Origin of the sequence: Pseudomonas sp. PS01300 (assembly GCF_029960155.1) — a bacterium.
Taxonomy (GTDB): domain Bacteria; phylum Pseudomonadota; class Gammaproteobacteria; order Pseudomonadales; family Pseudomonadaceae; genus Aquipseudomonas; species Aquipseudomonas palmensis.
In genome coordinates this window covers 1-56,600 of sequence record NZ_JASCPN010000026.1, presented here as the reverse complement: position 1 = coordinate 56,600, position 56,600 = coordinate 1, and the positions used below count along the sequence as shown (strand labels likewise).

General features: G+C 61.9%; 50 protein-coding genes and 2 pseudogenes (1 of these 52 running past the window's edge). 22 read left to right on the top strand and 30 right to left on the bottom strand.

The annotated features are described in order from the left end of the window. Window positions 1-93, top strand: partial view of a DUF2897 family protein gene (locus QMX96_RS14515; protein ID WP_078479756.1) — the 3' portion only. Its footprint begins 75 nt before the window's first position; 93 of the gene's 168 nt are visible here — the last part of the coding sequence; its start codon lies off the left edge, out of view; its stop codon occupies window positions 91-93. 107 nt (window positions 94-200) lie between these two features. Here QMX96_RS14515 and QMX96_RS14510 read toward each other — a convergent pair whose 3' ends face one another. Then, window positions 201-527: a helix-hairpin-helix domain-containing protein gene (locus tag QMX96_RS14510; protein ID WP_088514063.1), complete on the bottom strand. Its 327-nt coding sequence runs from the start codon at window positions 525-527 to the stop codon at window positions 201-203. A 158-nt stretch (window positions 528-685) separates the two neighbouring features. On the opposite strand from QMX96_RS14510, the gene QMX96_RS14505 reads away from it, so the two are divergent. The 3 genes from QMX96_RS14505 (at window position 686) to QMX96_RS14495 (ending at window position 4,304) form a co-directional block, all read left to right on the top strand. After that, a complete protein-coding gene (locus tag QMX96_RS14505; protein ID WP_282361964.1) occupies window positions 686-1,579 on the top strand; it encodes a lipopolysaccharide kinase InaA family protein in 894 nt (297 codons plus the stop codon). 157 nt (window positions 1,580-1,736) lie between these two features. Further along, window positions 1,737-2,249: an acyltransferase gene (locus QMX96_RS14500; protein ID WP_282361963.1), complete on the top strand. Its 513-nt coding sequence runs from the start codon at window positions 1,737-1,739 to the stop codon at window positions 2,247-2,249. Window positions 2,250-2,654: 405 nt separating this feature from the next. Continuing rightward, window positions 2,655-4,304 (top strand): D-glucuronyl C5-epimerase family protein, encoded by a 1,650-nt coding sequence (locus QMX96_RS14495; RefSeq protein ID WP_282361962.1) that lies wholly within the window; start codon window positions 2,655-2,657, stop codon window positions 4,302-4,304. Window positions 4,305-4,446: 142 nt separating this feature from the next. Here the strand turns inward: QMX96_RS14495 and QMX96_RS14490 are convergent. From QMX96_RS14490 to QMX96_RS14480, 3 genes and pseudogenes are all read right to left on the bottom strand, one after another. Next, window positions 4,447-6,240: pseudogene (locus QMX96_RS14490) on the bottom strand (nucleoside-diphosphate sugar epimerase/dehydratase); the annotation flags it as partial. A 1-nt stretch (window position 6,241) separates the two neighbouring features. Continuing rightward, a pseudogene (wbpA, locus tag QMX96_RS14485) lies at window positions 6,242-7,120 on the bottom strand (UDP-N-acetyl-D-glucosamine 6-dehydrogenase); the annotation flags it as partial. Window positions 7,121-7,572: 452 nt separating this feature from the next. After that, window positions 7,573-8,619 carry a Wzz/FepE/Etk N-terminal domain-containing protein gene (locus QMX96_RS14480; protein WP_282361961.1) on the bottom strand — a complete coding sequence of 349 codons (1,047 nt, stop codon included), beginning with the start codon at window positions 8,617-8,619 and terminating at the stop codon, window positions 7,573-7,575. A 78-nt stretch (window positions 8,620-8,697) separates the two neighbouring features. Between QMX96_RS14480 and QMX96_RS14475 the strand changes: the two genes are divergently transcribed. Beyond that, entirely contained in the window at window positions 8,698-8,856 is a 159-nt protein-coding gene (locus tag QMX96_RS14475) for a hypothetical protein (RefSeq protein WP_282361960.1), read from the top strand. Window positions 8,857-9,031: 175 nt separating this feature from the next. Here the strand turns inward: QMX96_RS14475 and QMX96_RS14470 are convergent, their stop codons facing one another. From QMX96_RS14470 to mtnA, 9 genes are all read right to left on the bottom strand, one after another. After that, on the bottom strand, window positions 9,032-9,283 hold the full coding sequence (locus QMX96_RS14470; RefSeq protein WP_282361959.1) for a lipopolysaccharide assembly protein LapA domain-containing protein: 252 nt from the start codon (window positions 9,281-9,283) through the stop codon (window positions 9,032-9,034). 24 nt (window positions 9,284-9,307) lie between these two features. Continuing rightward, entirely contained in the window at window positions 9,308-9,601 is a 294-nt protein-coding gene (ihfB, locus tag QMX96_RS14465) for an integration host factor subunit beta (protein ID WP_043862681.1), read from the bottom strand. Between the two features lie 316 nt (window positions 9,602-9,917). Next, entirely contained in the window at window positions 9,918-11,594 is a 1,677-nt protein-coding gene (gene rpsA / locus QMX96_RS14460; RefSeq protein ID WP_043862680.1) for a 30S ribosomal protein S1, read from the bottom strand. A 124-nt stretch (window positions 11,595-11,718) separates the two neighbouring features. Continuing rightward, a complete protein-coding gene (gene cmk, locus QMX96_RS14455) occupies window positions 11,719-12,405 on the bottom strand; it encodes a (d)CMP kinase (RefSeq protein ID WP_282361958.1) in 687 nt (228 codons plus the stop codon). After that, entirely contained in the window at window positions 12,402-14,639 is a 2,238-nt protein-coding gene (locus tag QMX96_RS14450) for a bifunctional prephenate dehydrogenase/3-phosphoshikimate 1-carboxyvinyltransferase (RefSeq protein WP_282361957.1), read from the bottom strand. Before QMX96_RS14450 ends, cmk begins: the two co-directional genes overlap by 4 nt. Before the next feature lie 40 nt (window positions 14,640-14,679). Further along, complete coding sequence (gene pheA / locus QMX96_RS14445) at window positions 14,680-15,774, bottom strand: prephenate dehydratase (RefSeq protein WP_043862677.1); 1,095 nt, start codon at window positions 15,772-15,774, stop codon at window positions 14,680-14,682. Then, a complete protein-coding gene (gene serC / locus QMX96_RS14440; RefSeq protein ID WP_282361956.1) occupies window positions 15,774-16,859 on the bottom strand; it encodes a 3-phosphoserine/phosphohydroxythreonine transaminase in 1,086 nt (361 codons plus the stop codon). Before serC ends, pheA begins: the two co-directional genes overlap by 1 nt. Before the next feature lie 99 nt (window positions 16,860-16,958). Beyond that, window positions 16,959-19,598, bottom strand: coding sequence for a DNA gyrase subunit A (gene gyrA, locus QMX96_RS14435; RefSeq protein WP_043862676.1), 2,640 nt, complete (start codon window positions 19,596-19,598; stop codon window positions 16,959-16,961). Between the two features lie 257 nt (window positions 19,599-19,855). Beyond that, on the bottom strand, window positions 19,856-20,932 hold the full coding sequence (gene mtnA / locus QMX96_RS14430) for an S-methyl-5-thioribose-1-phosphate isomerase (protein WP_043862675.1): 1,077 nt from the start codon (window positions 20,930-20,932) through the stop codon (window positions 19,856-19,858). Window positions 20,933-21,041: 109 nt separating this feature from the next. Between mtnA and QMX96_RS14425 the strand changes: the two genes are divergently transcribed. The 4 genes from QMX96_RS14425 (at window position 21,042) to QMX96_RS14410 (ending at window position 24,661) form a co-directional block, all read left to right on the top strand. After that, window positions 21,042-22,373, top strand: coding sequence for a TRZ/ATZ family hydrolase (locus QMX96_RS14425; protein WP_282361955.1), 1,332 nt, complete (start codon window positions 21,042-21,044; stop codon window positions 22,371-22,373). Between the two features lie 61 nt (window positions 22,374-22,434). Next, window positions 22,435-23,133 carry a bifunctional 2-polyprenyl-6-hydroxyphenol methylase/3-demethylubiquinol 3-O-methyltransferase UbiG gene (gene ubiG / locus QMX96_RS14420; RefSeq protein WP_043862673.1) on the top strand — a complete coding sequence of 233 codons (699 nt, stop codon included), beginning with the start codon at window positions 22,435-22,437 and terminating at the stop codon, window positions 23,131-23,133. Between the two features lie 2 nt (window positions 23,134-23,135). Beyond that, on the top strand, window positions 23,136-23,807 hold the full coding sequence (gene mupP / locus QMX96_RS14415) for an N-acetylmuramic acid 6-phosphate phosphatase MupP (protein WP_123752758.1): 672 nt from the start codon (window positions 23,136-23,138) through the stop codon (window positions 23,805-23,807). Window positions 23,808-23,920: 113 nt separating this feature from the next. Continuing rightward, on the top strand, window positions 23,921-24,661 hold the full coding sequence (locus QMX96_RS14410) for a YciK family oxidoreductase (RefSeq protein ID WP_088514046.1): 741 nt from the start codon (window positions 23,921-23,923) through the stop codon (window positions 24,659-24,661). A gap of 3 nt (window positions 24,662-24,664) precedes the next feature. On the opposite strand, the gene QMX96_RS14405 is transcribed toward QMX96_RS14410, so the two are convergent. From QMX96_RS14405 to QMX96_RS14375, 7 genes are all read right to left on the bottom strand, one after another. Further along, the gene (locus QMX96_RS14405; RefSeq protein WP_282361954.1) at window positions 24,665-25,468 is read right to left on the bottom strand and encodes an iron-containing redox enzyme family protein; all 804 of its coding nucleotides are present in this window, start codon (window positions 25,466-25,468) and stop codon (window positions 24,665-24,667) included. A 38-nt stretch (window positions 25,469-25,506) separates the two neighbouring features. Continuing rightward, the gene (locus QMX96_RS14400) at window positions 25,507-27,966 is read right to left on the bottom strand and encodes an EAL domain-containing protein (RefSeq protein ID WP_088514045.1); all 2,460 of its coding nucleotides are present in this window, start codon (window positions 27,964-27,966) and stop codon (window positions 25,507-25,509) included. 122 nt (window positions 27,967-28,088) lie between these two features. Next, a complete protein-coding gene (locus QMX96_RS14395; protein ID WP_043862669.1) occupies window positions 28,089-29,921 on the bottom strand; it encodes an ABC transporter ATP-binding protein in 1,833 nt (610 codons plus the stop codon). After that, window positions 29,914-30,546 carry a DsbA family protein gene (locus QMX96_RS14390; protein ID WP_043862668.1) on the bottom strand — a complete coding sequence of 211 codons (633 nt, stop codon included), beginning with the start codon at window positions 30,544-30,546 and terminating at the stop codon, window positions 29,914-29,916. Before QMX96_RS14390 ends, QMX96_RS14395 begins: the two co-directional genes overlap by 8 nt. 3 nt (window positions 30,547-30,549) lie before the next feature. Then, window positions 30,550-31,485 (bottom strand): rhodanese-related sulfurtransferase, encoded by a 936-nt coding sequence (locus QMX96_RS14385; protein ID WP_282361953.1) that lies wholly within the window; start codon window positions 31,483-31,485, stop codon window positions 30,550-30,552. A gap of 109 nt (window positions 31,486-31,594) precedes the next feature. After that, on the bottom strand, window positions 31,595-31,894 hold the full coding sequence (locus QMX96_RS14380; RefSeq protein ID WP_043862666.1) for a BolA family protein: 300 nt from the start codon (window positions 31,892-31,894) through the stop codon (window positions 31,595-31,597). Between the two features lie 12 nt (window positions 31,895-31,906). Beyond that, window positions 31,907-32,434, bottom strand: coding sequence for a DUF2059 domain-containing protein (locus QMX96_RS14375; protein ID WP_043862665.1), 528 nt, complete (start codon window positions 32,432-32,434; stop codon window positions 31,907-31,909). Between the two features lie 154 nt (window positions 32,435-32,588). Between QMX96_RS14375 and QMX96_RS14370 the strand changes: the two genes are divergently transcribed. Next, window positions 32,589-33,983 carry a class II fumarate hydratase gene (locus QMX96_RS14370; protein ID WP_282361952.1) on the top strand — a complete coding sequence of 465 codons (1,395 nt, stop codon included), beginning with the start codon at window positions 32,589-32,591 and terminating at the stop codon, window positions 33,981-33,983. A gap of 97 nt (window positions 33,984-34,080) precedes the next feature. Here QMX96_RS14370 and pap read toward each other — a convergent pair whose 3' ends face one another. Beyond that, a complete protein-coding gene (gene pap / locus QMX96_RS14365) occupies window positions 34,081-35,571 on the bottom strand; it encodes a polyphosphate:AMP phosphotransferase (protein WP_282361951.1) in 1,491 nt (496 codons plus the stop codon). Between the two features lie 100 nt (window positions 35,572-35,671). Between pap and mnmC the strand changes: the two genes are divergently transcribed. The 5 genes from mnmC to QMX96_RS14340 all read left to right on the top strand — a co-directional run bounded on the left by mnmC (window position 35,672) and on the right by QMX96_RS14340 (window position 42,831). Further along, window positions 35,672-37,675, top strand: coding sequence for a bifunctional tRNA (5-methylaminomethyl-2-thiouridine)(34)-methyltransferase MnmD/FAD-dependent 5-carboxymethylaminomethyl-2-thiouridine(34) oxidoreductase MnmC (gene mnmC, locus QMX96_RS14360; protein ID WP_282361950.1), 2,004 nt, complete (start codon window positions 35,672-35,674; stop codon window positions 37,673-37,675). A gap of 104 nt (window positions 37,676-37,779) precedes the next feature. Next, window positions 37,780-39,567 (top strand): N-acetylglutaminylglutamine amidotransferase, encoded by a 1,788-nt coding sequence (locus QMX96_RS14355; protein ID WP_043862661.1) that lies wholly within the window; start codon window positions 37,780-37,782, stop codon window positions 39,565-39,567. Between the two features lie 3 nt (window positions 39,568-39,570). Beyond that, window positions 39,571-41,316 (top strand): N-acetylglutaminylglutamine synthetase, encoded by a 1,746-nt coding sequence (ngg, locus tag QMX96_RS14350; RefSeq protein ID WP_058541030.1) that lies wholly within the window; start codon window positions 39,571-39,573, stop codon window positions 41,314-41,316. Between the two features lie 22 nt (window positions 41,317-41,338). Continuing rightward, window positions 41,339-42,523: an osmoprotectant NAGGN system M42 family peptidase gene (locus QMX96_RS14345; protein ID WP_043862659.1), complete on the top strand. Its 1,185-nt coding sequence runs from the start codon at window positions 41,339-41,341 to the stop codon at window positions 42,521-42,523. A 74-nt stretch (window positions 42,524-42,597) separates the two neighbouring features. Further along, window positions 42,598-42,831, top strand: coding sequence for a YheU family protein (locus tag QMX96_RS14340; RefSeq protein WP_043862658.1), 234 nt, complete (start codon window positions 42,598-42,600; stop codon window positions 42,829-42,831). Here the strand turns inward: QMX96_RS14340 and csrA are convergent, their stop codons facing one another. The 3 genes from csrA to QMX96_RS14325 form a co-directional block, all read right to left on the bottom strand. After that, window positions 42,832-43,020: a carbon storage regulator CsrA gene (gene csrA, locus QMX96_RS14335; protein ID WP_043862657.1), complete on the bottom strand. Its 189-nt coding sequence runs from the start codon at window positions 43,018-43,020 to the stop codon at window positions 42,832-42,834. A gap of 125 nt (window positions 43,021-43,145) precedes the next feature. Beyond that, on the bottom strand, window positions 43,146-43,478 hold the full coding sequence (locus tag QMX96_RS14330; protein WP_054915866.1) for a YnfA family protein: 333 nt from the start codon (window positions 43,476-43,478) through the stop codon (window positions 43,146-43,148). Between the two features lie 48 nt (window positions 43,479-43,526). Next, window positions 43,527-44,342 (bottom strand): SDR family oxidoreductase, encoded by an 816-nt coding sequence (locus tag QMX96_RS14325; RefSeq protein WP_282361949.1) that lies wholly within the window; start codon window positions 44,340-44,342, stop codon window positions 43,527-43,529. A gap of 221 nt (window positions 44,343-44,563) precedes the next feature. Between QMX96_RS14325 and QMX96_RS14320 the strand changes: the two genes are divergently transcribed. Beyond that, complete coding sequence (locus tag QMX96_RS14320; RefSeq protein ID WP_010224169.1) at window positions 44,564-44,716, top strand: DUF3309 family protein; 153 nt, start codon at window positions 44,564-44,566, stop codon at window positions 44,714-44,716. Window positions 44,717-44,784: 68 nt separating this feature from the next. On the opposite strand, the gene QMX96_RS14315 is transcribed toward QMX96_RS14320, so the two are convergent. The 3 genes from QMX96_RS14315 to QMX96_RS14305 form a co-directional block, all read right to left on the bottom strand. After that, entirely contained in the window at window positions 44,785-46,443 is a 1,659-nt protein-coding gene (locus QMX96_RS14315; protein ID WP_043862654.1) for a cation acetate symporter, read from the bottom strand. Then, entirely contained in the window at window positions 46,440-46,751 is a 312-nt protein-coding gene (locus QMX96_RS14310; protein ID WP_043862653.1) for a DUF485 domain-containing protein, read from the bottom strand. Before QMX96_RS14310 ends, QMX96_RS14315 begins: the two co-directional genes overlap by 4 nt. 191 nt (window positions 46,752-46,942) lie before the next feature. Beyond that, window positions 46,943-47,791 (bottom strand): glycine betaine ABC transporter substrate-binding protein, encoded by an 849-nt coding sequence (locus tag QMX96_RS14305; RefSeq protein ID WP_123752760.1) that lies wholly within the window; start codon window positions 47,789-47,791, stop codon window positions 46,943-46,945. A gap of 176 nt (window positions 47,792-47,967) precedes the next feature. On the opposite strand from QMX96_RS14305, the gene QMX96_RS14300 reads away from it, so the two are divergent. Continuing rightward, window positions 47,968-49,521 carry a beta (1-6) glucans synthase gene (locus QMX96_RS14300; RefSeq protein ID WP_282361948.1) on the top strand — a complete coding sequence of 518 codons (1,554 nt, stop codon included), beginning with the start codon at window positions 47,968-47,970 and terminating at the stop codon, window positions 49,519-49,521. Window positions 49,522-49,612: 91 nt separating this feature from the next. Here the strand turns inward: QMX96_RS14300 and QMX96_RS14295 are convergent, their stop codons facing one another. Next, window positions 49,613-49,975: a hypothetical protein gene (locus tag QMX96_RS14295; RefSeq protein ID WP_282361947.1), complete on the bottom strand. Its 363-nt coding sequence runs from the start codon at window positions 49,973-49,975 to the stop codon at window positions 49,613-49,615. 240 nt (window positions 49,976-50,215) lie between these two features. Between QMX96_RS14295 and QMX96_RS14290 the strand changes: the two genes are divergently transcribed. Both QMX96_RS14290 and QMX96_RS14285 read left to right on the top strand, forming a co-directional pair. Further along, window positions 50,216-51,514 carry a serine/threonine protein kinase gene (locus QMX96_RS14290; RefSeq protein ID WP_043862649.1) on the top strand — a complete coding sequence of 433 codons (1,299 nt, stop codon included), beginning with the start codon at window positions 50,216-50,218 and terminating at the stop codon, window positions 51,512-51,514. Beyond that, the gene (locus tag QMX96_RS14285; protein ID WP_054915870.1) at window positions 51,507-52,292 is read left to right on the top strand and encodes a VacJ family lipoprotein; all 786 of its coding nucleotides are present in this window, start codon (window positions 51,507-51,509) and stop codon (window positions 52,290-52,292) included. The genes QMX96_RS14290 and QMX96_RS14285 overlap by 8 nt, the downstream gene beginning before the upstream one ends. A gap of 3 nt (window positions 52,293-52,295) precedes the next feature. Here QMX96_RS14285 and QMX96_RS14280 read toward each other — a convergent pair whose 3' ends face one another. Beyond that, window positions 52,296-53,462: a patatin-like phospholipase family protein gene (locus QMX96_RS14280; protein WP_043862647.1), complete on the bottom strand. Its 1,167-nt coding sequence runs from the start codon at window positions 53,460-53,462 to the stop codon at window positions 52,296-52,298. Window positions 53,463-53,576: 114 nt separating this feature from the next. Continuing rightward, window positions 53,577-54,497, bottom strand: a complete 921-nt coding sequence (locus QMX96_RS14275; protein WP_043862646.1) for a lipid A biosynthesis lauroyl acyltransferase — start codon at window positions 54,495-54,497, stop codon at window positions 53,577-53,579. 111 nt (window positions 54,498-54,608) lie between these two features. Here QMX96_RS14275 and minC point away from each other — a divergent pair, with 111 nt between their 5' ends. The 3 genes from minC (at window position 54,609) to minE (ending at window position 56,539) form a co-directional block, all read left to right on the top strand. Continuing rightward, entirely contained in the window at window positions 54,609-55,370 is a 762-nt protein-coding gene (gene minC / locus QMX96_RS14270) for a septum site-determining protein MinC (protein WP_196932749.1), read from the top strand. 98 nt (window positions 55,371-55,468) lie between these two features. Then, window positions 55,469-56,281, top strand: coding sequence for a septum site-determining protein MinD (minD, locus tag QMX96_RS14265; RefSeq protein WP_043862644.1), 813 nt, complete (start codon window positions 55,469-55,471; stop codon window positions 56,279-56,281). Between the two features lie 3 nt (window positions 56,282-56,284). Continuing rightward, complete coding sequence (gene minE, locus QMX96_RS14260) at window positions 56,285-56,539, top strand: cell division topological specificity factor MinE (RefSeq protein WP_019693048.1); 255 nt, start codon at window positions 56,285-56,287, stop codon at window positions 56,537-56,539. Window positions 56,540-56,600 lie beyond the last annotated feature (61 nt).

The following is a 56,600-nucleotide window of genomic DNA, read 5'->3' as shown; positions in this document are numbered from 1 at the left end:
ACGGCGAAGAAGCTGCCCTTGACCGAAGAGCAACTCAAGCGCGTGCATGAGCGCAATGCCGAAGCCGATGCCAAGGACGCGCAAGACCGATAAGCGTGGCGCTTCCCCGCCTTCTGCAGGCGCCGGCATTGCCGGCGATGGGCCCATGCCATTTGATGATAAAAACGGATCGAGCATTGCCCGACCCGCCCCTCCTCAGGTCACTTGACCGCCAGTTTGTCCCGGTTGCGCTCGATCAGCGCCTGGCCGATCCCCTTTACTTCCAGCAACTCATCCACTGACTCGAACGCGCCGTTGGCTTCGCGGTAGGCCACGATCGCTTCAGCCTTGGCCTTGCCGATACCTGCAAGCGACGACTGCAGTGTCGCCGCATCGGCAGTGTTCAGGTTGACGGTGGTTGAGGCGAGCGCTGCGCTGACTGTAGTGACTGGCGAGTCGCCCGCGGCCTTGGTGGCCGCCGCAAACGAGGGCAGCGAGAACGCGCTGAGCAGCGCGAGCAGCAGAGAAACAAGAAAGGTATTGCGCATAACGATGGCACTCCTTGGTGTGTGAGCTTGCTAAGGCAGCGATTCCTTGGCTGCCTGTAAAACCTAGCGGCTCAAGAACAACAGATCCACAGTCAAGGTCAAAAGGATTCAAACAAGATGTGAAAGAAATGTAAAAACTTGTAGGAAATGTTACCGTTTTGGCCGTCGAAAACTCTTACACGGGATGGGCAGCGGTGCGCGAAGGGAAGAACAAGCTGGTTGATGGATTTCCGTACACCCTCAAACATCAACGCTCGACGCTTCATCTAAAGACACCAGTGAGTGCATCGACCACGGAGGCATTCACCCAGTTACTGAGCCAGAAGCGCCAAGCTAAACGGGTCAGCGCTCCCCTTCCCACGGGCGAGCAGCTGCTTTTTGCCAAGCGCCAGGTGCTGGAGACCCTACCGAAGAAAATCCGTTTCGCACGTGGCACACGCAAGCGTTGCGGTATGTTCGACTGGCCGATCGAAGAGTTGATCAATACTGCGGAAGCCCATCGTCGTGGTGCGAGCGTGCCGGGTGTTGTGGGGTACGGGTATACCAAGTCGCGCTTTGGCTTGATGGATGATTTTTTCATCATTACTGAGCTGCTGCAGAACTACACCGATGGCTATCAGTGGATATTGGCCAGGCCTGAGGAGGTTGAGCGCGTGATTGCTGCCGCCTTTGAGTTGATGTACTCCCTCAACAGCAGTGGTATCTATCACATGGACCTGTGGGCGGCGAATATGATGATGTGTAATGAGGGGGTAGGCGCGACGTATGCAATCGATCTTGAAAATTGCTTTGCACAGAAAAACGAGTTTTTGAGCGAAACCTTGGGGTTTCAATTCGGATTCTTTTTTCTGCGAGAGGTTAACGGTTTTTTCGACGAAGCACGATACGACGCCAAGGTAGAATTGGCTCTGAAGCAGTACGCTGGTATTGACCGTGAGCGATTCAGGAGGGTGTACCAAGTGACTAAACATCAACATGTAGGTCGCAAGGAACGCAGGGAGGTATTTTTACGGGGTGTGGTTCCCCTGGCTGACATTACCAAGATGACATAGCGTCCCGTTGCGGCCCACTTTCGACAAGCGGCGCAGCTGTAACAACCATAGCAATCGCAGCCCTGGAAATTCAACCATCCCTTTTACCGGCTCATGAGCAGTTGCACTACGCCAACGCATCCGTCAAACTTGCGAGGCTTTTTTTCGGGGTGTTCCTATGAGCGGTAAAATCAAGGGTTTTGACGGATTGCGTGGAGTTTCCGTACTACTTGTAATCATGTCACATGCTGTACTCTGGCCTGTGATAGGCATTACCAACAGCAAAATTATAAACATATTCAGTGCCAACACCGGGGTTAGTATCTTTTTTGTATTATCCGGATTCTTGATAACTTACTTACTGATCAAAGAAAAACAACAGACCGGCTCGATTGACATATTTGCTTTTATAAAACGGCGCGCCTTAAGAATTTTCCCATTATACTATTTGGCCATTTTCATACTGATGGCGATGGATTACTTGGGAAAAGCAGACATTAAAAACTGCATTTATCCGTACGCCTTGAGCTACACCATAAATTTTGCACCAAAAGATTGTTCATTTTCTTCAACCTCGCACTTTTGGTCGCTCGCCGTGGAAGAGCATTTCTATATATTCTGGCCCCTTTTATTTGCCTTTGGCAAGCGTACAGCCATCCTTGCAGGCCTTGCGACTCCAGCCTTCACCTAAAGGCGAGGTGCTATGGTTACTCTCTGTCGTGCTCCTAATACTCTATATCTATCATAATCAACAGTCCGCTGTAGTTCGGATTCTCGAATTTAAGCCATTGGCAATTTTGGGGGTAATAAGTTATGGGCTTTATGTCTGGCAAGGAATATTTACAGGGAACGGCACATACAGAACAGGCCATGCTTTTCCGCCACCACTGGAAATTGGCGTATGGATGACATTTATTGCCGCACCTGTCAGTTACGTATTTTTTGAAAGACCAATCATACAATTCAAAAAACGATACTCTTGGAGAAATAAAATTGCTACTCCTGCACCTCAAGATGTTTCAGGAACTGTCGCGCAAAGTAAATAAATCGGTATCTGCGTGCACTACGTCCGCATTCAATACCTACGGATGGAAAAATGATTAAGATATCTGCCCTTATGCTAGCCGCGCTAACGGGGATCTCCCCGGTAGTGGCTTCTGAGCAATCAAACAGGAGCTTGGCAGCTGGCACCGATACTGAACTGGCCCCTTTTCTATGGTCTTGGATGGACCCTGTCACTTTCAATGAAGAAGGCCTTCAGAGGACAGCCGCCAAGAAAGACCCGTTACGTCCATTCTTTCTAGCATTTCGCCTCCTAACCATTTATGAAAAAACAGGCGACCCGGCAGCGCTGAAGAGCGCTCAGCGGGCTTTGGACTTTATGCTTGATGAGTATGAGCCAGCGAATAGATCGGCTCAGGGTACTCAGTGGTTTTATGGCTTCGATTACGACCGGGGGATCAAAGCGCCTTGGTGGTCAGGTATGGATGGCTTCTTCGGACCCATGACACTTTTTGCTGCCTGGCAGGTGACAGGCAACGAACGGTATCGTAGCGCAGCTCTCCAGAGCGCAAAACTCATGCTACGCCAACCGAGTGAGGGTGGCGTTCTATGGCGCGACGGTAAGTCTTGCTGGATTTCGGAGTACTCGTGGAACGGTATCACTCGGGATCAAGAGTATCATGTACTAAATGGTCATCTATGGGGCTTGCAAGCACTCTTCATGCTGGCGGATGCTTCAGGGGAAAAAGATCTGAAAGAGGCTTATCAATGTGCCCGCCAGGGAACAATTGACCGCCTTCCAAACTACTACAATCAGGCCGGCAACTGGACTTGGTATCAACTAGTACCTAAAGTAATCAATCCAACACACTACAACACTATTGAAATTGCACAATTTCGAGCAATGGAGGCACTTACGGGGGATCCTGTTTATAAAGAGCCGGCAATGCGCCGTTCGGCAATATTCAAGAACACCTACCCATTGTCACTCATCGATACGCCAACTGGCCTGGAAGTCCAATTTTCCATGGTGGGTGCGCCCAATGCCTACTGGACAGACACCTACCCAGTAACGGTCAACTGTACTATAGGTAAGCAAACAGTCACGCAGAAGAACGCCGATGCATACAATACGAAAAAGCCATTGGCAGAACGTATGATACTAAGACTACCGGTCAGTGGTAAGCCAGACCATTGTGAAGTATCGATCCACAGCAACGTTGATGTAAAAATGTACAACCAGAACCGGTTCACTGTTCTTTCCAATATAAAGGAAGACAACGTCAACCCCATATACACGGTGGCCCTGCAGGCTAAAGCCCTGGAAGATGGGAACGTCCGAGTTACCCCTATGTCAGGCGAAAGCGCACAACCCGGTGAGGGTAGGATCCTCCTAAACATAAATCGAAATGTTTCAATTACCGAGAAGATTGCATTGATTGTGCATTCTACAGGCAACGCCCAACTTGGCATGGTGCTCGAAGACGCTAAAGGCAAACGCGCTACAAGCTACTATCCCGCACTTCAAGCCGGTAAAGACAATATTGTCATTTTCAATAAACTCGGCCTTAACAACGGTTCGGAGCTGGACGAAAACTTGAAAGAGCTCATGCTTCGCGTGTACACCAAACCAAATGAGAAACCACTCGATGTACAGATAAAAGAAATTCAGATTATCAGAAACCCTGCCAATCTAGAATCATTCTTCAAGCGCAATGCCTCAGCACACTTTCCTCAGCAATAATATTTTATAGCCAAGCGGAAGCTTCTTAGCAAAACTTAAAATATCAATTCGCTATAACTAAAAATGCCCCTCCATCGGGGCATTTTTATTTACGCAGTCCAAGCTGAAGTAGATACAACTCAATTTCATGCAGTGCCTAATATTACGGTTCTCTGCGTCTCTGCTGGTAGATCCAGTCCACGATCTCCCCTTCGGGCGAATAGCCGATCACAGTTTCGCGCAGCACCTGCCGTACTTGAGCATAATCGTCGGCCACCAGTAACCCCAGCAACGCCTGTAACTTTTGTTTCAGAGCATCCCACGCCAAATAATCTTCATGTGCACTCATGATCATGGGGTGCTGAGTAGCAACAACGTTGTCGCCGATCAACAACTCTTCATACAGCTTCTCACCCGGTCGCAAACCAGTGAATTCTATTGCGATATCCCCATTCGGATTTCGATCAGAGCGAATGCTCAAGCCTGAGAGATGTATCATTTTTTCCGCAAGCTCGACAATTTTCACCGGCCCCCCCATGTCCAGTACAAACACATCTCCACCCTGGCCCATGGAACCCGCCTGTATGACCAGTTGCGCGGCTTCCGGGATAGTCATGAAGTATCGCGTAATCTTCGGGTGAGTAACCGTTAACGGGCCGCCGGCCTTGATTTGCTTGTGAAACAACGGGATAACCGATCCTGAAGAGCCCAGAACATTGCCGAATCGAACCATGGTGAACCGAGTGTGATTGGTATGGGTCACGCCTTCAGCGTCGCCGAACAACTGCGGAGCATTTTCCCTGCTAAGCGCCTGCAGCGTCATTTCTGCCAATCGCTTGGTACTGCCCATCACATTCGTAGGGCGTACCGCTTTGTCGGTGGAGATCAACACGAAGTTTTCCACGCGCGCCTGCAATGCGGCCTGTGCAGTGTTGAGCGTACCGATGACATTGTTGTATATGCCCTCGGCAATATTGTGTTCAACCATAGGCACATGCTTGTAGGCAGCGGCATGGTATACCGTCTCGACACGCCAGGACTTCATGATGTCCAACAGTTGCGACTGGTTACGAACCGAGCCCAACACCGGAATGAGTCGAACAGGCAGCGACTCAATACGCACCCTTTGCTCCAGTTCGCTGAGAATGCTGTACAGATTAAACTCGCTATGTTCGAACAACAGCACTTTTTTAGGTTTGAGCGCTGTGATCTGCCGACACAACTCTGAACCAATAGAGCCGCCGGCTCCTGTGACCAGCACCACACGCCCAGTAACACAACGCTCCAGTAGCTCTTCTTGCGCAGGCACGGTGTCTCGACCCAACAAGTCAGCAATATCTACTTCCTGGATATCATCGACTTTCACTCTGCCACTGGCCAAGTCCATGAACCCCGGTACACTGCGAACGTGCAGGGGATAGCCCTCAAGGTAATCGAGAATCTCGCGTCGTCGTGCCCGTGTGCTGGAAGGAATAGCTAACAGAATTTCTTGAGCCCCCGTCAACTCAATCACCTGTTGAATTTGCTTAGGATTGAATACCTGCAATCCGGATATAACGCGATCGTTGATGCTAGTGTCGTCATCGATGAAAGCAACCGGACGCATGACCCTACCCATACGCAGTGCTGTCACGAGTTGATTGCCTGCTGCGCCAGCGCCATAGATGGCAACCTTGGGCAAACCGTCGTCACGATTGGTAAACGGCACATGCTGCGATGCGCTGAACCAGTCGCCCAAAAAATACTGGCGCATAAACAGACGCAAACCGCCTATCAAGACCAAACTCAACCACCAGTAATTGAAAATAATCGAGCGGGGCACCACCGGGGCATGATTTCCAAACCAGAACACCAGCAACGCCAGCAGCAACGCGGATAGGCTGACGGCCTTGCAGATCGCAATCAGCGCATCATTACCGAAATAGCGCATCACGGCGCGATACATGCCGAAGCGTATGAGTGTGCAGTCCATATTCCCTGGCTTTCCAGGTTAAATAGAAAGGATCAATCGGGATGCAGTGCCCGCCCAACCCAGGGCCTGGGTAGTAAGCAGTAAAACCGAATGGTTTGGTTGCAGCAGCATCCACCACCTCGAAAATATCAATGCCCATTCGGTCAGCAACAATCTTCATTTCATTGACTAACCCAATGTTCACAGCGCGATGAATATTTTCAAGAAGCTTGGTCATTTCCGCCGCTTTTGTCGAACTGACCTGAACGACCTGATCGATCGCCTGTTCATACAAAGCTACACCAACCTCCAGGCAGGCCTGGGTATGCCCACCAATAACTTTAGGGATAGTGCGAGTTTCAAAATTAGGGTTACCTGGATCTTCGCGTTCTGGCGAGTAAACAAGGAAAATACTTTCACCCACGCGCAATCCTCCTTCCTGCACGCGAGGAAGCAGTTCTTCTTCAGTTGTGCCCGGGTAGGTGGTGCTTTCGAGGGAAACGATCTGCCCTTTACGGAGGTACGGCTTGAGTGCATCCGTCGTATTAATGACGAAGCTCATATCAGGCTCGCGGTACTTGTTGAGCGGTGTAGGTACGCACAAGATCAGCGCATCACATTCAGTGACACGCGCGAAGTCTGTCGTCGCTTCAAAACCACTGGCTCGTGCGTTAGCGATATGCTCTGCAGAAATATGCTCAATATAGCTCTTTCCTTCATTCAAAGCATCGACCTTCGAAGTGTCGATATCAATACCCAGCACATTGAAACCAATAGCATTGTAACGCAGCATCAAAGGCAAGCCGACGTAGCCTAGGCCGACAATACCAATGATGGCCTCTTTGCTCTTTAACTTCGCGACGCTCGCTTGCTTCAAGCCTGACATCCGATAAGACCCCATATAAATTTCTGTGTAATTACCCAAGCACATCACTTAGCTCACCGCTCAGGCCCTGCTTACAAGTTTTTCGCACATGACCATCCACTGTCACACCCGCCTTGCCGCTTGCTTGACAACCCCCTCACCCTACAATAGCGAAAGCCTGCATCCTTCCTCTGAGCATTGAGTCAAACGAGAAAACCTCGCAACGCGCACCAACCGAAGGTAATTGATCGATTTTTGATCAGCCAGCCAAGCTTCCAGCGACCAACGGAAGCCAGCCTGCATACAGAAAGCGGAAAGACCGGCTAAGTTTATCCTTGTAGCGGGAAACCTTTCCAGAAAAACAACCGCAACGACGCATAAGCCTACAATTAACCGACTAGAAATCGGGCGGGAGCGGTACGATTTCTTCACAAGAACGGCGCAATCAGGTCATAGATTTGAAGGGTTCAGCTTTACTCACGTGCTTGCAGCCCCATGAAGTAACGAACCGTGGCCACAAAGCAGGCAAGCCCAGCACCAGCGAACAATCCCAGCAATGCAATCAGGAATTTTTTGGGCTTGATAGGCCGATCCGGCAGTTCCACAATACCGTCCTGCCTGAAGGTCGCAACCACTTCAGGATCGATACGCAACTCACGATAGAAATTCAAGGCCGCTTGCTGCTTGCGAATATCTTGGATGAACGGATCATCAGACACACGCTGCTGTAGGTTTCTAATCTCCGCTTCAAGCGCTTTGCTGCCACGCATGTAGGTAAGCGGCCCCTCCATGTCAGCGGAAACTTCTTCGACACGATTGATCGTGATAATCGGCGGCCGGTCCAGACCAATGGACTTCGCGACAGCAAGCGCTTCAGTCAGCCTGACGATTTCATCTTCACGCTGCTCTCGCGCACTTTTTTGTGCACTAACAATTTGCAACTGAAGATCATTCGACTTTACCGTAGCCTCACCCCTCACATTTCCCAAAACCTCTTGGCGAGCCAATTCACCCGCCATATTTGCATACTGAGTAACCCAACCGGCAGCAAGCTCCGGATCAGGCAAGTTCGCAGAAATAGCAAATCGTCCAGGGGTATCCTTTCCAGTAGGCGCCACACTGAACAACTGATTAAACCCAGCGTACAGTGCGTCCTGAGATCCTTGCCGCTGTTCCTTGGGAAGGGTAGGTAGATATATGTTCTGAAAAAAGTGCCGACGTAATGACTCAGAAAGAAGATGGCGCAGAAAAATATCGTAAATATTCTGTACCGATAGCCTTTCCAACTCGGTTTCGCCACCACGCCCATAATTAAGATGAGCGATATCTTTTTGCGTGGGTGGCTGTACGAATATCTTGGCCTGAAATACAGGCGTTGCGGTCAGCGCATAAACGATCGCAGTCGCAGTGACAGCCATCGTTATTACAGTAATAAGCAACTTCTGTCGCCATATACCCCTGATCAGCTGAACCAGGTCAATTTCATTATTTTCGATCACGTGTTCGCGATGGGTAGACATTTAAATCTCTTGTTTCCTTGAGGAATTACCTCTCAGCGAGAACTGCTGAGGAAAGATTGCCCGTGCAAGGCGTGAAGCATGAGGTGGAGAAGCTGGGGGAATTTACTTGAGAATGTAAAAAAAAAAAAGATACCTGCTACCCTCTGGAGAAAAGACGTTTTTAAAAAACCCTGGAAAAATGCACCTATAGTCGTCAAAAAAGCAGAAAAAGGTGCTGAAAAAACCGAAACCACTTAAAGCAACAAAAGAACGAAGCAGATGAACTCCGACAATATTATCTTAATATCACGCCTACACAAAAGATAATGAATACCATTTACGACTCGTTGATTGTAAAACTCGCTACCAGATGGAATGTTAGCAACCAGACACCAGGCAATCGACCATTCAGCCTTGAACTGGCGCAAAGCGCCTACCCTTCTTGGCGTAGTAATCGATACGCCCGTCGCTTGGCACGCAGGCCGATACATGCCCCCATCACCGGCCCAACCAGCAACCCACCCACCAGGGCTACCAGCACCACAACCGACAACGGCAACGCCGGCGCAGCCCACCCAAACAGCACCAATGCCACCGACTGCTGGTTCTCCAGCACAAACAGCAGCACCACCGCCGCAACGGCCAGCACCACCAGCGCCAGCACTACACGCTTGAGGTTACGCATGACTTGCTCCTTGCTCAGCGGCCATCATGCGCCCTCCTCCTCATCGTTGACCCGATCACGCAACTCTTTACCGGGCTTGAAATGCGGCACGAACTTGCCGTCCAGACTCACCGACTGCCCCGTCTTCGGGTTACGACCCAGGCGCGGCGCCCGGTAATGCAGCGAGAAGCTGCCAAAGCCGCGGATCTCGATTCGATCCCCTGTAGCCAGGCACTGGGACATCTGCTCAAGCATGGTCTTGATGGCCAGCTCCACATCCTTCGATGAAAGCAGCCCTTGATGGGTGACAATACGTTCGATCAGCTCCGACTTCGTCATATTTTTCCCTTCTTTATCAAGCAGCTAGATCATTGCTTACTCTGTTTGTAGCACGCCCTAGCTGATTTGAACAGGGTGGTTCTTGACTTAATAAAATTTTCAAGATTTGCACACAAGGGTGACAAGTGAGTGCCGCTGCCCGCAGGCGAGGCGGGGCAAGGGATTGGCGCATTTGCTTCGCCCTGACGTGGACGAATCCGCCCTGGCGGAACACAGGAAGGCATGGGACCCCCTGCAGACTCATCCGCAAACAGACATGAATCGCAGGCACAAAAAAGGGCGACCGAAGTCGCCCTTTTTAATGATCAAGCAGAACTCAGTTCTGTTTGGCCATTGCTTCGCGCAGCAGTGCAGCCATGGTGGTATCGGCGGCAGCTTCCGGAGCGGCTTTCAGGCTCTGGATTGCTTCTTTCTCTTCAGCATCGTCTTTCGACTTGATGGAGAGGTTGATTACGCGGCTCTTGCGGTCAACGCTGATGATCTTGGCTTCAACTTCTTCGCCTTCCTTCAGGACGTTACGCGCGTCTTCAACGCGGTCACGGCTGATTTCGGAAGCTTTCAGAGTGGCTTCGATATCGTCGGCCAGGGTGATGATAGCGCCCTTGGCGTCAACTTCTTTAACGATACCTTTTACGATAGCGCCTTTGTCGTTGACAGCAACGTAGTTGGAGAACGGATCGTCTTCCAGCTGCTTGATACCCAGGGAGATACGCTCGCGCTCTGGGTCAACCGACAGGATGACGGTGTCCAGCTCGTCGCCCTTCTTGAAGCGACGTACGGCTTCTTCGCCCACTTCGTTCCAGGAGATGTCGGACAGGTGAACCAGACCGTCGATGCCGCCGTCCAGACCAATGAAGATACCGAAATCGGTGATCGACTTGATGGTGCCGGAGATCTTGTCGCCCTTGTTGAACTGGCCAGAGAAGTCTTCCCATGGGTTCGACTTGCACTGCTTGATGCCCAGGGAGATACGACGACGCTCTTCGTCGATGTCCAGAACCATGACTTCCACTTCGTCGCCGACTTGTACGACTTTCGAAGGGTGGATGTTCTTGTTGGTCCAGTCCATTTCGGAAACGTGTACCAGGCCTTCCACGCCTTCTTCCAGCTCTGCGAAGCAGCCGTAGTCGGTCAGGTTGGTGACGCGCGCCATGACGCGGGTGCTTTCTGGGTAACGTGCCTTGATAGCAACCCATGGGTCTTCGCCCAGTTGCTTCAGGCCCAGCGAAACGCGGTTACGCTCACGATCGTACTTCAGTACCTTGACGTCGATCTCGTCGCCAACGTTGACGATTTCCGACGGGTGCTTGATACGCTTCCAGGCCATGTCGGTGATGTGCAGCAGGCCATCAACGCCGCCCAGGTCAACGAATGCGCCGTAGTCGGTGAGGTTCTTGACGATACCTTTGACTTGCTGGCCTTCCTGCAGCGATTCCAGCAGAGCTTCGCGCTCGGCGCTGTTTTCGGCTTCCAGGACACTGCGACGGGAAACGACAACGTTGTTGCGCTTCTGGTCCAGCTTGATGACCTTGAATTCCAGCTCTTTGCCTTCGAGGTGGGTGGTGTCGCGCACTGGGCGGACATCAACCAGGGAGCCCGGCAGGAACGCACGGATACCGTTAACGTCGACAGTGAAGCCGCCTTTAACCTTACCGTTGATAACGCCCTTGACCACTTCTTCGGCGGCGAAAGCTGCTTCCAGAACAATCCAGCACTCGGCGCGCTTGGCTTTTTCACGGGACAGCTTGGTTTCGCCAAAGCCGTCTTCGACCGCGTCCAGCGCAACGTGAACTTCGTCACCGACCTTGATGGTCAGCTCGCCAGCTTCGTTGTAGAACTGCTCGAGCGGGATGACGCCCTCGGACTTCAGACCGGCGTGGACAGTAACCCAGTCACCGTCGATATCGACAACGATACCGGTGATGATCGCACCTGGTTGAAGGTTGAGGGTTTTCAGGCTTTCTTCAAAGAGTTCTGCAAAGCTTTCGCTCATTTTAATTCCTGTAGATTAGGGCGAGACATACGCCCATCAGCCACATTCCAGACAATGTGGGTTTCGTTCATATAAAGGGAAGGCCTGCAGGACGTTGACTGGTGCCCCTGCATGCCGCCCTGTATCAGGCGATATCGCGAAGTGCGATCTCGCTTCTGATGCGTTGCAACACCTGTTCGATGGACAATTCCGTGGAATCCAGCTGGATTGCATCGGCCGCCGGCTTGAGCGGGGCCACTGCGCGCTGGGTGTCGCGCTCATCACGCGCACGTATCTCATCTAGCAGACTCGACAGACTAACATCATCGCCCTTGCCCTTCAACTGCAAGTAACGACGACGCGCCCGCTCCTCGGCGCTGGCCGTGAGGAAAATCTTCAAGGGCGCTTCTGGAAACACCACCGTCCCCATGTCGCGCCCATCGGCGATCAGGCCGGGCGACTCCTGAAACGCCCGCTGGCGCTGCAGCAGCGCATCACGCACCGCCGGCAGCGAAGCCACCATCGATGCGCCAGCGCCCACGGTTTCGGTACGGATCACATTGCTCACATCATCCCCCTCGAGGATGATCTGCTGCAACTTGCCCGGCTCGGCGGCGATGAATTGCACGTCCAGATGGGCGGCCAGCTTGACCAGCAGTTCTTCATTGGTCAGGTCGACACCGTGGTTGCCGGCGGCGAATGCCAGGAGGCGGTACAGAGCCCCGGAATCCAGCAGCTTCCAGCCCAGCTCGCGGGCCAGCATGCCGGCAACGGTACCCTTGCCAGAACCGCTAGGCCCGTCGATGGTGATGACCGGTGCCAGCGCGTTCACGACTTGCCCTCTTCAGCTACGCGGATGCCGACTTCGGCACACAGCGCGAGGAAGTTGGGGAACGAGGTGGCAACGTTGGCACAGTCATGGATGCGAATCGGCGCGCAAGCGCGCAGCGAGGCGACACTGAAGGCCATGGAGATACGGTGGTCGCCATGCCCATGCACTTCGCCACCACCGATGCTGCCGCCGTCGATGATGATGCCGTCCGGGGTAGGTTCGCACTTCACGCCCAGCGCCAGCAGGCCGTCGGCCATGACCTGGATGCGATCCGACTCCTTCACCCGCAGCTCTTCGGCGCCGCGCAGCACGGTACGCCCTTCGGCACAGGCCGCAGCCACGAACAGCACCGGGAACTCGTCGATCGCCAGGGGCACCAGGTGCTCCGGAATCTCGATACCCTTGAGCCTGGCGCCGCGCACTCGCAGGTCGGCTACCGGCTCGCCGCCGACTTCACGCTGGTTTTCCAGGGTGATATCGCCGCCCATCAGTTGCAGAATGTCGATGACACCGGTGCGGGTCGGGTTGATGCCGACGTGCTCCAGTACCAACTCCGAACCCTCGGCAATCGAGGCCGCGACCAGGAAGAAGGCCGCCGAGGAGATATCGGCCGGCACCTCGATGTGGGTGGCGGTCAGCTTGCCACCGGACTCCAGCGAGGCGGTAGGGCCATCGACGCTCACGCTGTAGCCAAAACCGCGCAGCATGCGCTCGGTATGGTCACGGGTAGGCGCAGGCTCGGTGACGGTAGTCTTGCCCTGGGCATACAGGCCGGCCAGCAACAGGCAGGATTTGACCTGGGCACTGGCCATCGGCAGTTTGTAATCCAGCGCCTTGAGCGTATGGCCACCGCGGATGGTCATCGGCGGGCGGCCCTCGGCGGCGGTCTCGATGACCGCACCCATTTCGCGCAGCGGGTTGGCCACACGGTTCATCGGGCGCTTGGACAGCGAAGCATCGCCGGTCAGCACGGTGTCGAACGGCTGCGCGGCCAGCAGGCCGGACAGCAGGCGCATCGAGGTACCCGAGTTGCCCAGGTAGATCGGGCCAGGCGGCGGCTTGAGGCCATTGAGCCCCACCCCGTGAATGGTCACGCGACCATGGTGCGGGCCTTCGATGACCACGCCCATGTCGCGGAACGCCTGCAGGGTCGCCAGCGCATCCTCACCCTCGAGGAAGCCTTCCACCTCGGTGGTGCCTTCGGCCAGGGAGCCGAGCATGATCGAGCGGTGGGAAATCGATTTGTCGCCTGGTACGCGAATACGGCCGGACAGGCGGCCACCAGGTTGTGCCAGGAAAATCAGGTCGTTGGAGTTCATAGCGTCCACATAGGCCCGACGGGCCAGGATTTTACTGAAATGCTCGCGGGCAACCCGGGCGCGGGTGAAAACGCCCAGCAGCTGGTGCCCATCCCCTGCATCGACCGCGTCGCGCAAGGCGTCGAGGTCGCTGCGAAATGTATCCAGTGTGCGCAGGACAGCCTCGCGATTGGCGAGGAAGATGTCATGCCACATGACCGGGTCGCTTCCGGCGATTCTTGTGAAATCGCGGAACCCACCGGCAGCGTAACGGAAGATATCGAGGTTTTCATTGCGCTTGGCCAGCGAATCGACCAGGCCGAAAGCCAGCAGATGCGGCAGATGACTGGTTGCCGCCAGCACTTCGTCGTGGCGCTCCACCTGCATGTGCTCGACATCGGCATCCAGTGCACGCCACAGGCGATCGACCAGAGCCAGGGCGGCCGGGTCGGTTTCTGCCAGCGGCGTGAGAATCACCTTGTGACGACGGAACAGGGCGGCATTGGAGGCCTCCACCCCACTCTGCTCGGAACCCGCGATCGGATGGCCAGGTACGAAACGCGGCAGCTTCTCGGCAAAGGCTTCGTGCGCAGCACGCACCACGTTGCCCTTGGCGCTGCCCACATCAGTCAGCACCGCCGCACCCAGGTCAAGCTGCGCCAGGCGCGCCAGGAGCTTTTCCATGGCCAGGATCGGCACCGCCAACTGGATCACGTCAGCCCCGACACAGGCCGCAGCCAGGTCCTCTTCACAACGGTCGACCACACCCAGCTCGACCGCCAGCTTGCGCGATTGCGGGTCCAGGTCGACACCGACCACCTCGCGGCACAGGCCACTTTCGCGCAGGCCCTTGGCGAACGAGCCGCCAATCAGGCCCAGGCCCACCACCACCAGCCGGCCAATGACGGGCCCGCCTTGCTTTACGACTTCAACCACGGAGCAGGACCCTGTTCAGAACATCACGCATTGGCATACCTCAGAGCACCGCCTTCGGATACGAGCCCAGTACCTTCAGGGCCACCGCCTCCTGGCTGATCTGCTCCAGCACCGCCTTGATCAACGGGTCACGATGGTGGCCGACGAAGTCGATGAAGAACACGTAGGTCCACTTGCCGCTGCGCGACGGACGGGTCTCGATGCGGGTCAGGTCGATGCCGTTCTCGTGGAACGGTACCAGCAGTTCGTGCAACGCACCCGGCTTGTTGCTCATCGAAACGATGATCGAGGTCTTGTCATCACCGGTCGGTGGCACTTCCTGGTTGCCGATCATCAGGAAGCGCGTGGCATTGTCCGGACGGTCTTCGATTTTCTCCGCAAGGCGTGTCAGACCGTACAGCCCGGCCGCCATGTCACCGGCGATCGCCGCCGAATTCCACTCACCCTTGACCCGCTTGGCAGCTTCGGCATTGCTCGATACCGCCACCCGCTCGACGTTCGGATAATGAGCATCCAGCCACTTGCGGCACTGGGCCAGCGACTGGGCGTGGGAGTAGATACGGCTGATGCTGTCGGTCTTGGTATTCTCGCCAACCAGCAGGTGGTGGTGAATGCGCAGCTCGACTTCGCCGCAGATCACCATGTCGTGCTCGAGGAAGCTGTCCAGGGTGTGGTTGACCGCACCTTCGGTGGAGTTTTCCACAGGCACCACGCCGAAATTGACCGCGCCGGCGACCACTTCGCGGAATACCTCGTCGATGGCCGCCATCGGCTTGCTGATCACGGCATGGCCGAAGTGCTTCATGGCCGCGGCCTGGGTAAAGGTGCCCTCAGGCCCCAGATAGGCGACCTTGAGCGGTTGTTCCAGCGCCAGGCACGACGACATGATTTCACGGAACAGCCGGGCCATTTCCTCGTTGCCCAGCGGGCCCTTGTTGCGCTCCATCACGCGCTTGAGCACCTGCGCCTCGCGCTCGGGCCGGTAGAACACCGGCACCTCGCCTTCTGCCAGGGTCGCGGTCTTGACCCGGGCGACTTCCTGGGCGCAGCGCGCACGGTCGCTGATCAACTCGAGGATCTTCTCGTCGAGGCTGTCGATGCGCACGCGCAGGGCCTTGAGTTCCTGTTCGGACATCAGGCGTGTTCCTTCTCGAATTCACCCATGTAGGCCACCAGTGCCTCCACGGCATCCAGGCCCAGGGCGTTGTAGATCGAGGCACGCATGCCGCCCACCGAACGGTGACCCTTGAGGTTGAGCAGGCCACGCTCGTCGGCGCCCGCCAGGAACGCCTTGTCCAGGCGCTCGTCGGCCAGGCGGAACGGCACGTTCATCCAGGAACGGGCATTGCTGCTGATCGGGTTGGTATAGAAGTCGCTCTTGTCGATGAAGCAGTACAGGCGGTCCTTCTTGGCGCGGTTGCGCTGCTCCATGGCAGCGACACCGCCCTGCTCCTTGAGCCACTCGAACACCAGGCCCGAGAGGTACCAGGAATAGGTTGCCGGGGTGTTGTACATCGAGCCGTTGTCGGCCGCGACCTTGTAGTCGAGCATGGTCGGGCAGCTGCTGCGGGCACGGCCCAGCAGGTCTTCACGCACGATCACCACCACCAGGCCGCTGGGGCCGATGTTCTTCTGCGCACCGGCGTAGATCAGACCGAACTGCGACACGTCGACCGGACGCGAGAGGATGTCCGAGGACATGTCCACCACCAGCGGCACGTCACCGGTCTGCGGCACCCAGTCGAACTCCAGACCTCCGATGGTCTCGTTCGAGGCGTAATGCAGGTAGGCGGCGTCCTTGGTCAGGTTCCACTCGTTCTGACCCGGGATGGCCAGGTAATCGTAAGGCTTGGCGCTGGCGGCGACATTGATGTTGCCATAGCGACGCGCTTCCTCGATCGCCTTTTTCGACCAGATGCCGGTCTCGATGTAGTCGGCCGTACCGCCCTCGGGCAGCAGGTTCAACGGGATCTCGGCAAACTGCTGGCTGGCGCCGCCCTGCAGGAACAGCACCTTGTAGTTGGAGGGGATGGACATCAGGTCGCGCAGGTCCTGCTCGGCCTTCTCGGCAATGGCCACGTAGTCGTCGCTACGGTGGCTCATCTCCATGACCGACAGGCCTTTGCCGCGCCAGTTCAGCATTTCTGCCTGGGCACGCTGCAGCACAGCTTCAGGAAGCGCAGCAGGGCCTGCGCAGAAGTTAAAGGCTCGTTTGCTCACATCCACTCTCGCTCTGCTCTTGATGTCTGTGGGAGCAGACACCGCAGTGGCGGGCCTGCCCGCCCCCACAGCCGCTCCCATAGGTTGCGCTACTACAATTTATTCCTGCGGCGTCTCTTCGTCAGCTGCAGCGTCCAGTGACGAACCTTCGCCGGCGTCCACGTCAGCCTCGGCATCCGCCACGAAGTCTTCGTCGTCTTCCTCGTCGGACGGCTCCTGCACCCGCTCCAGACCCACCAGGGTCTCGTCGCTGGCCAGCTTGATGAGCGTCACGCCCTGGGTATTGCGGCCCAGGCTGGAGACTTCGCCGACACGGGTACGCACCAGGGTGCCCTGGTCGGAAATCAGCATGATCTCCTCGCCTTCCTGCACCTGTACCGCACCCACCAGACGGCCGTTGCGATCGTTGCTGACCATGGCGATGACGCCCTGGCCACCACGCTTGTACTCGGGGAACTCGGCGATGGCGGTACGCTTGCCGAAACCACGCTCGGAAGCGGTGAGGATCTGGCTGCCTTCTTCGGGGATGATCATCGAAATCAGCTTCTGCCCCTCGGCCAGGCGCATGCCGCGCACACCGCGGGCGGTACGCCCCATGGCACGCACGTCGGACTCCTTGAAGCGGGTGACCTTGCCGGCATCGGAGAACAGCATGACCTCGCGCTCACCATCGGTGATGGAGGCGGAAATCAGGATGTCGCCTTCGTCCAGCTCCAGCGCGATCAGGCCGACACTGCGCTGACGACTGAACTGCTCCAGCGGGGTCTTCTTCACGGTGCCGTTGGCGGTGGCCATGAAGATGAAGTGACCTTCGGTGTATTCCTCCACCGGCAGCATGGTGGTGATGACCTCGCCCTCGCCCAGCGGCAGCAGGTTCACCAGCGGACGGCCACGTGCGGCACGCGACGCCTCGGGGATTTCGTAGGTCTTGAGCCAGTACACCTTGCCCTTGCTGGAGAACAGCAGCAGCGTGGTGTGGCTGTTGGCGACCAGCAGGTGCGAGATGTAGTCCTCGTCCTTGACGCCGGTGGCCGACTTGCCCTTGCCGCCACGGCGCTGGGCCTGGTAGGCCGCCAGCGGCTGGGTCTTGGCGTAGCCGCCGTGGGAGATGGTCACCACGCGGTCTTCTTCCGGGATCATGTCACCCAGGGTCAGGTCCAGGCGTGCATCGAGAATCTCGGTGCGGCGCACGTCGCCATACTCGGCGCGGATCAGCTCCAGCTCTTCGCGGATCACTTCCATCAAGCGCTCGGCGTTGTTCAGGATGCGAATCAGCTCGCCGATCTGCTTGAGAATCTCCTGGTACTCGGCCAGCAGCTTCTCGTGCTCCAGGCCGGTCAGGCGGTGCAGGCGCAGGTCCAGGATGGCCTGGGCCTGTTCGGGCGAAAGGTAGTACTTGCCATCACGCAGGCCGTACTGCTCGTCGAGGGTTTCCGGGCGGCAGGAATCGGCGCCGGCGCGCTCGACCATCACCTGCACGGCACTGGACTCCCACGGCGTGCCGATCAGCGCTTCCTTGGCCTCGGACGGCGTCGGCGAAGCCTTGATCAGGGCGATGACCGGGTCGATGTTGGACAGTGCGACCGCCTGGCCCTCGAGGATATGACCGCGTTCACGGGCCTTGCGCAGCTCGAACACGGTACGGCGGGTGACCACCTCGCGGCGGTGACGCACGAACGCCTCGAGCAGGTCCTTGAGGTTCAGCACCCGCGGACGGCCGTCGATCAGCGCCACGATGTTGATGCCGAACACGGCCTGCAGCTGGGTCTGGGCATAGAGGTTGTTGAGGATCACCTCCGGCACTTCGCCACGGCGCAGCTCGATGACGATGCGCATGCCGTCCTTGTCGGACTCGTCGCGCAGCTCGGTGATGCCCTCGAGTTTCTTTTCCTTGACCAGCTCGGCGATCTTCTCGATCAACCGCGCCTTGTTCAGCTGGTACGGCAGCTCGGTGATCACGATCTGCTGGCGGCCACCGACCTTGTCGATGTCCTCGACCGTCGAGCGGGCACGCATGTAGATGCGCCCGCGACCGGTACGGTAGGCCTCGATGATGCCCTGGCGACCGTTGATGATCGCGGCAGTCGGGAAGTCCGGCCCCGGGATGAACTGCATCAGCTCATCGACCGTGATGTCGGCGTTGTCGATCAGCGCCAGGCAACCGTCGATGACTTCACCGAGGTTGTGCGGCGGAATGTTGGTCGCCATGCCCACGGCGATACCGCTGGAGCCGTTGACCAGCAGGTTCGGGATCTTGGTCGGCATGACCGCCGGAATCTGCTCGGTGCCGTCGTAGTTGGGCACCCAGTCGACGGTTTCCTTGTGCAGGTCTGCCAGCAGCTCGTGCGCCAGCTTGGTCATGCGCACTTCGGTGTATCGCATGGCCGCGGCATTGTCGCCGTCCACCGAACCGAAGTTGCCCTGGCCGTCCACCAGCAGGTAGCGCAGCGAGAACGGCTGGGCCATACGGACGATGGTGTCGTAGACCGCGGTATCACCGTGGGGGTGATACTTACCGATCACGTCACCGACCACACGGGCGGATTTCTTGTACGGTTTGTTCCAGTCGTTACCCAGTTCACTCATCGCAAACAGAACGCGGCGATGCACGGGCTTCAAGCCATCACGCGCATCGGGCAGTGCACGCCCGACAATGACGCTCATCGCGTAGTCGAGGTAGGACTGTCTCAGTTCGTCTTCGATATTGACCGGTAGGATTTCTTTGGCCAGTTCGCCCATGAGAAGCCTGATTCCTTTTTCTGGTGAAACCTCGTCACATCCATATGGGACGAACGAAGCTCGCCGCTGCAAGCAGATGACCGGCAGCGACTTACGACAAATCAACGAGTTATGCCATGGATCTGCGCAGTAAAGACCGCCTCGGGAGGCGGTCTTGGAAACCGTCGGATGTTACCACAGTCCCGATAGGCTTGGGAGTATGGCAAACCGCCGCCCGATCTGAGGCCGGCTTGCCGGCAAAGGGCGCGGCGCGGACTTCAATGCAACCGCTTGCGGCACATCAACTGCGCCATCTTGGCCGCGTCCGGACGCTCGACAATGCCCTTTTCGGTCACGATCACGTCGATCAGGTCTGCCGGCGTCACATCGAACACCGGATTGAAGGCCTCTACCCCGGCCCCGACCCGTTCGCCGCCCACCTCCAGCAGCTCGCTGACATCCCGCTCCTCGAGCATCACCTCCTCGCCACTGGCCAGGTTGAGGTCGATGCTCGAACTGGGCGCCACCACCATGAAGCGAACCCCATGGTGCATGGCATTGACCGCCAGCTGGTAGGTGCCGATCTTGCTGACCACGTCGCCATTGGCAGTGATGCGGTCGGCGCCGACGATCACCCAGGTGATGCCCTTGGTCTTCATCAGGTGCGCGGCGGCGGAATCGACGCCGATGGTCACCGGCACCCCTTCACCGGCAAGCTCCCAGGCGGTCAGCCGCGACCCTTGCAGCCAGGGCCGGGTCTCGGCCACGTACACCCGCTCCACCATGCCTTCCAGGTACGCGGCGCGAATCACCCCCAGCGCAGTGCCGAACCCGCCCGTGGCCAGCGCGCCGGCATTGCAGTGGGTGAGGATGGCCTGCTCGCTGCCCTGATGCCTGCGAATCAGCTCGGCGCCCAGCTGGGCCATGGTCAGGTTGGCTTCACGGTCGCTCTCGTGAATGGCCTCGGCTTCGGCCAGCATGATCGCCAGCACGTCATCCCCGGCCTTGATCCGCAACAGCCGCTCGCGCATGCGGTTCAGTGCCCAGAACAGGTTGACGGCGGTGGGACGGGCTTCGCCCAGCAGCTCGAAGTCCTCTTCCAGAGCCATTTCCCAGTCATCGCCATCCGCCAGGCGCTGGCGCAGCGCCAGCACCAGGCCATAGGCCGCACTGATGCCGATGGCCGGGGCGCCGCGCACCACCATGGTGCGGATGGCCTCGGCCACCCCGACGGCGTCGTTATACGCCAGCCAGCGCTGCTCGAACGGCAGCGCACGCTGGTCGAGCAGATACAGGGCACCATCCCGCCAATCGATGGCCGTCACCTTCTCCGCAGCCAACAGTCGATCGCGCATGCCTCACCCCGTCATTCGGACATCAAAAGCGCACGATTATAACGAGCCCCAGCCGCGGACGCTCGGGTATACTTCGCCCCCACCTTCCGCGATACCGGGATTTTCGCACATGCCCAAGCCTGCCCCTCCCCTCGACCTGTTGCTCCTGCCCTCGTGGCTGGTGCCCGTCGAACCGGCCGGGGTGGTTCTCAAGGGCCACGGCATCGGTATCCGCGACGGCCTGATCGTCTTCATCGGCCCGCGCGAAGACGCCCTGCGCCTGCAGGCCACCGAGGTGCGCGAGCTGCCCGGCTGCCTGCTCGCCCCCGGCCTGATCAACGCCCACGGCCACGCCGCGATGACGCTGTTTCGCGGCCTGGCCGACGACTTGCCGCTGATGACCTGGCTGCAGGAGCACATCTGGCCCGCCGAAGCCCGCTGGGTCGATGAAGCCTTCGTGCGTGACGGCACCAACCTGGCCATTGCCGAACAGCTCAAGGGTGGCATCACCTGCTTCTCGGACATGTACTTCTTCCCCAAGATCGCCAGCGAATGCGTGCACGACAGCGGCATGCGCGCGCAGATCGCAGTGCCGTTGCTGGACTTCCCGATTCCCGGCGCCCGCACCTTCGACGAAGGCCTGCACCTGGGCGTGGAGCTGTTCGGCGACCTGCGCCACCATCCGCGCATCACCGTGGCCCTGGGCCCGCACGCACCGTACACGGTCAGCGACGCCAACCTGGAAAAGGTCCGGGTGATCGCCGAAGAGCTGGACGCGCCGGTGCACATGCACCTGCACGAGACCGCCTTCGAGGTGCAGCAGTCCATCGACCAGTGCGGCGAGCGGCCATTGGCGCGCCTGGCACGCATCGGCCTGTTGGGCCCGCGCCTGCAGGCCGTGCACATGACCCAGGTCAGCGACGACGACCTGGCCCTGCTGGTAGAAAGCAACACCAGCGTGGTGCACTGCCCCGAATCCAACCTCAAGCTGGCCAGCGGCTTCTGCCCGGTGGAACGCCTGTGGCAGGCTGGCGTCAACGTAGCCATAGGCACCGATGGCGCCGCCAGCAACAACGACCTCGACCTGCTGGGCGAAACCCGTACAGCGGCCCTGCTGGCCAAGGCCGTGTCAGGTTCGGCCAGCGCCCTGGATGCCCATCGCGCCTTGCGCATGGCAACCCTCAACGGCGCCCGCACCCTGGGCCTGGAGGCCGTAACCGGCTCGCTGGAGCTGGGCAAGGCTGCCGACCTGGTGGCATTCGACCTGTCGGGCCTGGCCCAGCAGCCGATCTACGACCCGGTCTCGCAACTGGTGTATGCCAGCGGGCGGGACTGCGCAAGACATGTCTGGGTGGCCGGCCGGCAACTGCTCGATGAGCGCCGCCTCACCCGGCTCGACGAACAGGCCCTGCATGCCAGCGCCTGTGACTGGGGCCAGCGCATCGGCGGCCAGCACGAATAACCCGTCGGCAGCCACGGCTGCCGACCTGTAGCGAATTATCAAAGTTTCTGAGGACCGTTCCATGAGCAACGTCGACCACGCCGAAATCGCCAAATTCGAAGCCCTGGCCCACCGCTGGTGGGACCGCGAGAGCGAATTCAAGCCACTGCACGACATCAATCCACTGCGGGTCAACTGGGTCGACGAGCGTGTCAAGCTGGCCGGCAAGAAAGTGCTCGACGTCGGTTGCGGCGGCGGCATTCTCAGCGAGGCCATGGCCCTGCGGGGTGCCACCGTCACCGGCATCGACATGGGTGAAGCGCCGCTGGCCGTCGCCCGCCTGCACCAGCTGGAGTCCGGCGTCGAGGTGGAATACCGGCAGATCACCGCCGAAGCCCTGGCCGAGGAAATGCCCGAGCAGTTCGACGTGGTCACCTGCCTGGAGATGCTCGAGCACGTACCCGACCCCTCCTCGGTGATCCGCGCCTGCTACCGCATGGTCAAGCCCGGTGGCCAGGTATTCTTCTCCACCATCAACCGCAACCCCAAGGCCTACCTGTTCGCCATCATCGGTGCGGAATACATCATGAAGCTGCTGCCGCGCGGCACCCATGACTTCAAGAAATTCATCCGACCGTCCGAACTGGGCGCCTGGAGCCGCGAAGCGGGCCTGAGCGTCAAGGACATCATCGGCCTGACCTACAACCCGCTGACCAAGCACTACAAACTGGCCAGCGACGTCGACGTCAACTACATGATCCAGACCCTGCGCGAGGAATGAGCATGCGTTTGCGAGCAGTACTTTTCGACATGGACGGCACCCTGCTCGACACGGCGCCGGATTTCATCGCCATCTGCCAGGCCATGCTGGCCGACCGCAGCCTTCCGGCAATCGACGACGAACGGATTCGCGAGGTGATTTCCGGTGGCGCCCGAGCCATGGTCGCCGCCGCGTTCGCGATGAACCCCGAAGCCCCCGAGTTCGAGGCGCTGCGCCTGGAATTCCTCGAGCGCTACCAGAAGGATTGCGCGGTGCACAGCAAGCTGTTCGACGGCATGGCCGAGCTGCTGGCCGACATCGAAAAAGGCAACCTGCTGTGGGGCGTGGTCACCAACAAGCCGGTACGCTTCGCAGAGCCGATCATGCAGCAGCTGGGCCTGGCCGAGCGTTCGTCGCTGCTGATCTGCCCGGATCACGTGAAGAACAGCAAGCCCGACCCCGAGCCGCTGATCCTGGCCTGCAAGACCCTGAACCTGGACCCGGCCAGCGTGCTGTTCGTGGGTGACGACCTGCGCGACATCGAGTCGGGCCGCGACGCCGGCACCCGCACCGCAGCGGTGCGCTACGGCTATATTCATCCAGAGGACAACCCCAACAACTGGGGCGCGGACGTGGTGGTCGATCATCCGCTGGACCTGCGCAAGGTGCTCGACAGCGCCCTGTGCGGCTGCTGATCGCCGACACCCGCCAAAAGCTTCGCCGGCACGGCCGACTCCTGCAACACCGCATCGATTTGTAGGAGCCGGCCGTGCCGGCGAATGCCTCACCACGATCTCGAGGGAATCCCATGTTCGACTACACCGCCCGCCCCGGCCTGCTAAACGGTCGGGTCATCCTGGTCACCGGCGCCGGTCGCGGCATCGGCGCCGCTGCTGCCAAGGCCTACGCCGCCCATGGCGCCACGGTACTGCTGCTGGGCAAGACCGAAGCCAACCTCAACGAGGTGTACGACCAGATCACCGCAGCCGGCCATCCGGCACCGGTGGTTGTGCCCTTCAACCTCGAAACCGCCCTGCCCCATCAGTACGATGAGCTGGCAGTGATGGTGGAAAACGAATTCGGTCGTCTCGACGGGCTGCTGCACAACGCCTCCATCATCGGCCCGCGTACCCCGCTGGAGCAGTTGTCGGGCGAGAACTTCATGCGCGTCATGCACATCAACGTCAACGCCATGTTCATGCTCACCAGCACCCTGCTGCCGCTGCTCAAGCTGTCTGAGGATGCCTCGGTGGTGTTCACCTCCAGCAGCGTCGGTCGCAAGGGCCGGGCCTACTGGGGTGCCTATGGCGTATCGAAATTCGCCACCGAAGGCCTGATGCAGACCCTCGCCGACGAGCTGGAGAACGTTGCCCCCGTGCGCGCCAACAGCGTCAACCCGGGCGCCACACGCACCAGCATGCGCGCCCAGGCCTACCCTGCCGAGGCACCGGAGAACAACCCGCTGCCCGAGCAGATCATGCCGGTCTACCTCTACCTGATGGGCCCGGACAGCAAGGGCATCAACGGCCAGGCGCTCAACGCGCAGTAGGCCTCAGGCGCCGACCAGGGCCGAGCGTGACCGGGCAGTGGAGCCCGGCTCGGCCTGTGGGGACTGCTCCAACTGCAGACAGCGCTCCAGAAACAGGTACATGTAGTCGTAGCTCTTGCAGATCGCACGACGCAGCTGGGTCTGCAGCGCCTGTGGTGGGTTGTTGCCCGCCAGCGTGCAGATGATCTCCAACGCCTCCCAAGGGTGCTCGTCGTCATACTGCGCGTGCATCCTCAGCCACTTCATGGCGCGCTTGCGCCCGCTTTCGGGAAAGCCGTTGGCGTAGGTATCCGTCGAACACACCAGCGCCGACCACTCCCCCACCGCGCCTTCGATCGCATAGTTGGTCGCGGCCATGGCCACGATCAGCGAATCGGCTGCACAGGTATGCCAGCACCAGTCACTCAGCGCCTGCAACTCGGCCGGCACGTTCTGCTCGTTCAGATCGTCCAGGCTGACCCCGTGCGCCTGGGCCCAGTGCACCCAGTAGTCGGCATGGTTGAGCTCGACACGGATATTGCGCATCAGCCAGCGACGCGCCATGTCTTCCCCCGGGTGGCGGGCAAAACTGGTCTTGGCAAGGTTCTGCGCCATGTATACCGAAAACTGTTCGACTACCGGCCAGCCGCCGATCAGATACTGGCGCAGGGTGCGCTGGCTCAGCTTGCCGTCGCGCAGGCGGTGATAGATTTCATGCTCTACCACCCGCTGCTTGCTCGCACTGCAATCCTCGATCAGTTTCTGAGCCCAGAGTGGATAACTTTGCGCGTCCATCAATGGACCCACTCGCTCAAATGCATCAATCACTGTCATATCCCTACATCCTTGTGATTTGAAGTGAACGTTCAGCGAAACGTCCCCGGCGTCTTGAACAGCAAGGGCCGAGAGCGGATACGCCGGCGTTGCAAGCTTTCACAGGTGAACACCTGCGGCCGCTCGATCAGGTAGCCCTGGGCGTAATCGACACCAATTTCATGCAGCGCCTGTTCGATCAGGGGCGTCTCGACAAACTCGGCAATGGTGCGCTTGCCCATGACGTGGCCAATATGGTTGATCACTTCGACCATAGCCCGGTTAATAGGATCGTCAAGCATGTCCTTGACGAAACTCCCGTCGATTTTCAGGAAGTCCACGGGCAAGTGTTTGAGGTAGGCAAACGACGACATGCCGGCGCAGAAGTCGTCCAGAGAAAAGTGGCAACCCAGCCCTTTCAATTCGTTGATGAAACGAATGGCGCTGCCCAGGTTGGCAATCGCACTGGTTTCGGTGATCTCGAAACAGATCATTTCAGGCGGTATGGCGTACTCGACGAACTGACGCTGCAGATAATCCAGAAACTTGTCATCGCCGATACTGCTGCCCGACAGGTTGATGGCGCACATTGCCAATGGCCCCTTTCGCCCCTCGTCCAGCGCCTGGCGAATCACCTTGAACACTCTGTTCACCACCCAGCGATCCAGGGCCATCATTAGCCCATAGCGTTCGGCGGCCGGGATGAAGCTGTCGGGCAGGATGATGCGCCCGCTCTCATCATGCAGGCGCAGCAGTATTTCCAGATGACCGGCATCCGACTCACCGGCCGCCAGTGGCGCGATTTCCTGGGCATACAGGCAGAAGCGGTCTTCCTCCAGGGCGATGTGCAGGCGTTGGATCCAGGCCATCTCGCCAAAGCGCATGGACAGCTCGGTGTCGTCTGGGTGGTACACCTGCACCCGGTTGCGCCCCTTCTCCTTGGCCATGTAGCACGCCATGTCGGCCGCACGCAGCGAGGCCTCCAGCGTATGGGGTGCCAGTTGCAGGTGGACCAGGCCCACGCTCACGGTGGTCATGAACGGGCGCCCCTTCCACACGAAGTGCAGGCTCTGCACGGTCTGGCGCAGGTTCTCGGCAATGCGCTCGGCCTGCTCGGGCAGGCAGTTCTCCAGCAGGATACCGAACTCGTCGCCGCCCAGGCGCGCCAGGGTATCGCCCTCGCGAACGCCCGCCTGCAGCACCGCGCAAATGTGACGCAGCAATTCGTCGCCCGCCGCATGGCCACAGGTGTCGTTGACCAGCTTGAACTGATCCAGGTCCAGAAACAGCAGGGTGTGGCGCGCCGCCTGGCGGCCCAGGTCGCCCAGTGCCAGCTCCAGCCGGTATTCGAATTCGCGCCGGTTGGCCAGCCCGGTGAGGGCATCATGGGTGGCCTGCCACGACAGGTTGGCGATGTACTGGCGCTCCTGGGTCATGTCGTGCAGCACCAGCACGATGCCGCTGACCTGACCGTCACTGATGATCGGCGAGCCCACCAGGGCCACCGACACCGTGCTGCCGTCCAGCCGCTGGATCAGCTTGGCGTGCTCGCTGCCGCCCTTGAGGGTACCGCTCAGAATGCGCTCGGTAAGGGACAGGCTGTCTTTTTCGGCGTTGTCGTCCAGCAGGCTGAACAGCGCCGCCAGCGGCAGGCCCTGGGCCTGTCCGGCGCTCCAGTGGGTCAACTGCTCGGCGGCAGGGTTCATGTAGGCGATACAGCCCTCGACATCGGTGGTGATCACCCCATCGCCAATCGACTGCAAGGTGATCTGCGCCCGATCCTTCTCCACCTGCAGGGCGCTGGCAAAGGCCTGCCGCTGCGCCAGCAGCTTGTGCGTACGCAGGCAGGCCAGCGCAATCAGAAACAGTGCCGTAGCCAGGTTGACCACCAGCAGCAGGCGCAACAGCATGCGCGATCCTTCGCCCAGTGCATCGCTGAACGCCATGGCAGCGGGGGTTACCGCGTCGTTGATCGCGGCGATCTCACCCTTCCAGGCTGCAACCCGCTGCGCAGTGACATTCCCGGTGACGATACCTTGGTGGATCCGGTTGGCCAGCGCATCCAGCTGCTGCAGGTAGTCGTCCCCCACCGACCAGCGTTCGATGGCGCGTTCCATGTAGCTGACATGACGGAAATTCAGGTAGAGCCAGATGACGCTGTCGATGTCATCCGGGTGGTTGCCGCCCCTGAGGATGCCCTGGCGCGCAGCGGCCAGGTCCAGGGGCTTGGCGTCCAGCGCGGTGCGCAGCTGGTGCCCACCCTGGGGGATGGCGATGGCCTGCCGGTACTTCTGGTAGGCCGCCTCGTCGCGGCTGTCGGTATACAGGCTCAGGAAGTAGATGGCGTCCTTCTGCCCCTTGGACCACAGGCTCTCGCCCGCCACATAACCGCGCACGGCCGACAAGGCATAGAGGCTGATGCCCCCCAGCAAGGCCTGGAACAGTACGACCGCCACAAAAGGCCAGATGATGCCCAACAACCTGGGCGCTTCGAGAGTCCGTTTCTGCTTCATGAGGTCCCTTGCAGCAATGCGCAGCCCGATGAGTCTCATCCTGCACAGACACAGCCTAGGCCATTTGCCACCTGCCATCAGGCCCTTTTTCACCTGTACAACAGTTGTACAGTAGAAGGCCCTCAGCTCTGTTGCAAATGCCCATAGAGCTTGGCGTACAACCCGCCCTCGGCGATCAGCTGCTGGTGACCGCCATCCTCGGCGACATGCCCGCCGTCGAACACCAGCACGCGGTCGGCCTGCTTCACTGCCGACAGGCGGTGAGCGATGATCAGGGTGGTACGGGCACTGAGGAAGCGGCTCAGCGCCTGGTGCAGGTTGTACTCGGTGGCCGCGTCCAGCGCCGAGGTAGCCTCATCGAGAATGACGACCTTGGGCTCGGCCAGCACCATGCGCGCTATCGCCAGACGCTGGCGCTGCCCGCCGGACAGACGCACGCCCGAACGTCCCACCACACTGTCCAGGCCCTGTGGCAGCGCGGCGATGGTGGCGTCGAGCTGGGCAATGCGCAGCGCCTGCCAGCAGGCCTCATCGGTACTCTCGCGGCCCATGGTCAGGTTGGCGCGCACGGTGTCGTTGAACAGCGACGGGTGCTGCAACACCACCGCCACATGCTCGCGCAGGGTTTCCAGGCCGATCTCCTGCAAGGTCGAACCGCCGAAGCGGATGCTGCCGGCCTGGGCGCTGTACAGGCCCAGCAACAGCTGCACCAGGGTGCTCTTGCCGCCGCCGCTGGCGCCGACGATGGCCACCTTCTCGCCGGGTGCGATGGACAGGTTCAACTGGTCCAGCACCGGCTCCTCGCCATAGCCGAAACGCAGCCCGCGCACCTCGATGCCCACGGTGGTCTGCCCCGCGAAAGGGTCGATGCCGCCGGGATACTGCGGCTCGTCGCTGCGCGCCAGCAGCTCGTTGATCCGGCTCAGCGCACCACCTGCCGCGTAGTAGGCGTACTGCAGGTTGAGCAACTGCTCCACCGGGCCGATCATGAACCACAGGTAGCTGAACACCGCCAGCATCTGGCCGATGCTGAGGTCGGAAAACAGCACCGTGAGCATGGCCGCTGCGCGAAAGATGTCGATGCCGAACTGGAACAGCAAGCCACTGGCGCGGCTGCTGGCATCGCTCTTCCATTGCGAGGACACCGCATAGTTGCGCACCTCCTGGGCACGCATGCCCAAGCGCCCGAGAAAGTAGCCCTGGCGGTTGCCGGCACGGATTTCCTGGATCGCATCCAGGGTTTCGGTCAGTGCCTGGGTGAAGCGCGAGGTGCTGTCGTTCTCGAGTTTCTTCAGGTGCTTGACCCGCTTGCCCAACTGCACCGTGGCAAAGATCACCAGCGGGTTGAACAGCAGGATCAACAGCGCCAGCTGCCAGTGCATCCACAACAGGATCGCCGAGGTGCCGGCCAGCGTGAGCATGGCCACCAGAAAGCGGCTGAGGGTTTCACCGACGAACTTGTCCACGGTGTCCAGATCGGTGACCAGGTGCGTGGTCACCGTACCGCTGCCCAGGCTCTCGTACTCGCTCAGCGAGATGCGCTTGAGCCGCTCGATCAGGCGGATGCGCAGCCGGTAGACGATGTCCTTGGCCAGCCCGGCGAACAGCTTGGCCTGCACCACGTTGAAAGCCAGTGCCGCACAGCGCAGCGTCAGGGTGAAGACCAGCATCAGGCCGATGTAGCCGGCCGCCACCTGCCAGCTGGCGGGCAGCAGGTTGTTCATCCACTTGAGCGCCGCATCGCCGTGCCCCAGCAGCACTTCGTCGACCAGCAACGGCAGCAGCAGCGGAATCGGCACACTGCACAGGGCCGCCAGCACGGCCACGCCGTTGGCAGTCCACAGGGCTTTCTTGTGGTGTTGCGCCAGGCGCCGGATCTCGGCCCAGCTCAAGCGATCGACAGGTGCCGGCGTCGGCCCGGGCACCGGGTCGGGGGAGCCAGGCAGGTCAAGCATTGACCGCATGCTCCAGCCAGCGCCCCAGCAGCGGCTGCAGCGCCCCCAGGGCCTGGTAGCCGTTGGTCAGCAGGGCCAGTTGGCCATTGCGCTCGGCGAGCAGGGTCGGGAAGCCCGCGATGCCCAGGTCCTGCACCCAGGTGAAGTCGGCGGCGGTGGCGCTGCGGGTGTCGCCGCTGCTGAAGGCCTCGGCGAAGGCGGCGCGGTCGAAACCGGCCTGCTCGGCCAGCTCCACCAGCTTGACCGGCAGGGTCACGTCTTCGCTGCGCTGGTAGAACGCCTGCTGGATCATCCCCAGCAGCGTCCAGGCCCGCTGCGGGTCGAGGCTGCGTGCAGCCACCAGCGCGCGGCAGGCAGGTTCGGTGTCGTAGACAAAGCCTTCGGGCATCGCGCCCTCGAGCTGGAACGGCTGGCCAGTGGCCTGGTTGACCGCCTGCCAGTGTTCAAGAATGTAGCGCCGGGTGGAGGCATCCAGCGCACTGCTGCCCGAGCGCAGGCCGCCGGGCACCAGGTGGGTGTCCACGCCGGCCTCGCGCGCCTGCCGTATCAGGGCCTCGGCCACGGGTGCGAAACCCCAGCACCAGGAGCACATCGGGTCCATTACATACAGCAGGCGAGCGGTCATCCATCACACCTCGGCTTTGCGATAGTTGTGGCCGATCGGGTGCGGCATGTTGCGGGCCTTGGCCAACTCGATCTGCTTCTGCCGATCGATGGCGCTGCGCCGGGTCTTCTCGCTCAGGCTGTCCCAGCAATGCGGGCAGCTGATGCCTGGCGAATAATGCTCGGAGGCCCGTTCTTCCACGCTGATCGGGGTACGACAGGCGTGGCACTGGTCGTAGTCGCCTTCGCTGAGGTCGTGACGCACGGTCACGCGGTTGTCGAAGACAAAGCAGTCGCCCTGCCAGCGCGTTTCTTCCTGGGGAACCTCCTCGAGGTACTTCAGGATGCCACCCTTAAGATGATAGACCGCTTCGAAACCCTCGCCGAGCATATAGCTGGAGGCTTTTTCGCAGCGGATGCCACCGGTGCAGAACATCGCCACCTTCTTGTGCCGGGCAGGGTCGAAGTTGGCCTTGATGTACTCGGGAAACTCGCGAAAGGTGGTGGTCTTGGGGTCGATGGCGCCCTCGAAGGTACCAATCGCCACTTCATAGTCGTTGCGGGTGTCGATCAGCAGCACTTCGGGGTCGCTGATCAGCTCGTTCCAGTCCTTGGGCTCGACATAGGTACCGACCGTCCGGTTCGGGTCCACGCCCGGCACGCCGAGGGTCACGATCTCTTTCTTGAGCTTGACCTTGGTGCGGTAGAACGGCTGTTCGTCGCAGTACGATTCCTTGTGATCGATGTCCACCAGGCGCGCATCGCTGCGCAGCCAGGCCAGCAGGCCATCGATGCCTTCGCGGGTACCCGACACGGTGCCGTTGATACCCTCTTCGGCCAGCAGCAGGGTGCCCTTGACCCCGTTGCGCTCCATGGTCTCGAGCAGCGGCTCGCGCAGCTCGACGTAATCTTTCAGGGTGACGAACTTGTACAGCGCCGCCACGACGATAGCTTGGGTCATGCCTTGATTCTCCAGGTGGTCACCCTCGCAAAGGGCGGACCGGGTCGACAATAAAAAACGCGCCGACAGGCGGCGCGTTGCGGATTCTAGCAAAAACCTGAAAGGGATTTCAGTGTTTGCTGCCTCCGGCGCAGGTGGGCGAAGCCGGCGCGCTGCCGACTTTCTGCCATTCCTGCGGGGTGTAGGTATGCAACGCCAGGGCATGGAACTGCCCCATCAGGTCACCCAGGGTGGCGTAGACCTTCTGGTGGCGCTTGACGCTGTTCAAGCCATCGAACTGTTCGCTGACCAGCACGGCCTTGTAGTGGGTCTGCTGGCCCCGGCTGTGCATGTGGCTCTCGTCCAGCACCTCGAGGTGTTGCGGGGCGAGCGCCGCCAGGCTCTGTTCGATCTTCTGCTGCATCGACATGCTGGGCTCCGCTTAAGGTTTCTTGGCCGGTGCGGCCGCCTTGCCGGCGGACGGGTCCAGCTCGTTGGTCATGTCGGCCAACAGCTTGTTGACCACCGGCACGGCGCTTTCAAGCTTCTGCTGGGTCAGCTGGGCCGACTGCTGTGTAACGGCAGGCATCTTTTCCAGGACTTTCTTGCCCAGTGGCGACTGGTAGAAGGCGACCAGGTCCTTGAGCTCGGATTCGCTGAAGGTGCTGGTGTACAGCTTGATCATGTCCGGCTTGAGCTTGTTCCAGCCGATGGCCTGGTCCAGGGCGGCGTTGGCCTTGGCCTGGTAGGTTTCAAGCACGGCCTTTTTGGACGCCGGCGCCTTGGTCTGCTCGAAGCGCTGGGCAAACATCTGCTGCACCTGCATGTAGACCGGGGTACCCAGTTTGTCGGCGTGCGCCATCACCAGGAATTTTTCAGCGCTGGCGTTGTGGCTGGCGGTATCGGCGAGTGCCTGGCCGCTGGCGCAGACCAGCGCGACAGCCGTGCAGAGGGCGCGAAGACGGGTCATCGAAATTCCTTAAAATAAAAAGAGGGCGTACCCAGAGTAGAGCATTCTGCGCCGACTGGGGCAGCCTGCTCAAGAGGGACGACAGGCAATGGAACCGCCATGCCGAATCAGGGCCTAAACTGCGCAAACAAGCCATTGAAGGAGTGCGTACCGCATGAGCCGTATCGAAACTGACAGCCTGGGCCCGGTTGAAGTTCCTGACGAGGCCTACTGGGGTGCCCAGACCCAGCGCTCGCTGATCAACTTTGCCATCGGCAAGGAACGCATGCCGCTGGCGGTACTGCACGCGCTGGTGCTGATCAAGAAAGCCGCAGCGCGGGTCAATGACCGCAACGGCGACCTGCCGGCCGACATCGCCCGCCTGATCGAACAGGCCGCCGACGAGGTGTTGGCCGGCGAGCATGACGACCAGTTCCCGCTGGTGGTGTGGCAGACCGGCAGCGGTACCCAGAGCAACATGAACGCCAACGAAGTGCTGGCCGGGCGCGCCAACGAGCTGGCCGGCAAAGGCCGCGGCGGCAAGGTGCCGGTGCACCCCAACGACCACGTCAACCGCTCACAGAGCTCCAACGACTGTTTCCCGACCGCCATGCACATTGCCGCTGCACAGGCGGTCAACCAGCAACTGCTGCCGGCCATCGCCGAGCTGTCGGGCGGGTTGGCCGAACTGGCCGCACGCCACATGCAACTGGTCAAGACCGGGCGAACCCACATGATGGACGCCACCCCGATCACCTTCGGCCAGGAGGTCTCGGCCTACGTGGCCCAGCTGGACTACGCCCAGCGCGCCATCCGCGCGGCGCTGCCGGCGGTGTGCGAACTGGCCCAGGGCGGTACCGCCGTGGGTACCGGGCTGAACGCGCCGCACGGGTTTGCCGAGGCGATCGCCGCCGAGCTTGCCGCCTTGTCGGGGCTGCCGTTCGTCACCGCGCCCAACAAGTTTGCAGCACTGGCCGGGCACGAGCCGCTGATCACCCTGGCCGGTGCGCTGAAAACCCTGGCCGTGGCCCTGATGAAGCTGGCCAACGACCTGCGCCTGCTCGGCTCCGGGCCGCGCGCGGGGCTGGCCGAGGTGCGCCTGCCGGCCAACGAGCCGGGCAGCTCGATCATGCCCGGCAAGGTCAACCCGACCCAGTGCGAGGCACTGTCGATGCTGGCCTGCCAGGTGCTGGGCAACGACACCACCATCGGCTTTGCCGCCAGCCAGGGCCACCTGCAGCTCAACGTGTTCAAGCCGGTGATCATCCACAACCTGCTGCAGTCGATCGAACTGCTGGCCGATGGCTGCCGCAACTTCCAGCAGCACTGCGTGGCGGGCATCGAGCCGGACCCGCAGCAGATGGCCGAGCACCTGGAGCGCGGGCTGATGCTGGTGACGGCGCTCAACCCGCATATCGGTTACGACAAGTCGGCGCAGATCGCCAAGAAGGCCTACGCCGAAGGCACCACCCTGCGCGAGGCAGCGCTGGAACTGGGGTATCTGACCGATGCGCAGTTCGATGAATGGGTAAGGCCGGAGCAGATGCTCGAGGCCGGCAGCAAAGGCTGAAAAAAGGTCTGCTATGCAGCCGTCGCGGGTCAAGCCGCTCCCACAAGGCTGATGGAGTTCCTGTGGGAGCGGGCTTGCCCCGCGATGCGGCCAATGATCACTTCTTGTCTTTCTTGAACGCCGCCTCCAGCGCCTCGTTGATGGTGCGCAGCACCTTCACTCGCGCCCAACGCTTGTCATTGGCCTCCACCAGCGTCCAGGGCGCCACTTCGGTGCTGGTGCGGTCGACCATGTCGCCCACCGCCTCGGAGTACGCGTCCCACTTGTCGCGGTTGCGCCAGTCTTCCTCGGTGATCTTGAAGCGTTTGAACGGTATCTGCTCGCGCTCCTGAAAACGCTCAAGCTGGGTCTGCTCGTCGATCGACAGCCAGAACTTGACCACCACCACGCCAGCGTCGTGCAGTTGCTCCTCGAAATCGTTGATCTCGCCATAGGCGCGCATCCAGTCGGCCTGGCTGCAAAAGCCCTCGATACGCTCCACCAGCACCCGCCCGTACCACGAGCGGTCGAACACCGTGAACTTGCCGCGCGCCGGAATGTGCCGCCAGAACCGCCACAGGTAGGGCTGCGCCCGCTCCTCCTCGGTAGGGGCGGCAATCGGCACGATGCGGTACTGACGCGGGTCCAGCGCGGCGGCCACGCGCCGAATGGCACCGCCCTTGCCCGCCGCGTCGTTGCCCTCGAACACCGCCACCAGCGCGTGACGACGCATGCGCTTGTCACGCAGCAGGCCCGCCAGACGGGCCTGCTCGACAATCAGCTGCTCCTGGTAGTCGTTCTTGTCCAGACGCAGGGTCATGTCCAGGCTGCCCAGCAGGCTGCGTCCGTCGATGGATTCGCCCAGCGGCGCGATGTTGGTCTGGCGCCCCAGGGTCTTGGCCTTCAAGGCGTTCTGCAGGCCCTCGAGCAGGATCTTGCCCACTGCCAGGCTGCGGTAGTTCGGGTCCACGCCCTCGATGATGTGCCAGGGTGCATAGTCACGGCTGGTGCGGCGCAGCACCCGTTCGCCGAAGCGCACGAACCGGTCATAGGTCTGCGATTGCTGCCAGTCCAGCGGGCTGATCTTCCAGCTGTGCAGCGGGTCATCCTTGAGCGACTTGAGCCGCGCCTTCATCTGCTTCTTGGACAGGTGAAACCAGAACTTGAAGATCAGCGCGCCTTCGTCGCACAGCATCTTTTCCAGCCGTTCGGCACCGTTGATGGCCTGGTCGAGCACCGCGTCCTTGAACTGGCCATGCACCCGCCCCTGCAGCATCTGGCTGTACCAGTTGCCGAAGAAGACGCCCATGCGCCCCTTGCTCGGCAAGGCCCGCCAGTAGCGCCAGGCCGGCGGCCGGGCCAGCTCCTCGTCGGTCTGCTGGTCGAAGGTGCGCACCTCGATCAGGCGCGGGTCCATCCACTCGTTGAGCAGCTTGACGGTTTCGCCCTTGCCGGCCCCCTCGATGCCATTGATCAGCACGATGACCGCAAAGCGAGACTGCTGCTTGAGCTCGAACTGGGCTTCGAGCAAGGCTTCGCGCAACGCCGGCACTTCGGCGTCATAGGTTTCTTTGTCGATGGCGTGACCAATTTCGGCGGATTCGAACATACCAGGCTCCCTTCTTGGATAAGCAAGACTAGCGGATCACGCAGCCCTTTGTCGCAAGGCGATCGGCTAGAATGCACGCTTCGCTGTTGCCGAGCCGAACATGAACGACACCCCCGCCACCCCGACCCAGTACGCCCAGATCGAGTGGGATGAACAGGGCCGCCCGTATTCACGCCAGTACGACGACATCTATTTCTCCAAGGAGCAGAGCCTGGAGGAAACCCGTCATGTGTTCATCGAGCAGAACGACCTGCGCCAGCGCTTCGCCGCGATGGCCGACGGCAGTTGCCTGGTGATCGGGGAAACCGGCTTCGGCACCGGCCTGAACTTCTTCTGCGCCTGGCAGGTGTTCGCCGACTGTGCACCGGCTGGGGCACGCCTGCATTTCGTCAGCGTCGAAAAATACCCCCTCAGCCATGCCGACCTGGCCAAGGCCCTGGCCCTGTGGCCCGAGCTGACGCCGTTCAGCCAGCCACTGCTGGCGCAGTACGTAGCGGTGCACGAAGGTTTCCAGCAGTTCGTCTTCGACCAGGGTCGGGTGACCCTGACCCTGATGATCGGCGATGCGCGGGAACAGCTGCCGCAGTTGGACGCCCCCATCGACGCCTGGTTTCTCGATGGCTTTGCCCCGGCCAAGAATCCCGACATGTGGACCCCCGAGCTGTTCGCCCAGCTCGGACGCCTGTCGGCGCCGGGTGCCACCCTTGGCACCTTCACCAGCACCGGCTGGGTGCGTCGCGGGCTGATTGCGGTGGGCTTCAAGATGAAGCGCATTCCGGGTATCGGCAAAAAATGGGAAGTGCTGCGCGGCGCATTCACCGGCTGGCCCGCCGAGCAAGCGCCGCTCGCGCCGGTTGCCCCATGGTTCGCGCGCCCCGCGCCGCTGGCCGGCCCTCGCGAGGCGCTGGTGATCGGCGCCGGCCTGGCCGGTTGCGCCACCGCCGCCAGCCTGGCGGCGCGCGGCTGGCAGGTACGCCTGCTGGAGCGCCACGCCGCCCCTGCCGGTGAAGCCTCGGGCAACCCCCAGGGCGTGCTGTACCTGAAGCTGTCGGCCCACGGCACCGCACTGTCGCGGCTGATCGTCGCCGGCTTCGGCTACACCCGCCGCCTGCTCGAACAGTTGCAGCGCGGCACCGACTGGGACGCCTGCGGGGTGCTGCAACTGGCCTTCGACGACAAGGAAGACCAGCGCCAGATCAAGCTCGACCAGGCGTTCAGCGACACCCTGCTGCGGCGCCTCGACCAGCCGCAGGCCGAAGCCGTGGCCGGGGTCGGCCTGCCCAGTGGCGGTCTGTACTACCCCGAGGGCGGCTGGGTGCATCCGCCCGCGCTGTGCCAATGGCAGGCCGGGCAACCGAACATCACCCTGCTGCCCCACCATGACGTAGTACAGCTGCGCAAGGTCGACGGCTTGTGGCAGGCATGGGACGGCGAGCGCCTGCTGGCCAGCGCGCTGCTGGTGGTGCTGGCCAGCGCAGCGGACATCCATCGTTTCGAGCCGTGCGCCGAGCTGCCGCTCAAGCGCATCCGCGGGCAGATCACCCGCCTGCCGGCCACCAACGCCAGCCGCGCGCTGGGCACCGTGGTGTGCGCCGACGGTTACGTCGCGCCGCCGCGCCTGGGCGAACACACCCTGGGGGCGAGCTTCGACTTCCACAGCACCGACCTCGCCCCCACCGCTGCCGAACACGCGAGCAACCTGGAGCTGCTGCGGGAAATCTCCGGCGACCTGGCAGAACGCCTTGGCGCTGGCGAGCTGGAACCTGCCAGCCTGCAGGGCCGCGCGGCGTTTCGCTGCACCAGCCCCGACTACCTGCCGATCGTCGGCCCGTTGGCCGACAAGGCGGCGTTCAACCAGGCGTATGCCGTGCTCGGCAAGGACGCGCGACAGCTGCCGGACAGTTCGTGCCCCTGGCTGGAGGGCCTGTATGTGAATAGCGGCCATGGTTCGCGCGGCCTGATCACCGCGCCTCTGGCGGGTGAACTGATCGCCGCCTGGGTCGACAACGCACCCTTGCCGGTGCCGCGCGACGTGGCCGAGGCCTGCCACCCGAATCGTTTCATGTTGCGCGAACTGATACGCGGCAAGGGCAAGCAAGGCTGAAGGCTTATAACAGATTGATCTAAAACTCACAGGATCCGCACCGGTCAGTTCCTATGTGCCCGAATTCAGGGCACCTTCCCCAACGGAAAAACCGGTAAGGACTTATGTGCGGATTAGCTGGAGAGTTTCGTTTCACCCCTGTAGCCAACACACCACGCCCGGCGGACCTGGCCGCGGTCGAACGGATGACCCATCACCTGGCGCCCCGCGGCCCGGATGCCTGGGGCTTCCATAGCCAGGGGCCCATCGCCCTGGGCCACCGACGCCTGAAGATCATGGACCTGTCCGACGGCTCGGCCCAGCCCATGATCGACAGCCAGCTGGGCCTGTCGCTGGCATTCAACGGCGCCATCTACAACTTCCCCGAACTGCGCGCCGAACTCGAAAGCCTGGGCTATGCCTTCTACTCGGACGGCGACACCGAAGTGCTGCTCAAGGGCTACCACGCCTGGGGCGCCGATCTGCTGCCGCGCCTGAACGGCATGTTCGCCCTGGCGATCTGGGAACGTGACAGCCAGCAGCTGTTCCTCGCCCGCGACCGCCTGGGGGTCAAGCCGCTGTACCTGTCGCGCACCGGCGAACGCCTGCGCTTCGCATCGAGCCTGCCGGCCCTGCTCAAGGGTGGCGACATCAACCCGGTGCTCGACCCGGTGGCACTCAACCACTACCTGAACTTCCACGCCGTGGTGCCCGCCCCGCGGACCCTGCTGGCGAACATCGAAAAGCTGCCACCGGCCACCTGGATGCGCATCGACGCCCAGGGCCGCGCCGAGCAGCACGTGTGGTGGAACCTGCACTACGGCCCACGCACCGATGAACAGCACCTGACCCTGGAAGACTGGCGCGACCGCGTGCTCGACAGCACCCGCGAAGCCGTTGCAATCCGTCAGCGCGCGGCCGTGGATGTCGGCGTGCTGCTCTCGGGCGGCGTCGACTCCAGCCTGCTGGTCGGCCTGCTGCGCGAAGTCGGGGTCGAGGACCTGTCGACCTTCTCCATCGGCTTCGAAGATGCCGGCGGCGAACGTGGCGACGAGTTCCAGTATTCGGACCTGATCGCCAAGCACTACGGCACCCGCCACCACCAGTTGCGCATCGACGAGCGCGAAATCATCGAGCAACTGCCGGCCGCGTTCCGCGCCATGAGCGAGCCGATGGTCAGCCACGACTGCATCGCCTTCTACCTGCTCTCGCGGGAAGTGGCCAAGCACTGCAAGGTGGTGCAGAGCGGCCAGGGTGCCGACGAGCTGTTCGCCGGCTACCACTGGTACCCGCAGGTGGACGGCGCCAAGGACCCGTACGCGGCCTACCGCGAGGCCTTCTTCGACCGCAGCTACGACGAGTACCGCGACACCGTACAGCCGGCCTGGCTGCTGGGCAATGACGCCGCCGGCGACTTCGTGCGCCAGCACTTCGCCCAGCCCGGCGCCAGCGCGGCAGTCGACAAGGCCCTGCGCCTGGACAGCACGGTGATGCTGGTCGACGACCCGGTCAAACGGGTCGACAACATGACCATGGCCTGGGGCCTGGAGGCTCGCACGCCGTTCCTCGACTACCGGCTGGTGGAGCTGTCGGCGCGGGTGCCGGCCCAGTTCAAGCTGCCCGATGGCGGCAAGCAGGTGCTCAAGGAAGCCGCGCGACTGGTCATCCCCAGTGAAGTCATCGACCGCAAGAAGGGCTACTTCCCGGTACCGGGCCTCAAGCATCTGCAAGGCGCCACCCTGGACTGGGTACGCGAGCTGCTGCTGGACCCGAGCCAGGACCGCGGCCTGTTCAACCCGGCCATGCTCGACCGCCTGCTCAGCGACCCGCATGGGCAACTGACGCCGCTGCGCGGCTCCAAGCTGTGGCAACTGGCCGCGCTGAACCTGTGGCTCAGCGAACAAGGAATCTGATCGATGAAAGCCCATGCCTCACCCTATGGCCAGCGCCTGCTGCGCGGCCAGGTGCCGTCCTATGAACGCCTGCAGGCGCAACTGGCCGGCGACGGCAGCGACCCGCACGACCAGCCGCGCTGGCTGCATTGCGGTTGGGGCCGGCTGCTGATCGGCCACACCTACCCCGACCCGGCCAGCCTGGCGGCGGCCCTGGCCAAGGAGCAGCCCGGCGAGCGCGATATCGCGCTGTACGTGGCCGCCCCCCAGCAGGTACTGGCCCAGGCGCCGCAACAGCTGTTTCTCGACCCCTCCGACACCTTGCGCCTGTGGTTCAGCGACTACCGCCAGGCGCAGCGGGTGTTTCGCGGCTTTCGTATCCGCCGCGCACAGAGCGACAGCGACTGGGCAGCCATCAACGAGCTGTACGTGGCCCGTGGCATGCTGCCGGTCGACCCGGCGCTGATCACTCCGCGCCACCAGGGCGGCCCGGTGTACTGGCTGGCCGAAGACGAGGACAACGGTGCGGTGATCGGCAGCGTGATGGGCCTGAATCATCAAAAGGCCTTCGACGACCCGGAGCACGGCAGCAGCCTGTGGTGCCTGGCCGTGGACCCCAACTGCACCCGGCCCGGGGTCGGCGAAGTACTGGTACGCCACCTGATCGAACACTTCATGAGCCGCGGGCTGAGCCACCTCGACCTGTCGGTGCTGCACGACAATCGCCAGGCCAAGCGGCTGTACGCCAAGCTGGGCTTTCGCACCCTGCCCACCTTCGCGGTCAAGCGCAAGAACGGCATCAACCAGCCGCTGTTCCTGGGGCCGGGGCCGGAGGCCGGGCTCAACCCCTATGCGCGGATCATCGTCGAGGAAGCCTACAAGCGCGGGATCGATGTGCAGGTGGACGATGCCACCGCCGGGCTGTTCACCCTCAACCACGGCGGACGCCGGGTGCGCTGCCGCGAGTCGCTCAGCGACCTGACCACCGCCGTGAGCATGACCCTGTGCCAGGACAAGAGCCTGACCCACAAGGTACTCGAAGCCGCCGGCCTGAGCCTGCCGGCGCAACAGCTGGCGGGCAACGCCGCCGACAACCTGGCCTTTCTGGAAGACCACGGCGCGGTGGTGGTCAAGCCGCTGGATGGCGAACAGGGCAACGGCGTGGCGGTCAACCTGACCTGCCTGCAAGACCTGGACGCCGCCATCGAGCACGCGCGCCAATACGACAGCCGCGTGCTGCTGGAAAGCTTTCATGAAGGGCTGGACCTGCGCATCGTGGTCATCGGCTACGAGGTGGTGGCCGCAGCGATTCGTCACCCGGCCTCGATCGTCGGCGACGGCCAGCACGCCATCGGTGCGCTGATCGAAGCCCAGAGCCGTAGGCGCCAGGCCGCCACCGGTGGCGAAAGCAAGATCCCGCTCGACGCCGAAACCCAGCGCACCCTGCACGCCGCCGGGGTCGACTACGACACCATTCTGCCCGCCGGCCAGCGCCTGGCCGTACGGCGTACCGCCAACCTGCACACCGGCGGCTGCCTGGAAGACGTCACCGCACGCCTGCACCCGACCCTGGTGGATGCCGCCGTGCGGGCCGCCCGCGCCCTGGACATTCCGGTGGTCGGCCTGGATCTGATGGTCAAGGCCGCCGACCAGCCCGACTACGTGTTCATCGAAGCCAATGAACGGGTCGGCCTGGCCAACCACGAACCCCAACCCACTGCCGAACGCTTCGTCGACCTGCTGTTCCCGCACAGCCGGCCGGTGCCGTGACAACGCCCCACGAGGAGTCCGCATGCCTGATCAATTGCCCGAACCGGACCTGACCTATCTGCAGAAGGTCCTGCTGGAAATGCTCGCCATCCCCAGCCCCACCGGCTTCACCGACACCATCGTGCGCTACGTGGCCGAGCGCCTGGAAGAACTGGGTATCCCCTTCGAGCTGACCCGGCGCGGCACCATCCGCGCCACCCTCAAGGGCCGCAAGAGCTCGCCCGACCGCGCCGTTTCGGCGCACCTGGACACCATCGGCGCCAGCGTGCGCACCTTGCAGGACAACGGCCGCCTGGGCCTGGCCCCGGTCGGCTGCTGGTCGAGCCGTTTCGCCGAGGGCAGCCGGGTCAGCGTGTTCACCGACACCGGCGTGTTTCGCGGCAGCGTGCTGCCGCTGATGGCCAGCGGGCACGCCTTCAATACCGCGGTCGACCAGATGCCGGTGAGCTGGGAGCACGTCGAGCTGCGCCTGGATGCCTACTGCACTACCCGCGCCGACTGTGAAACCCTGGGCATCGGCATCGGTGACTTCGTGGCCTTCGACCCGTTGCCCGAGTTCACCGAAAGCGGCCATATCAGCGCCCGTCACCTGGACGACAAGGCCGGCGTCGCGGCGCTGCTGGCCTCGCTCAAGGCCATCGTCGAAAGCGGCATCCAGCCACAGATCGACTGCCATCCGCTGTTCACCATCACCGAAGAAACCGGCTCGGGGGCCGCCGCCGCATTGCCGTGGGACGTCAGCGAATTCGTCGGCATCGACATCGCCCCGGTCGCCCCCGGCCAGCACTCCAGCGAACACGCGGTCAGCGTGGCCATGCAGGACTCTGCCGGCCCCTACGACTACCACCTGTCGCGCCACCTGCTGAGCCTGGGCCGCGAGCACAACCTGCCGGTGCGCCGCGACCTGTTCCGCTACTACTTCAGCGACGCGCATTCGGCGATCACCGCCGGGCATGACATCCGTACCGCGCTGCTGGCGTTCGGCTGCGACGCCACCCACGGCTACGAGCGCACCCATATCGACAGCCTGGCTGCCCTCAGCCGCCTGCTCAGCGCCTACCTGCTCAGCCCGCCGGTGTTCGCCAGCGATTCCAAGCCCACCGGCAGTTCGCTGGAAAGCTTCAGCCACCAGCTGGAACACGACGCACAAATGGAAAGTGATACCCGCGTACCGGCGGTGGACAGCCTGGTTGGCCAAAAAGGCTAGCCACATGCAGGCCACATGCAGGAAAGGTTTCGCGTAGCATGTGCGAAACCTTTCCTGATTCTGTAGCTTTATTTATGTTGATACCCTACGACCAGCTCGAAGCCGACACCCTCACCCGCCTGATCGAAGACTTCGTCACCCGCGACGGTACCGACAATGGCGACGACACCCCGCTGGAAACCCGTGTACTGCGCGTGCGCCAGGCGCTGGCCAAGGGGCAGGCGGTGATCCTGTTCGACCTGGACAGCCAGCAGTGCCAACTGCTCGCCAGGCATGAAGTGCCCCGCGAGCTGCTCGACGATCAGTGATCAGGCGCCCAGGCCGCCCTTGCCCAGTTGCTCGGCAATACGCCGATAGATTTCTGCACGGTGCACCTCCACATCGCGCGGTGCGCAGATGCCGAAACGCACCGTGTTGCCGTCTACCGACAGCACCTTGATCTTGATGTCGTCATCGATGGTGATGACCTCGCCGACTTCGCGCCCTATGACCAGCATTCTCCAATCCTCCACATCAGGGGAGAGTGAAGACTGAACCGGGTGCTGAAACGGTTCAACGCTCTGACAGGCAAATAGACAATTCCCACAACTTTGCGGGAATTTGCCTACAAGATCCTACCCGCTCAGCTGTTTTGCAGACGTGGTCCGATCACGATGATGGTGGCGCCGATCACGCACAGCAACGCACCGAGCCAGTCGCTGCCCATCGGCCGGGCACGCTCCACCACCGCCAGCCATAGCAGCGAAGTGACGATATAGATGCCGCCATAGGCGGCGTAGGCGCGCCCGGCGTAGGCCGCCTCGACGCGGGTCAGCAGCAGGCCGAACAGGGTCAGGCTGAGCAGCGCGGGGGCGATCCACCAGCCGCTCTTGCCCAGCCGCAGCCACATGTAGAAGGCATAACAGCCGGCGATCTCGAACACCGCCGCCAGAAAGAACCACACATAATTCATCACGTCCGCTGCTACCCGCGCAAAAGCGCCTAGCATACCGTAGCGAACAGCCTACGCCTGCGTCTGACGCCCCTTGGCACGCATTCGCACGGCCATCTCGGCCATTTCGTCATACAGCGCCTGCGGGTCGCGCTGCTTGAGCTGCCAGGCCAGGCGCCCCTGCTCGTGGGGCAGAATCATGAAGTCACCGCGCGACACCCCCTCGTAGATGTAGCCGGCAATGTCGCTGGCACTGATCGGCGAGCTTTCCAGCAGTTTGCCCACCTGGGCCTTCATTGCCGGGGTGGGGCCGCGGAACGAATCCAGCAGGTTGGTCTGGAAGAACGACGGGCACACCACATGCACCGCCACCTGTTGCTGGCGCAGCTCCACCAGCAGGCTTTCGGACAGCGCCACCACCCCGGCCTTGGCCACGTTGTAGTTGCTCATGGCCGGCCCCTGCATCAGCGCCGCCATGGACGCGATGTTGATGATGCGGCCCTTGCTGCGTTCGAGCAGCGGCAGGAACGCCTTGCAGCCCTTGACCACGCCCATCAGGTTGATCGCGATCTGCCAGTCCCAGTCTTCCAGCGACAGCTCGGCAAAAAAACCGCCCGACGCCACCCCGGCGTTGTTGACGATCACATCGATGCCGCCGAGCTTTTCTTCGCAGGCCTGGGCCAGGGCGGTGAGCTGGCTGTAGTCGCGCACGTCGCAACGCTGGACGAAGCCCTCGCCGCCCGCCTCGCGCACCAGCGTGAGGGTCTGCTGCAGGCCGGCCTCGCCGATGTCGCTCAGGGCCAGTTGCCAACCCTCGCGGGCCCAGCGCAGGGCAATCTCGCGGCCAAGGCCGGACCCGGCGCCAGTGATCATCATGCGGTTTTGCATAGCCGGATGCCTTGTTCCTGAAGTTGAAGGCCAGTGTAGCGAAGGGTGCAGCGACGCCCACGCTGTATCAGGATGCTGAATGGCGCGGGCAAACACATATCGAACTAAACTTTTAGTTGCCTGTGGGAGTCCGATTTAACAGGCGGACATGAACGTCATGACCGAAGAGATGGATCGCAACTGCACACGCTGATTACCGTACTCAACAAAAGGACTCTGCCATGGGCACCATACTTATCATCATCCTGATTTTGCTGTTGATCGGTGGCTTACCCGTTTTCCCGCACTCCAGAAGTTGGGGCTACGGCCCGTCCGGCATCATTGGTACCGTGCTGATCATCCTGTTGATCCTGTTGTTGCTCGGCAAGATATAGAAACCCGGGGGTGCAATGGCCCCCACATAAAAAAACGGCCCGAAGGCCGTTTTTTTATTGCTCAGGACTCAGTGCGAAACAGCACCGCTTGCTCCCAGGCCGGTTTGCGACCGGACAAACTGCGGGAAGAACAGCGCACGCTCGTCATCCGCTGCCTTGGACTTGTCGGTAACCGAGAAGAACCAGATACCGGCAAAGGCAATCAGCATCGAGAACAGCGCCGGGTACTCATACGGGTAGATGGCTTTCTCGTGACCCAGGATCTGCACCCAGATGGTCGGACCGAGCACCATCAGGCCCACCGCACTTACCAGCCCCATCCAGCCGCCGATCATGGCGCCACGGGTGGTCAGCTTCTTCCAGTACATCGAAAGCAGCAGTACCGGGAAGTTGCAGCTGGCCGCGATCGAGAACGCCAGGCCGACCATGAACGCGATGTTCTGGCTTTCGAACAGGATACCCAGGCCGATGGCCAGCACACCCAGTGCGACGGTGGTGATCTTCGACACGCGGATCTCGTCCTTGTCGTTGACCTTGCCCTTGCGCCATACGCTGGCATACAGGTCATGGGACACCGCCGAGGCACCGGCCAGGGTCAGGCCGGCAACCACTGCCAGGATGGTGGCGAAGGCCACTGCCGAGATGAAGCCCAGGAAGATGCTGCCGCCCACGGCGTCGGCCAGGTGCACCGCAGCCATGTTGTTGCCGCCCAGCAAGGCGCCTGCTGCGTCCTTGAAGTCCGGGTTGGTGCTGACCAGCAGGATCGCGCCGAAGCCGATGATGAAGGTCAGGATGTAGAAGTAGCCGATGAAGCCGGTTGCATACAGCACGCTCTTGCGCGCTTCCTTGGCGTCGCTCACGGTGAAGAAGCGCATCAGGATGTGCGGCAGGCCAGCGGTACCGAACATCAGCGCCAGGCCCAGCGAGAACGCGGAGATCGGGTCTTTGACCAGGCCGCCCGGGCTCATGATCGCCTCACCCTTGGGGTGAACCTTGATCGCCTCGGAGAACAGCGCATTGAAGTCGAAGTTGACGTGCTTCATCACCATCAGCGCCATGAAGCTGGCACCGGACAGCAGCAGCACCGCCTTGATGATCTGTACCCAGGTGGTTGCGAGCATGCCGCCGAACAGCACGTACATGCACATCAGGATACCCACCAGGATGACCGCCACGTGGTAGTCCAGGCCGAACAGCAGCTGGATCAGCTTGCCGGCGCCGACCATCTGCGCGATCAGGTAGAACGCCACCACCACCAGCGAGCCGGAGGCCGACAGGGTGCGGATCTGCTTTTGCCCGAGGCGATACGAGGCCACGTCGGCAAAGGTGTACTTGCCCAGGTTGCGCAGGCGTTCGGCGATCAGGAACAGAATGATCGGCCAGCCCACCAGGAAGCCGATCGAGTAGATCAGGCCGTCGTAGCCGGAGGTGTATACCAGTGCGGAAATACCCAGGAAGGAGGCTGCCGACATGTAGTCGCCGGCAATCGCCAGGCCGTTCTGGAAGCCCGTGATTCGCCCGCCTGCGGCGTAGTAGTCAGAGGCCGACTTGTTGCGCTTTGAAGCCCAGTAGGTGATGCACAGGGTGGCACCGACGAAGGCGACGAACATCAGGATCGCCGAGACGTTCAGGGGTTGTTTGTGCACCTCGCCGGTCAGGGCGTCGGCGGCCCAGACGGCAGGCGCGAAAGCGCCAAAGGCCAGTGTTGCCAGTAGACGCCGGATCATTGCTGAGCCTCCTTCAGGATCGCGTTGTTCAGCTCGTCGAACTCACCGTTGGCACGACGTACGTAGATGCCGGTCAGCACGAAAGCCGAAACGATCAGACCCACACCCAGCGGGATACCCCAGGTAATCGAGGAGCCGGGGCTGAGCTTGGCACCCAGAATCTGCGGGCCGTAGGCAATCAACAGGATAAAGGCGGCGTAGAGGCCGAGCATGATCGCCGAGAGAATCCAGGCGAAGCGTTCACGTTTTGAAACCAGCTCCTTGAACCGCGGGCTGTTTTGTATCGAGAGATAAATGCTGTCGTTCATTGTTTTTGTCCTCGCAGCACAGATTGGGTAGTACCACGCCACTTTATGCTGCCTTGGGACGCACTCCAGACGACCTTAGTCTTAGATGTAAAACTCTTTTACCGGCTACGTAACAGCCGCCCATGCAAAGGGCCGCGCGGTGGCAAAACACCGCGCGGCCCTGGAAGGTGCCAGATAGAGGCCTCAGGCCATTATTTTGCGGTCCACTCGGCGACCCGCTCGGGGTGCTTGGCGACCCACTCCTTCGCCGCAGCGTCCGGCTTTGCGCCTTCCTGAATGGCCAGCATGACTTCGCCGATCTCGTCCTTGGATTGCCACGAGAACTTCTTCAGGAACGCTGCGACTTCCGGCGCCTTCGTATCGAGTTCCTTGCTGCCGATGCTGTTGACCGTCTCGGCGGCGCCGTACACGCCTTTGGGGTCTTCGAGAAAACGCAGCTTCCACTTGGCGAACATCCAGTGCGGCACCCAGCCGGTGACCACGATGGGCTGCTGCTTGGCGTAGGCGCGCCCCAGTTCAGAGGTCATGGCAGCGCCGGAGCTGGCCTGCAGCTTGTAGCCGGCAAGGTCGTAGTCCTTGATGGCCTGGTCGGTCTTGAGCATCACCCCGGACCCGGCGTCGATGCCGACGATCTTCTTCTTGAAGCCGGCATCGCTTCCGAGGTCGGCGATCGACTGCGCCTTGACGTATTCGGGCACGATCAGGCCAATCCTGGCGTCCTTGAAGTTGGGGCCGTAGTCGACCACGTTGTCCTTGTTCTTGGCCCAGTATTCGCCATGGGTCACCGGCAGCCAGGCCGACAGCATCGCATCGAGCTTTCCGGTGGCCACCCCCTGCCACATGATGCCGGTGGCCACCGGCATCAGCTTGACGTCATAACCGAGCTTCCGCTTGATCACCTCGGCCGCCACATGGGTGGTTGCCACGCTGTCGGACCACCCATCGACGTAGCCGATGCTTACTTCCTTGGCCATGGCCAGGCTGGTGCCCATGGCCAGTATCAGGGCAGTGCCCGCCCCCAGGAGTCGTCGCATTTTCATCAAGGCATCCCCTCGTCACGTCACGGAACCTGCATCATCAACCGCCACTGGCGGCCAACCTGCTCTGTCAGCGACGTCGAAACATCGAGAAACGACATCACAACGCCAGCCAAGCCCGCTACCGGCCGGCATTTGCAGGTAGTATTGGCGGCTTTGTTTCCTGACCGGTCCGCGCCATGCCCTCGACTGCCCGCTTCCCGCTGTTGCCCTACCTGTTTGCCTGCCTGCTTGGCCTGTTCGCGTTGGGCGGGCTCTGGTACGGGCTCGGCAAGCCGGTATCGCTGCCGGACGCCGCCAGCCCCACGCACAAGCTGCAATGCGTCTCCTACACGCCCTTCGACAAGGACCAGTCGCCGTTCGACCAGCCCTTCAGCCTGCGCCCGGAGCGCGTGGAGGCCGACCTCGCCCTGCTTGCACAGCGCTTCGAATGCATCCGCACCTACTCGATGACGGGCCTGGAAGCGATCCCGCAGCTGGCGCGCAAGTACGGCCTGAAGGTGATGTTCGGGGCCTGGGTGAGTGCCGACCCGCTGGTCACGGCCAAGGAGATCAAGGCCCTGATCGCCACCGCCAATGCCAACCCGGACATCACCCGCGCCGTGATCGTGGGCAACGAGGTGCTATTGCGCAAGGAAGTGACGGGCGATCACCTGGCCGATCTGATCCACCAGGTGAAAAGCCAGGTGCAGGTACCGGTGACCTACGCCGACGTGTGGGAGTTCTGGCTGCAGCACCCACAGATCGCGCCGCAGGTGGACTTCGTGACCATTCACCTGCTGCCCTACTGGGAAGATGATCCCAAGGGCATCGACGAAGCGCTGGCCCACGTTGGCGAGATCCGCCAGGTGTTCGGCAACCGCTTCGCGCCCAAGGACGTGATGATCGGCGAAACCGGCTGGCCCAGCGAAGGGCGCCAGCGCGAGACCGCCCTGCCCAGCCGGGTCAACGAAGCGCGCTTCATTCGCGGGTTCGTCGCCATGGCCGAGCAGAATGGCTGGCATTACAACCTGATCGAAGCCTTCGACCAGCCGTGGAAGCGCGCCAGCGAAGGCGCGGTGGGCGGTTACTGGGGGCTGTACGATGCCGACCGGCAGGACAAGGGCATACTCGAAGGCCCGGTGAGCAACCTGCCGTTCTGGCCGCAGTGGCTGGGTATCGGCGTGCTGCTGTTCGCCGCCACCCTGGCCCTGGCCGGGCCGGTGCGCGGCGTGCGTGGCGCCCTGGCGCTGCCCTTGCTGGCCGCACTGGGGGCCGCCAGCCTGGGGTTGTGGGGCGAGCTGGTACGGGTCAACAGCCGCTTCGTTGGCGAGTGGTTGTGGGCCGTGCTGCTGGCGGGGCTCAACCTGGTGGTACTGGCCCATGGCGCGCTGGCGCTGGCACAGCGCAGTGGCTGGCGTGAGCGCCTGTTCGCCTGGCTGCAGGCGCGTGCCGGCTGGTGGGTGATGGCGGCCGGCTTCGCGGCGGCGGTGAGCATGCTGGCGCTGGTGTTCGACCCGCGCTACCGCAGCTTCCCGAGCCCGGCGCTGGTGCTGCCGGCGGTGGTGTACCTGCTGCGACCGGTGCGGGTGGCGCGCGCCGAGGTGGCCTTGCTGACCTTCATCGTCGGCGCCGGGATTGCGCCGCAGCTGTTCATCGAGGGCTTGAGCAGCCAGCAGGCGCTGGTGTGGGCCCTGGTGAGCGCGCTGATGGCCGCGGCGCTGTGGCGCTGCCTGCGGATCAGGCAGGGCTGAGCGTCGGCTCTTCGACGGCAAGGCCGGCTCTGCAGGGAGACGTTGAACCCGGTAGGCGCCGGCCTTGCCGGCGAACGATACAGCGTGAGCCTCAGGCCGTGCGCCGCACCAGCCGCAACCCCGCCAGCACCAGCGCGAACGCCGCCAGGCTCACAGTGTACAGCGCCAGTGCCGGCAGCCCGAACACCAGTGACAGCACCGCCAGCCACCAGCCGGCCCGGCGCGGCACCAGCGTCGCCACCACGGCCAACCCCAGGGCGACCCAGCCCAGCACCCGCAAGTGGATCACCAGGCCCAGCGTGGCGCGCAACTGGCACTCCCAGCTCACCTGGGGCGAGCTGCACACACCGACCCACCTGACATCCTCCATGAAGCCATAACGCACCCCATAGCAGGCCGTAGCCCACAGCGACAGGCACACAAGCAAGGCAATCAGCGGCAAACGGCGGGACATGACAACTCCGGAAACAGGAAAACGGCGCCCAGCATAATCCCCCACCGGGCCTGTGCAAGGCAAAAGCGGCGGCCTGAGCTACTTTTATCAGCAAAGAAACAAAACCCGCTGTTGCCCTGGCACTGGCCCGCACGGCAACATCGGGGACGGTAAATGCCGGGGCACAAGGCAACTTTGCCGATAGCACGAGTGTCCTAGCCTGCAGTACACACTTTGCCTTGCCTTTCCTGGGGATCCGTCATGCTTCGATCACTGCGCCTTGCTGCCCTGCTGGGTGGCCTCTTGATGAGTGCGGCCGCGTCTGCGGTGGATGTCGATGCGGCCACCTATGGCTACCCGCTGACCAATCCCTTCGAGGCGACGATCGCCTCCACACCGCCCGACCTGCGCCCCGAACTGCCGACCGACGATGACATCGATCAGTCCGACTACAGCCTCAACCTGCGCCCCGAACGCGAGTTCACCCTTCCGGACAACTTCTGGGCGGTCAAGAAGCTGCGCTATCGCCTGGCCCGACAGGACCACGAGGCGCCGCTGATCTTCCTGATCGCCGGTACCGGCGCGCCCTACACCAGCAGCCTCAACGAGTACCTCAAGCGCCTCTACTACAAGGCCGGCTACCACGTGGTGCAGCTGTCATCGCCCACCAGCTTCGACTTCATCAGCGCCGCCTCGCGCTTCGCCACCCCGGGCGTGAGCGCCGAAGACGCCGAAGACCTGTACCGGGTGATGCAGGGCGTGCGCGCCCAGCACCCGCGCCTGCCTGTCAGCGAGTACTACCTCACCGGCTACAGCCTCGGTGCCCTCGACGCAGCCTTCGTCAGCCACCTGGACGAAACCCGGCGCAGCTTCAACTTCAAGCGCGTGCTGCTGCTCAACCCGCCGGTCAACCTCTACACCTCGATCAGCAACCTCGACAAGCTGGTGCAGACCGAGGTCAAGGGCGTGAACAACAGCACCACCTTCTATGAACTGGTGCTGACCAAACTCACCCGCTACTTCCAGCAAAAAGGCTACATCGACCTCAACGACGCACTGCTCTACGACTTCCAGCAGTCGCGCCAGCACCTGAGCAACGAGCAGATGGCGATGCTGATCGGCACCTCGTTCCGCTTCTCGTCCGCCGATATCGCCTTTACCTCCGACCTGATCAACCGCCGCGGCCTGATCACCCCGCCCAAGTACCCGATCACCGAAGGCAGCAGCCTCACGCCGTTCTTCAAGCGTGCGCTGCAATGCGACTTCGACTGCTACCTGACCGAGCAGGTCATTCCCATGTGGCGCGCGCGCACCGATGGCGGCAGCCTGCTGCAGCTGATCGACCAGGTGAGCCTGTATGCCCTCAAGGACTACCTGCAAAACAGCCCGAAAATCGCCGTGATGCACAACGCCGACGATGTGATCCTGGGCCCCGGCGACATCGGCTTTCTGCGCAGCACCTTTGGCGACCGCCTGACCCTGTACCCGCATGGCGGGCACTGCGGCAATATCAATTACCGCGTCAACAGCGACGCGATGCTGGAGTTTTTCCGTGGTTAAAAAACTTCTGATCGTGACGGCGTTGCTCGCCGCAGGCCTGGTACAGGCCGATGAGATCCCGGCGCGAGCCAGCGTGATCGAAGCCGACGGCTTCACCGATCCGCTCAAGGAACTCAAGTTCAACCCCGGCCTGGACCAGCGCGAGTTCGAGCGTTCGACCCTGACCGCGCTGAACGTCTACGACCCGTTCGAGTCGGTGAACCGCCGGCTGTACCACTTCAACTACCGCTTCGACCAGTGGGTGTTCCTGCCGGTGGTCAATGGCTACCGCTACATCACCCCAAGCTTCGTGCGCACCGGGGTCAGCAACTTCTTCAGCAACCTGGGCGATGTGCCCAACCTGCTCAACAGCCTGCTGCAGTTCAAGGGCAAGCGCTCGATGGAGATCACCGCGCGCCTGCTCTTCAACACCACCCTGGGCGTCGCCGGCCTGTGGGACCCGGCGACCAAGATGGGGCTGCCGCACCAGAGCGAAGACTTCGGCCAGACCCTGGGCTTCTATGGCGTGCCGGACGGCCCGTACCTGATGCTGCCGATCCTGGGCCCGTCGAACCTGCGCGACACCGGCGGGCTGGTGGTGGACTACAGCGCCGAGAACTGGATCAACTTCCTCAACATGGCCGAGGTCAGCAGCGACAACCCGGAGGTCTGGGTACTGCGCGCCATCGACAAGCGCTATACCACCAGCTTTCGCTACGGCCAGCTGAACTCGCCGTTCGAGTATGAAAAGGTGCGCTACGTGTACACCGAGGCACGCCGCCTGCAGATCGCCGAGTAGCGTTCAGGGCCGGGGCAGCGGCAGGCCGAGAAAGCGGCACAGTTCGCCCTGCTTGGTCAGCGCGTCGCGCCGGCCCAGCTCGATCAGTTCGCTGCAATAGCCGGCTTCGAACAACAGGTAGCTGAGCACCCCGGCGCCGCTGGTCTTGGTCGCCCCCGGGCCGCGCAGGAACATGCGCAGCGCGGCGGGCAGTTCGCGCCGATGGCGGGCGGCGATCTCGTCCAGCGGCTGGCTGGGCGCAACCACCAGCACCTCCACCGGGGCCAGGCCCAGGCGCCGGGGCTGCACGTCGCTGGGCAGCAGGTGGCTCAGGTGGTTGAGCCGCTGCAACAGCTCCAGGTCGTCTTCCAGGCTGTCGATGAACGTGCTGTTGAGCAGGTGCCCGCCGATCTGCGCCAGGCTCGGCTGCTTGCCGCTGAACACCCGCTCGCGTGGATCACCCGGCGTCGGCCCCTGGGGGTTGCCACTGACCCCCACCACCAGCACGCGGTTGGCGCCCAGGTGCAGCGCCGGGCTGATCGGCGCCGACTGGCGCACCGCACCGTCACCATAGAATTCGTGGCCCAGCCTGATCGGCGCAAACAGCAACGGGATGGCCGAACTGGCCAGCAGGTGCTCGACGCTCAGGCGGGTCGGCATGCCGATGCGTCGATGGCGCAGCCACGGGTCGATGGCGCCCTTGCCCTGGTAGAAGGTCACCGCCTGGCCCGACTCGTAGCCGAACGCGGTCACCGCCACCGCGCGCAGGTGCTGCTGGTCGATGGCATGGCCGATGCCGTCCAGGTCCAGGTGCTGGTTGAGCAGTTTGCGCAGCGGCGAGCTGTCGAGCAGCGCCACCGGTACCTGGGCCCCCAGGCCCAGCAGGCTGTGGCCGACGAAGCGGCTGGCCTGGCGGATCACCCCGGGCCAGTCGCTGCGCAGTACCTGGTGGCTGCGAAAGCCCTGCCAGAAGCCGGTGAGGCGGCGGATGGCGTCGGCAAAATGCATCGCACCGCTGGCCAGGGTCACCGCATTGATGGCCCCGGCCGAGGTGCCGACGATCACCGGGAACGGGTTGCCGGCGCCGGCGGGCAGCAGGTCGGCGATGCCGGCGAGCACGCCGACCTGGTAGGCGGCACGGGCGCCACCGCCCGAGAGGATCAGGCCGGTGACCGGTTGGGGTGCTGGCATGGTGTACTCCCTGAGATCCCTATCGACTGCATCGCGGGCCAAGCCCGCTCCCACAGGTTTGTGGCTACCCTTGTGGGAGCGGGCTTGACCCGCGATAGCCACCACACGATTGTCCTAATACAGCTTGGGCGCCCCCGGCGGGCGCGACTTGAAGCGTCGGTGTGCCCACAGGTACTGCTCGGGGCATTCGCGCAGCACCGACTCGATCCACTGGTTGATGCGCAGGCAGTCGGCCTCTTCGCTCTCCCCCGGAAAATCCTGCAGCGGCGCATGGATCACCAGCCGGTAGCCACTGCCGTCCGCCAGGCGCTGCTGGGTGAACGGGATCACCCGCGCCCGCCCCAGGCGGGCGAACTTGGTGGTGGCGGTCACGGTAGCCGCCTCGATCCCGAACAGCGGCACGAACACGCTCTGCTTGGCGCCGTAGTCCTGGTCGGGCGCATACCAGATGGCGCGCCCCGAGCGCAGCAACTTGAGCATGCCGCGCACGTCCTCGCGCTCCACGGCCAGCGAGTCGAGGTTGTGCCGCTCGCGCCCACGGCGCTGCACGAAGTCGAACAACGGGTTCTTGTGCTCGCGGTACATGCCATCGATGGTGTGTTCCTGGCCCAGCAGCGCCGCACCGATCTCCAGCGTGGTGAAGTGCAGGGCCATCAGGATGGCCCCCTGCCCGTCACGCTGCGCCGCCTGCAGGTGCTCCAGCCCCTCGATGTGCGCCAGGCGCGCCAACCGGGCCTTTGGCCACCACCAACTCATGGCCATTTCGAAGAAGGCGATGCCGGTGGAGGCGAAGTTTTCCTTGAGCAGACGGGTTCGTTCGACAGACGGTAATTCGGGGAAACACAGTTCCAGGTTGCGCGCAGCAATGCGTCGACGGTCACCGGCAACACGGTACATCAGCGCGCCCAGCAGGCGGCCCAGCACCAGCAAAGCCCGGTAGGGCAGCTGCACGATCAGCCACAGCAGGGCCAGGCCCAGCCACAGCGGCCAGAAGCGTGGATGAAGAAAATAAAGGCGAAAACGCGGGCGATCCATTAAACATTCCGCAAAGACGATGGCCGGGCATTCTACAACGGTTCGCTGCGGGTTGCGGCTAACCGGCGTTCTCGTTATAAGTCTGAGCACTTTTTCGTAACAAGCTGCCTTATGCCAACCATGAGCCAAACCCAGACGCCAGACCAAGCCCCCGTGTTCCAGCTCAAGGGCAGCATGCTCGCCATCACGGTGCTCGAGCTTGCGCAGAACGACCTCGAAGGCCTCGATCGGCAACTGGCGGCCAAAGTCGCCCAGGCCCCCAACTTCTTCAGCAACACCCCGCTGGTGCTGGCGCTGGACAAGCTGCCGGCCGGCGAAGGCGCGGTCGACCTGCCCGGGCTGATGCGCGTATGCCGCCACCATGGCCTGCGCACCCTGGCCATTCGCGCCAGCCGTATCGAGGACATCGCCGCCGCCATTGCCATCGACCTGCCGGTGCTGCCGCCGTCCGGTGCCCGCGAACGTGCGCTGGAGCCTGCGGTGGAGGTGCCACCGGCGCCCAAGCCAGAGCCGGCCCCGGCCCCGCCGCCGGAGCCTGCGGTAAAACCGACAAAAATCATCACCTCGCCGGTGCGTGGCGGCCAACAGATCTATGCTCAGGGCGGCGACCTGGTGGTACTGGCTTCGGTCAGCCCCGGTGCGGAACTTCTGGCCGATGGCAACATCCATGTTTACGGCGCGATGCGCGGTCGCGCCCTCGCCGGTATCAAGGGCAACACCAAGGCACGTATTTTCTGCCAGCAGCTAACCGCCGAAATGGTCTCGATCGCCGGGCAGTACAAGGTGGCCGAAGACCTGCGTCGCGACCCGTTGTGGGGGGCCAACGTGCAGGTCAGCCTGTCCGGTGACGTGTTGAACATCACCCGTCTTTAACGGATACTTGCCGCCATTTTCAGCGCAACTTTTCCATATGTTGCCGGTTTGGATATTTCTGGGACCTCAACGTCCTTTTTCTTTAGGGGTGATACACCTTGGCCAAGATTCTAGTGGTTACATCCGGCAAGGGTGGTGTGGGTAAGACCACCACCAGCGCCGCTATCGGTACCGGCCTCGCACTGCGCGGCCACAAGACGGTCATCGTCGACTTCGACGTCGGCCTGCGTAACCTCGATCTGATCATGGGCTGCGAACGCCGCGTGGTGTACGACTTCGTCAACGTGGTCAACGGCGAAGCCAACCTGCAGCAGGCCCTGATCAAGGACAAGCGCCTCGAGAACCTGTACGTGCTGGCCGCCAGCCAGACCCGTGACAAGGATGCGCTCACGCTCGAAGGCGTGGAGCGGGTCCTGATGGAGCTCAAGGAGCAATTCGAATACGTGGTCTGCGACTCGCCGGCCGGTATCGAGAAAGGCGCCCACCTGGCCATGTACTTCGCCGACGAAGCCATCGTGGTGACCAACCCGGAAGTCTCCTCGGTACGTGACTCGGACCGCATGCTGGGCCTGCTGGCCAGCAAGTCGCGCCGTTCCGAACGCAACGAAGACCCGATCAAGGAACACCTGCTGATCACCCGCTACCATCCAGAGCGCGTGAGCAAGGGCGAAATGCTCGGTGTCGAGGACGTCAAGGAAATCCTCGCCGTCGCGCTGCTGGGCGTGATCCCCGAATCCCAGGCGGTGCTCAAGGCATCCAACCAGGGTGTGCCGGTGATCCTCGACGACCAGAGCGATGCCGGCCAGGCCTACAGCGACACCGTCGACCGCCTGCTGGGCAAAACCGTGGAACACCGGTTCCTCGATGTACAGAAGAAGGGATTCTTCGAGCGCCTGTTTGGAGGCAACTGACCAATGAACCTTTTTGACTTCTTTCGTGCCAACAAAAAAGTAAGCACCGCGTCGGTCGCGAAAGAGCGTCTACAGATCATCGTGGCGCACGAGCGCGGCCAGCGCAGTACTCCGGACTACCTGCCAGCCTTGCAGAAGGAACTGGTCGAGGTGATCCGCAAGTACGTCAACATCGGCTCGGATGATGTGCACGTCGCTCTGGAGAACCAGGGCAGCTGCTCCATCCTGGAACTCAATATCACCCTGCCCGATCGTTGATCGGCGCACAGGGGTAACCTGCCACGGCGGCGGCCGGGCCCGGGCTCATACAGCCCGGGCC

What these genes read in the sequence shown, in the direction of transcription:
- ihfB (WP_043862681.1), bottom strand. Translation starts at nt 9,601, where the DNA reads ATGACGAAGTCGGAGCTGATCGAACGTATTGTCACCCATCAAGGGCTG.
- QMX96_RS14310 (WP_043862653.1), bottom strand. Translation starts at nt 46,751, where the DNA reads ATGAACGACAGCATTTATCTCTCGATACAAAACAGCCCGCGGTTCAAG.
- QMX96_RS14320 (WP_010224169.1), top strand. Translation starts at nt 44,564, where the DNA reads ATGGGCACCATACTTATCATCATCCTGATTTTGCTGTTGATCGGTGGC.
- mtnA (WP_043862675.1), bottom strand. Translation starts at nt 20,932, where the DNA reads ATGCGCGATCGACTGTTGGCTGCGGAGAAGGTGACGGCCATCGATTGG.
- QMX96_RS14295 (WP_282361947.1), bottom strand. Translation starts at nt 49,975, where the DNA reads ATGTCCCGCCGTTTGCCGCTGATTGCCTTGCTTGTGTGCCTGTCGCTG.
- QMX96_RS14390 (WP_043862668.1), bottom strand. Translation starts at nt 30,546, where the DNA reads ATGACCGCTCGCCTGCTGTATGTAATGGACCCGATGTGCTCCTGGTGC.
- QMX96_RS14340 (WP_043862658.1), top strand. Translation starts at nt 42,598, where the DNA reads ATGTTGATACCCTACGACCAGCTCGAAGCCGACACCCTCACCCGCCTG.
- QMX96_RS14375 (WP_043862665.1), bottom strand. Translation starts at nt 32,434, where the DNA reads ATGACCCGTCTTCGCGCCCTCTGCACGGCTGTCGCGCTGGTCTGCGCC.
- QMX96_RS14480 (WP_282361961.1), bottom strand. Translation starts at nt 8,619, where the DNA reads ATGTCTACCCATCGCGAACACGTGATCGAAAATAATGAAATTGACCTG.
- QMX96_RS14345 (WP_043862659.1), top strand. Translation starts at nt 41,339, where the DNA reads ATGCCTGATCAATTGCCCGAACCGGACCTGACCTATCTGCAGAAGGTC.
- rpsA (WP_043862680.1), bottom strand. Translation starts at nt 11,594, where the DNA reads ATGAGCGAAAGCTTTGCAGAACTCTTTGAAGAAAGCCTGAAAACCCTC.
- QMX96_RS14385 (WP_282361953.1), bottom strand. Translation starts at nt 31,485, where the DNA reads ATGACCCAAGCTATCGTCGTGGCGGCGCTGTACAAGTTCGTCACCCTG.
- QMX96_RS14395 (WP_043862669.1), bottom strand. Translation starts at nt 29,921, where the DNA reads ATGCTTGACCTGCCTGGCTCCCCCGACCCGGTGCCCGGGCCGACGCCG.
- ubiG (WP_043862673.1), top strand. Translation starts at nt 22,435, where the DNA reads ATGAGCAACGTCGACCACGCCGAAATCGCCAAATTCGAAGCCCTGGCC.
- ngg (WP_058541030.1), top strand. Translation starts at nt 39,571, where the DNA reads ATGAAAGCCCATGCCTCACCCTATGGCCAGCGCCTGCTGCGCGGCCAG.
- QMX96_RS14475 (WP_282361960.1), top strand. Translation starts at nt 8,698, where the DNA reads ATGAGGTGGAGAAGCTGGGGGAATTTACTTGAGAATGTAAAAAAAAAA.
- pap (WP_282361951.1), bottom strand. Translation starts at nt 35,571, where the DNA reads ATGTTCGAATCCGCCGAAATTGGTCACGCCATCGACAAAGAAACCTAT.
- QMX96_RS14410 (WP_088514046.1), top strand. Translation starts at nt 23,921, where the DNA reads ATGTTCGACTACACCGCCCGCCCCGGCCTGCTAAACGGTCGGGTCATC.
- QMX96_RS14325 (WP_282361949.1), bottom strand. Translation starts at nt 44,342, where the DNA reads ATGCAAAACCGCATGATGATCACTGGCGCCGGGTCCGGCCTTGGCCGC.
- mupP (WP_123752758.1), top strand. Translation starts at nt 23,136, where the DNA reads ATGCGTTTGCGAGCAGTACTTTTCGACATGGACGGCACCCTGCTCGAC.
- QMX96_RS14355 (WP_043862661.1), top strand. Translation starts at nt 37,780, where the DNA reads ATGTGCGGATTAGCTGGAGAGTTTCGTTTCACCCCTGTAGCCAACACA.
- QMX96_RS14300 (WP_282361948.1), top strand. Translation starts at nt 47,968, where the DNA reads ATGCCCTCGACTGCCCGCTTCCCGCTGTTGCCCTACCTGTTTGCCTGC.
- QMX96_RS14400 (WP_088514045.1), bottom strand. Translation starts at nt 27,966, where the DNA reads ATGAAGCAGAAACGGACTCTCGAAGCGCCCAGGTTGTTGGGCATCATC.
- QMX96_RS14500 (WP_282361963.1), top strand. Translation starts at nt 1,737, where the DNA reads ATGAGCGGTAAAATCAAGGGTTTTGACGGATTGCGTGGAGTTTCCGTA.
- QMX96_RS14305 (WP_123752760.1), bottom strand. Translation starts at nt 47,791, where the DNA reads ATGAAAATGCGACGACTCCTGGGGGCGGGCACTGCCCTGATACTGGCC.
- minE (WP_019693048.1), top strand. Translation starts at nt 56,285, where the DNA reads ATGAACCTTTTTGACTTCTTTCGTGCCAACAAAAAAGTAAGCACCGCG.
- QMX96_RS14315 (WP_043862654.1), bottom strand. Translation starts at nt 46,443, where the DNA reads ATGATCCGGCGTCTACTGGCAACACTGGCCTTTGGCGCTTTCGCGCCT.
- QMX96_RS14495 (WP_282361962.1), top strand. Translation starts at nt 2,655, where the DNA reads ATGATTAAGATATCTGCCCTTATGCTAGCCGCGCTAACGGGGATCTCC.
- csrA (WP_043862657.1), bottom strand. Translation starts at nt 43,020, where the DNA reads ATGCTGGTCATAGGGCGCGAAGTCGGCGAGGTCATCACCATCGATGAC.
- mnmC (WP_282361950.1), top strand. Translation starts at nt 35,672, where the DNA reads ATGAACGACACCCCCGCCACCCCGACCCAGTACGCCCAGATCGAGTGG.
- QMX96_RS14290 (WP_043862649.1), top strand. Translation starts at nt 50,216, where the DNA reads ATGCTTCGATCACTGCGCCTTGCTGCCCTGCTGGGTGGCCTCTTGATG.
- pheA (WP_043862677.1), bottom strand. Translation starts at nt 15,774, where the DNA reads ATGTCCGAACAGGAACTCAAGGCCCTGCGCGTGCGCATCGACAGCCTC.
- QMX96_RS14425 (WP_282361955.1), top strand. Translation starts at nt 21,042, where the DNA reads ATGCCCAAGCCTGCCCCTCCCCTCGACCTGTTGCTCCTGCCCTCGTGG.
- QMX96_RS14280 (WP_043862647.1), bottom strand. Translation starts at nt 53,462, where the DNA reads ATGCCAGCACCCCAACCGGTCACCGGCCTGATCCTCTCGGGCGGTGGC.
- QMX96_RS14275 (WP_043862646.1), bottom strand. Translation starts at nt 54,497, where the DNA reads ATGGATCGCCCGCGTTTTCGCCTTTATTTTCTTCATCCACGCTTCTGG.
- gyrA (WP_043862676.1), bottom strand. Translation starts at nt 19,598, where the DNA reads ATGGGCGAACTGGCCAAAGAAATCCTACCGGTCAATATCGAAGACGAA.
- QMX96_RS14380 (WP_043862666.1), bottom strand. Translation starts at nt 31,894, where the DNA reads ATGTCGATGCAGCAGAAGATCGAACAGAGCCTGGCGGCGCTCGCCCCG.
- QMX96_RS14370 (WP_282361952.1), top strand. Translation starts at nt 32,589, where the DNA reads ATGAGCCGTATCGAAACTGACAGCCTGGGCCCGGTTGAAGTTCCTGAC.
- minC (WP_196932749.1), top strand. Translation starts at nt 54,609, where the DNA reads ATGCCAACCATGAGCCAAACCCAGACGCCAGACCAAGCCCCCGTGTTC.
- QMX96_RS14510 (WP_088514063.1), bottom strand. Translation starts at nt 527, where the DNA reads ATGCGCAATACCTTTCTTGTTTCTCTGCTGCTCGCGCTGCTCAGCGCG.
- QMX96_RS14470 (WP_282361959.1), bottom strand. Translation starts at nt 9,283, where the DNA reads ATGCGTAACCTCAAGCGTGTAGTGCTGGCGCTGGTGGTGCTGGCCGTT.